General features: G+C 69.8%; 54 protein-coding genes (1 of these 54 running past the window's edge). 23 read left to right on the top strand and 31 right to left on the bottom strand.

Annotated features, from left to right (window positions below):
* The first annotated feature begins 101 nt into the window (after positions 1-101).
* The 3 genes from Adu01nite_RS35410 to Adu01nite_RS35420 are packed head-to-tail and all read left to right on the top strand — an operon-like array spanning position 102 to position 2,388.
* Positions 102-860 (top strand): ABC transporter ATP-binding protein, encoded by a 759-nt coding sequence (locus Adu01nite_RS35410; protein WP_203733668.1) that lies wholly within the window; start codon positions 102-104, stop codon positions 858-860.
* Positions 857-1,624 carry an ABC transporter permease gene (locus Adu01nite_RS35415; protein WP_203733669.1) on the top strand — a complete coding sequence of 256 codons (768 nt, stop codon included), beginning with the start codon at positions 857-859 and terminating at the stop codon, positions 1,622-1,624. The genes Adu01nite_RS35410 and Adu01nite_RS35415 overlap by 4 nt, the downstream gene beginning before the upstream one ends.
* 2 nt (positions 1,625-1,626) lie before the next feature.
* The gene (locus Adu01nite_RS35420; protein ID WP_203733670.1) at positions 1,627-2,388 is read left to right on the top strand and encodes a MerR family transcriptional regulator; all 762 of its coding nucleotides are present in this window, start codon (positions 1,627-1,629) and stop codon (positions 2,386-2,388) included.
* A 1-nt stretch (position 2,389) separates the two neighbouring features.
* Here the strand turns inward: Adu01nite_RS35420 and Adu01nite_RS35425 are convergent, their stop codons facing one another.
* Positions 2,390-3,499, bottom strand: a complete 1,110-nt coding sequence (locus Adu01nite_RS35425; RefSeq protein WP_203733671.1) for an ROK family protein — start codon at positions 3,497-3,499, stop codon at positions 2,390-2,392.
* A gap of 44 nt (positions 3,500-3,543) precedes the next feature.
* On the opposite strand from Adu01nite_RS35425, the gene Adu01nite_RS35430 reads away from it, so the two are divergent.
* Positions 3,544-4,773 (top strand): MFS transporter, encoded by a 1,230-nt coding sequence (locus tag Adu01nite_RS35430; RefSeq protein ID WP_203733672.1) that lies wholly within the window; start codon positions 3,544-3,546, stop codon positions 4,771-4,773.
* A gap of 1 nt (position 4,774) precedes the next feature.
* Here the strand turns inward: Adu01nite_RS35430 and hisC are convergent, their stop codons facing one another.
* From hisC to hppD, 4 genes are read right to left on the bottom strand one after another with little or no spacing between them, the layout of a single operon-like run.
* Positions 4,775-5,863, bottom strand: coding sequence for a histidinol-phosphate transaminase (gene hisC, locus Adu01nite_RS35435; protein ID WP_203733673.1), 1,089 nt, complete (start codon positions 5,861-5,863; stop codon positions 4,775-4,777).
* Positions 5,860-6,831 carry an RDD family protein gene (locus Adu01nite_RS35440; RefSeq protein WP_203733674.1) on the bottom strand — a complete coding sequence of 324 codons (972 nt, stop codon included), beginning with the start codon at positions 6,829-6,831 and terminating at the stop codon, positions 5,860-5,862. The genes hisC and Adu01nite_RS35440 overlap by 4 nt, the downstream gene beginning before the upstream one ends.
* The gene (locus tag Adu01nite_RS35445) at positions 6,828-7,457 is read right to left on the bottom strand and encodes an RDD family protein (RefSeq protein ID WP_239132940.1); all 630 of its coding nucleotides are present in this window, start codon (positions 7,455-7,457) and stop codon (positions 6,828-6,830) included. The genes Adu01nite_RS35440 and Adu01nite_RS35445 overlap by 4 nt, the downstream gene beginning before the upstream one ends.
* Positions 7,458-7,467: 10 nt before the next feature.
* Entirely contained in the window at positions 7,468-8,598 is a 1,131-nt protein-coding gene (hppD, locus tag Adu01nite_RS35450) for a 4-hydroxyphenylpyruvate dioxygenase (RefSeq protein ID WP_203733675.1), read from the bottom strand.
* An 88-nt stretch (positions 8,599-8,686) separates the two neighbouring features.
* Between hppD and Adu01nite_RS35455 the strand changes: the two genes are divergently transcribed.
* The 3 genes from Adu01nite_RS35455 to Adu01nite_RS35465 all read left to right on the top strand — a co-directional run bounded on the left by Adu01nite_RS35455 (position 8,687) and on the right by Adu01nite_RS35465 (position 12,275).
* A complete protein-coding gene (locus Adu01nite_RS35455; RefSeq protein WP_203733676.1) occupies positions 8,687-9,172 on the top strand; it encodes an Lrp/AsnC family transcriptional regulator in 486 nt (161 codons plus the stop codon).
* Positions 9,173-9,235: 63 nt separating this feature from the next.
* A complete protein-coding gene (locus tag Adu01nite_RS35460) occupies positions 9,236-10,537 on the top strand; it encodes an outer membrane protein assembly factor BamB family protein (protein WP_203733677.1) in 1,302 nt (433 codons plus the stop codon).
* Between the two features lie 70 nt (positions 10,538-10,607).
* Entirely contained in the window at positions 10,608-12,275 is a 1,668-nt protein-coding gene (locus Adu01nite_RS35465) for a fumarate hydratase (RefSeq protein WP_203733678.1), read from the top strand.
* A 230-nt stretch (positions 12,276-12,505) separates the two neighbouring features.
* Here Adu01nite_RS35465 and Adu01nite_RS35470 read toward each other — a convergent pair whose 3' ends face one another.
* On the bottom strand, positions 12,506-14,479 hold the full coding sequence (locus Adu01nite_RS35470) for a YncE family protein (protein WP_203733679.1): 1,974 nt from the start codon (positions 14,477-14,479) through the stop codon (positions 12,506-12,508).
* Positions 14,480-14,599: 120 nt separating this feature from the next.
* Between Adu01nite_RS35470 and Adu01nite_RS35475 the strand changes: the two genes are divergently transcribed.
* Both Adu01nite_RS35475 and Adu01nite_RS35480 read left to right on the top strand, forming a co-directional pair.
* Complete coding sequence (locus Adu01nite_RS35475; protein ID WP_203733680.1) at positions 14,600-14,920, top strand: PadR family transcriptional regulator; 321 nt, start codon at positions 14,600-14,602, stop codon at positions 14,918-14,920.
* 148 nt (positions 14,921-15,068) lie between these two features.
* Positions 15,069-15,638, top strand: a complete 570-nt coding sequence (locus Adu01nite_RS35480; protein ID WP_203733681.1) for a hypothetical protein — start codon at positions 15,069-15,071, stop codon at positions 15,636-15,638.
* 4 nt (positions 15,639-15,642) lie between these two features.
* On the opposite strand, the gene Adu01nite_RS35485 is transcribed toward Adu01nite_RS35480, so the two are convergent.
* The 6 genes from Adu01nite_RS35485 to Adu01nite_RS48630 are packed head-to-tail and all read right to left on the bottom strand — an operon-like array spanning position 15,643 to position 20,935.
* Positions 15,643-16,437: an SMP-30/gluconolactonase/LRE family protein gene (locus Adu01nite_RS35485; RefSeq protein WP_203733682.1), complete on the bottom strand. Its 795-nt coding sequence runs from the start codon at positions 16,435-16,437 to the stop codon at positions 15,643-15,645.
* Positions 16,437-17,588 carry an outer membrane protein assembly factor BamB family protein gene (locus Adu01nite_RS35490; RefSeq protein ID WP_203733683.1) on the bottom strand — a complete coding sequence of 384 codons (1,152 nt, stop codon included), beginning with the start codon at positions 17,586-17,588 and terminating at the stop codon, positions 16,437-16,439. The genes Adu01nite_RS35485 and Adu01nite_RS35490 overlap by 1 nt, the downstream gene beginning before the upstream one ends.
* A gap of 14 nt (positions 17,589-17,602) precedes the next feature.
* Positions 17,603-18,055 (bottom strand): SRPBCC family protein, encoded by a 453-nt coding sequence (locus Adu01nite_RS35495; protein ID WP_438871111.1) that lies wholly within the window; start codon positions 18,053-18,055, stop codon positions 17,603-17,605.
* Between the two features lie 51 nt (positions 18,056-18,106).
* Positions 18,107-18,952 carry a hypothetical protein gene (locus Adu01nite_RS35500; protein WP_203733685.1) on the bottom strand — a complete coding sequence of 282 codons (846 nt, stop codon included), beginning with the start codon at positions 18,950-18,952 and terminating at the stop codon, positions 18,107-18,109.
* 57 nt (positions 18,953-19,009) lie between these two features.
* Entirely contained in the window at positions 19,010-19,672 is a 663-nt protein-coding gene (locus tag Adu01nite_RS35505) for a hypothetical protein (protein WP_203733686.1), read from the bottom strand.
* A 51-nt stretch (positions 19,673-19,723) separates the two neighbouring features.
* Entirely contained in the window at positions 19,724-20,935 is a 1,212-nt protein-coding gene (locus tag Adu01nite_RS48630; RefSeq protein ID WP_203733687.1) for a chitosanase, read from the bottom strand.
* A 194-nt stretch (positions 20,936-21,129) separates the two neighbouring features.
* On the opposite strand from Adu01nite_RS48630, the gene Adu01nite_RS35515 reads away from it, so the two are divergent.
* From Adu01nite_RS35515 to Adu01nite_RS35540, 6 genes are read left to right on the top strand one after another with little or no spacing between them, the layout of a single operon-like run.
* Positions 21,130-22,302, top strand: a complete 1,173-nt coding sequence (locus tag Adu01nite_RS35515) for an ROK family transcriptional regulator (RefSeq protein WP_203733688.1) — start codon at positions 21,130-21,132, stop codon at positions 22,300-22,302.
* A 21-nt stretch (positions 22,303-22,323) separates the two neighbouring features.
* Positions 22,324-23,634 carry an ABC transporter substrate-binding protein gene (locus Adu01nite_RS35520; RefSeq protein ID WP_203733689.1) on the top strand — a complete coding sequence of 437 codons (1,311 nt, stop codon included), beginning with the start codon at positions 22,324-22,326 and terminating at the stop codon, positions 23,632-23,634.
* A 4-nt stretch (positions 23,635-23,638) separates the two neighbouring features.
* Entirely contained in the window at positions 23,639-24,565 is a 927-nt protein-coding gene (locus Adu01nite_RS35525) for a carbohydrate ABC transporter permease (RefSeq protein WP_203733690.1), read from the top strand.
* On the top strand, positions 24,562-25,446 hold the full coding sequence (locus Adu01nite_RS35530) for a carbohydrate ABC transporter permease (RefSeq protein ID WP_203733691.1): 885 nt from the start codon (positions 24,562-24,564) through the stop codon (positions 25,444-25,446). The genes Adu01nite_RS35525 and Adu01nite_RS35530 overlap by 4 nt, the downstream gene beginning before the upstream one ends.
* A gap of 11 nt (positions 25,447-25,457) precedes the next feature.
* Positions 25,458-26,714: a family 4 glycosyl hydrolase gene (locus tag Adu01nite_RS35535; RefSeq protein ID WP_203733692.1), complete on the top strand. Its 1,257-nt coding sequence runs from the start codon at positions 25,458-25,460 to the stop codon at positions 26,712-26,714.
* A complete protein-coding gene (locus Adu01nite_RS35540) occupies positions 26,711-27,745 on the top strand; it encodes an N-acetylglucosamine kinase (RefSeq protein ID WP_203733693.1) in 1,035 nt (344 codons plus the stop codon). Before Adu01nite_RS35535 ends, Adu01nite_RS35540 begins: the two co-directional genes overlap by 4 nt.
* Before the next feature lie 91 nt (positions 27,746-27,836).
* Here the strand turns inward: Adu01nite_RS35540 and Adu01nite_RS35545 are convergent, their stop codons facing one another.
* From Adu01nite_RS35545 to Adu01nite_RS35565, 5 genes are all read right to left on the bottom strand, one after another.
* Complete coding sequence (locus Adu01nite_RS35545; protein WP_203733694.1) at positions 27,837-28,994, bottom strand: tetratricopeptide repeat protein; 1,158 nt, start codon at positions 28,992-28,994, stop codon at positions 27,837-27,839.
* A 43-nt stretch (positions 28,995-29,037) separates the two neighbouring features.
* On the bottom strand, positions 29,038-29,424 hold the full coding sequence (locus Adu01nite_RS35550; protein WP_203733695.1) for a PPOX class F420-dependent oxidoreductase: 387 nt from the start codon (positions 29,422-29,424) through the stop codon (positions 29,038-29,040).
* 408 nt (positions 29,425-29,832) lie between these two features.
* Positions 29,833-30,306: a 2-C-methyl-D-erythritol 2,4-cyclodiphosphate synthase gene (ispF, locus tag Adu01nite_RS35555; protein ID WP_203733696.1), complete on the bottom strand. Its 474-nt coding sequence runs from the start codon at positions 30,304-30,306 to the stop codon at positions 29,833-29,835.
* 4 nt (positions 30,307-30,310) lie between these two features.
* Positions 30,311-31,015, bottom strand: a complete 705-nt coding sequence (gene ispD, locus Adu01nite_RS35560) for a 2-C-methyl-D-erythritol 4-phosphate cytidylyltransferase (RefSeq protein WP_203733697.1) — start codon at positions 31,013-31,015, stop codon at positions 30,311-30,313.
* Between the two features lie 40 nt (positions 31,016-31,055).
* On the bottom strand, positions 31,056-31,541 hold the full coding sequence (locus tag Adu01nite_RS35565; RefSeq protein WP_030443670.1) for a CarD family transcriptional regulator: 486 nt from the start codon (positions 31,539-31,541) through the stop codon (positions 31,056-31,058).
* 330 nt (positions 31,542-31,871) lie between these two features.
* Here Adu01nite_RS35565 and Adu01nite_RS35570 point away from each other — a divergent pair, with 330 nt between their 5' ends.
* Positions 31,872-32,630, top strand: a complete 759-nt coding sequence (locus Adu01nite_RS35570) for a hypothetical protein (RefSeq protein WP_203733698.1) — start codon at positions 31,872-31,874, stop codon at positions 32,628-32,630.
* An 18-nt stretch (positions 32,631-32,648) separates the two neighbouring features.
* Here Adu01nite_RS35570 and Adu01nite_RS35575 read toward each other — a convergent pair whose 3' ends face one another.
* The 3 genes from Adu01nite_RS35575 to Adu01nite_RS35585 form a co-directional block, all read right to left on the bottom strand.
* Positions 32,649-33,098 (bottom strand): DUF6023 family protein, encoded by a 450-nt coding sequence (locus tag Adu01nite_RS35575; protein WP_239132970.1) that lies wholly within the window; start codon positions 33,096-33,098, stop codon positions 32,649-32,651.
* Positions 33,098-34,162 carry a type III polyketide synthase gene (locus tag Adu01nite_RS35580; protein ID WP_203733700.1) on the bottom strand — a complete coding sequence of 355 codons (1,065 nt, stop codon included), beginning with the start codon at positions 34,160-34,162 and terminating at the stop codon, positions 33,098-33,100. The genes Adu01nite_RS35575 and Adu01nite_RS35580 overlap by 1 nt, the downstream gene beginning before the upstream one ends.
* A gap of 110 nt (positions 34,163-34,272) precedes the next feature.
* Positions 34,273-34,989 (bottom strand): methyltransferase domain-containing protein, encoded by a 717-nt coding sequence (locus tag Adu01nite_RS35585; protein WP_203733701.1) that lies wholly within the window; start codon positions 34,987-34,989, stop codon positions 34,273-34,275.
* A gap of 46 nt (positions 34,990-35,035) precedes the next feature.
* On the opposite strand from Adu01nite_RS35585, the gene Adu01nite_RS35590 reads away from it, so the two are divergent.
* The 4 genes from Adu01nite_RS35590 (at position 35,036) to disA (ending at position 39,419) form a co-directional block, all read left to right on the top strand.
* Entirely contained in the window at positions 35,036-35,986 is a 951-nt protein-coding gene (locus Adu01nite_RS35590) for a UbiA family prenyltransferase (RefSeq protein WP_203733702.1), read from the top strand.
* 42 nt (positions 35,987-36,028) lie between these two features.
* Complete coding sequence (locus Adu01nite_RS35595; protein ID WP_203733703.1) at positions 36,029-36,706, top strand: hypothetical protein; 678 nt, start codon at positions 36,029-36,031, stop codon at positions 36,704-36,706.
* A 29-nt stretch (positions 36,707-36,735) separates the two neighbouring features.
* Positions 36,736-38,145: a DNA repair protein RadA gene (gene radA, locus Adu01nite_RS35600; RefSeq protein ID WP_203733704.1), complete on the top strand. Its 1,410-nt coding sequence runs from the start codon at positions 36,736-36,738 to the stop codon at positions 38,143-38,145.
* Positions 38,146-38,228: 83 nt separating this feature from the next.
* A complete protein-coding gene (gene disA / locus Adu01nite_RS35605; protein ID WP_203733705.1) occupies positions 38,229-39,419 on the top strand; it encodes a DNA integrity scanning diadenylate cyclase DisA in 1,191 nt (396 codons plus the stop codon).
* A 516-nt stretch (positions 39,420-39,935) separates the two neighbouring features.
* Here disA and Adu01nite_RS35610 read toward each other — a convergent pair.
* From Adu01nite_RS35610 to Adu01nite_RS35620, 3 genes are all read right to left on the bottom strand, one after another.
* Positions 39,936-40,691 carry an adhesin gene (locus Adu01nite_RS35610; RefSeq protein WP_203733706.1) on the bottom strand — a complete coding sequence of 252 codons (756 nt, stop codon included), beginning with the start codon at positions 40,689-40,691 and terminating at the stop codon, positions 39,936-39,938.
* An 81-nt stretch (positions 40,692-40,772) separates the two neighbouring features.
* A complete protein-coding gene (gene def / locus Adu01nite_RS35615) occupies positions 40,773-41,300 on the bottom strand; it encodes a peptide deformylase (RefSeq protein ID WP_203733707.1) in 528 nt (175 codons plus the stop codon).
* Positions 41,297-41,800 (bottom strand): glycine cleavage system transcriptional repressor, encoded by a 504-nt coding sequence (locus Adu01nite_RS35620; RefSeq protein WP_203733708.1) that lies wholly within the window; start codon positions 41,798-41,800, stop codon positions 41,297-41,299. The genes def and Adu01nite_RS35620 overlap by 4 nt, the downstream gene beginning before the upstream one ends.
* Before the next feature lie 110 nt (positions 41,801-41,910).
* Between Adu01nite_RS35620 and Adu01nite_RS35625 the strand changes: the two genes are divergently transcribed.
* Positions 41,911-42,807 (top strand): HhH-GPD family protein, encoded by an 897-nt coding sequence (locus Adu01nite_RS35625; RefSeq protein ID WP_203733709.1) that lies wholly within the window; start codon positions 41,911-41,913, stop codon positions 42,805-42,807.
* On the opposite strand, the gene Adu01nite_RS35630 is transcribed toward Adu01nite_RS35625, so the two are convergent.
* Positions 42,804-43,775, bottom strand: coding sequence for an arabinan endo-1,5-alpha-L-arabinosidase (locus Adu01nite_RS35630; RefSeq protein ID WP_203733710.1), 972 nt, complete (start codon positions 43,773-43,775; stop codon positions 42,804-42,806). The genes Adu01nite_RS35625 and Adu01nite_RS35630 overlap by 4 nt on opposite strands.
* Before the next feature lie 196 nt (positions 43,776-43,971).
* On the opposite strand from Adu01nite_RS35630, the gene Adu01nite_RS35635 reads away from it, so the two are divergent.
* Together Adu01nite_RS35635 and Adu01nite_RS35640 are read left to right on the top strand one after the other, a co-directional pair.
* The gene (locus tag Adu01nite_RS35635; RefSeq protein WP_203733711.1) at positions 43,972-46,446 is read left to right on the top strand and encodes an alpha-L-arabinofuranosidase family protein; all 2,475 of its coding nucleotides are present in this window, start codon (positions 43,972-43,974) and stop codon (positions 46,444-46,446) included.
* Positions 46,443-47,849 (top strand): family 43 glycosylhydrolase, encoded by a 1,407-nt coding sequence (locus Adu01nite_RS35640; RefSeq protein WP_203733712.1) that lies wholly within the window; start codon positions 46,443-46,445, stop codon positions 47,847-47,849. The genes Adu01nite_RS35635 and Adu01nite_RS35640 overlap by 4 nt, the downstream gene beginning before the upstream one ends.
* A gap of 54 nt (positions 47,850-47,903) precedes the next feature.
* On the opposite strand, the gene Adu01nite_RS35645 is transcribed toward Adu01nite_RS35640, so the two are convergent.
* From Adu01nite_RS35645 to Adu01nite_RS35675, 7 genes are all read right to left on the bottom strand, one after another.
* Positions 47,904-50,426 (bottom strand): ATP-dependent Clp protease ATP-binding subunit, encoded by a 2,523-nt coding sequence (locus tag Adu01nite_RS35645; RefSeq protein WP_203733713.1) that lies wholly within the window; start codon positions 50,424-50,426, stop codon positions 47,904-47,906.
* Positions 50,427-50,791: 365 nt separating this feature from the next.
* Positions 50,792-51,148, bottom strand: coding sequence for a histone-like nucleoid-structuring protein Lsr2 (locus tag Adu01nite_RS35650; RefSeq protein ID WP_203733714.1), 357 nt, complete (start codon positions 51,146-51,148; stop codon positions 50,792-50,794).
* An 89-nt stretch (positions 51,149-51,237) separates the two neighbouring features.
* Positions 51,238-52,692 carry a lysine--tRNA ligase gene (gene lysS / locus Adu01nite_RS35655; protein WP_203733875.1) on the bottom strand — a complete coding sequence of 485 codons (1,455 nt, stop codon included), beginning with the start codon at positions 52,690-52,692 and terminating at the stop codon, positions 51,238-51,240.
* A gap of 151 nt (positions 52,693-52,843) precedes the next feature.
* Positions 52,844-53,605 (bottom strand): type III pantothenate kinase, encoded by a 762-nt coding sequence (locus Adu01nite_RS35660; protein WP_203733715.1) that lies wholly within the window; start codon positions 53,603-53,605, stop codon positions 52,844-52,846.
* Complete coding sequence (gene nadC, locus Adu01nite_RS35665) at positions 53,606-54,469, bottom strand: carboxylating nicotinate-nucleotide diphosphorylase (protein ID WP_203733716.1); 864 nt, start codon at positions 54,467-54,469, stop codon at positions 53,606-53,608.
* Positions 54,466-56,112 carry an L-aspartate oxidase gene (locus Adu01nite_RS35670; protein ID WP_203733717.1) on the bottom strand — a complete coding sequence of 549 codons (1,647 nt, stop codon included), beginning with the start codon at positions 56,110-56,112 and terminating at the stop codon, positions 54,466-54,468. Before Adu01nite_RS35670 ends, nadC begins: the two co-directional genes overlap by 4 nt.
* Positions 56,113-56,173: 61 nt before the next feature.
* On the bottom strand, positions 56,174-56,750 hold the 3' portion of the coding sequence (locus Adu01nite_RS35675) for a septum formation family protein (protein ID WP_239132941.1). It continues 221 nt past the right edge of the window; only the last 577 of its 798 coding nucleotides appear in the window; its start codon lies beyond the right edge, outside the window — the gene reads right to left on this strand; the stop codon is at positions 56,174-56,176.

A 56,750-nucleotide genomic window follows, 5' to 3' on the forward strand; every position in this document is an offset into this window, starting at 1 on the left:
GCTACGGGCCGGCGCACCCGGGCCGCAGATCCCATAACGGCAGGACCAAAGTCCCGGAGGGGCTTGACCCTGACGCAGCGTCAGGCCCCGATGCTGGCCGCATGAGTAATCCACCGGCAATCCAGGTCCGGGGCCTGGAAAAGTCATACAAGGACCTGCACGTGCTGCGCGGCGTGGACTTCGAGGTCGCCCGGGGCAGCATCTTCGCCCTGCTCGGCTCGAACGGCGCGGGCAAGACCACCGTCATCCGGATCCTCGCCACACTGCTCAAGGCCGACGCCGGCACCGCCCGGGTCAACGGCTTCGAGGTGGCGGCACAGCCCGCCGACGTCCGCGAGTCGATCAGCCTCACCGGCCAGTTCGCGGCGGTCGACGAGATCCTCACCGGGCGGGAGAACCTCGTCCTGGTAGCCCGGCTGAGGCATCTCAAGGACCCGGGCCCGATCGCCGACGGCCTACTGAAGCGTTTCGCGCTGACCGAGGCGGGCGGGCGCCGGGTGGCGACCTACTCCGGTGGCATGCGCCGCCGGCTGGACATCGCGATGAGCCTGATCGGGAACCCGCCGGTCGTCTTCCTCGACGAGCCGACGACCGGGCTGGACCCGGAGGCGCGGCTCGAGGTGTGGCAGGCCGTCCGGAAGCTCGCCGAGGGCGGCACGACCGTGCTGCTGACCACCCAATATCTGGACGAGGCCGAACAGCTCGCCGGCCGGATCGCGATCCTCCATGAGGGACGGATCATCGTCGACGGCACCCTGGCCGAGCTCAAGGCGCTGCTGCCGCCGGCCAAGGTCGAGTACGTCGAGAAGCAGCCGTCGCTGGAGGACGTCTTCCTCACCCTCGTGAAAGGACGATCGTGACCACGCATTTCTTCGCCGACACCGCCGTGCTGACCGGGCGGACCGTCCGGCACGTCACCCGCAGCCTGGACACGATCATCACGACCGCGATCACCCCGGTCGCCATCATGCTGCTGTTCGTCTACGTGTTCGGCGGCGCGATCGACACCGGCTCGATCTCGTACGTGAATTACATGCTTCCCGGGATCCTGCTCATCACCATCGCGTCCGGCATCTCGTACACCGCATACCGGCTCTTCATGGACATCCAGGGCGGGATCTTCGAGCGGTTCCAGTCGATGCCGATCGCCCGGTCCGGCGTGTTGTGGGCGCACGTGCTGACCTCGATGGTCGCCAACCTGAGCTCGCTGGTGATCGTGGTCGGCGTCGCCGTGCTGATGGGCTTCCGGTCCGGCGCGGGCCTGCCGGCCTGGCTCGCGGTCGCCGGCATCCTGATCCTGTTCACCCTGGCCCTGACCTGGCTCGCGGTGATCCCCGGGCTCACCGCGTCGAGCGTGGACGGTGCCAGCGCGTTCGCCTACCCGCTGATCTTCCTGCCGTTCATCAGTTCGGCGTTCGTGCCGACGGCGACCATGCCCGGCCCGGTGCGGGCCTTCGCCGAGCACCAGCCGGTGACCTCGATCGTCGATACCATCCGTGACCTGCTCGCCCAGCGGCCGATCGGCACCGGCATCTGGACCGCCCTCGCCTGGTGCGTCGGCCTCCTGGTCGTCGCCCAGGTCTTCGCCAACATCGCCTACCGTAGAAGAGGGGGCAGGATCTGAGCATGCTGACGATCGGTCAATTGGCGGCGTACGCCGGTGTCACGGTGCGGACGGTCCGGCACTACCACCAGATCGGCCTGTTGCCCGAGCCGGAGCGGGACGCCTCGGGCTACCGGACGTACACCGCGACGGCGGTGGTGGCCCTCATCAAGATCCGCACGATCGCGAATGCCGGGGTGCCGCTCGCCCGGGTCCGCGCGATGCTCGACGCCGACCCGGCGACGTTCGCCGAGGCGATCCAGCGGATCGACGACCACCTGCGCGACGAGATCGAGCGGCTGGAGACGAGCCGCAAGCAGATCGGCCGGCTCGCGGCGGGCGACAGTCTGGTGCTCCCGCCCGAGGTGGTCGCCTATCTCGACCGGCTCCGGGCGATCGGGGCGTCGGAGCGGATGGTGGCCGGTGAGCGGGACGGGTGGATCCTGGTCGGCGCCCGCTGGCCGGACTACCCCCGCGACTGGATTCCCTACAAGATCGCGCAACTCGAGGATCCGCGAGTCGTCCGGCTCTACCGTCTGCTCTCCGACGCCCTCGACGGCGACCCGGGCGACGAATCGCGGCTGCCGGAGGTCGCCGACCTGATGGTCGAACTGGCCGAGGAGAGCGGCGAAGAGGAGACCGGTGGCCAGGCCGAGGACGATCTGCCGTTCGACCTGATGGACGCGTTCGCCATCGAGTCCGACCCGCGGGCGGTGCGGCTCATGGAGCTGATGCGCGAGCGCGGCTGGGCTCGCTGGACCAAGCTGGAACGGGTGCGGGAATGAGTTACGCGAGCTGCGGCAACAGCCGTGACCAGGCTTCCTCGCCGGCGCCGGCGATCGGGCCGTCGTCGCCCAGGCTGGCCGGCCGGATCGGTGGCGGCGCCGCGCGGTGCACCGCCATCAGCCCGGAACGATAGGCGTCGTCGATCTCGCCGGGCATCGCGGCCAGCAGGTCCACGCCGATGCCGCCCAGCGTGACCAGGTCGGCGTCGAGGCCGTTGACCAGGCCGGCGATCCCCCGGCCGAGCGCGGCGGCCACCGCGCGGACCGCGGCCCGTTCCGGCTCGGTGTCGCCGGCGATGACCCGGCGAGCGTAGGTCACCGGGTCGGGCGGGGCCGGCCGGCCGAGCATCCGGGCCATCGCGGTGCCGTCCACCGCGGTCCCCCAGCATCCGCGGGCGCCGCAGGGACAGACGATGCCGGGATCGCCGAACGGCATGTGCCCGAACTCCCCGCCCGCCCCACGCGCGCCGACCAGCACCTTGTCGTGGTCGACCACGGCGCCGCCCAGGCCGCCCTCGATCCGCAGGTGCAGGGCGACCGTCGCGCCGACCGCCGCGCCGCGGGTCGACTCGGCCGCCGCGGCCAGCGACGCGTCGTTGCCGGCCGCGAACACCGGGCCCGGCCACAGCTCGGTCAGATCCACGTCGTGCCAGCCCAGGGTGCTCGCGTCCAGGCGCTGGTCGGGCGACACGGTGCCGGGCACCGAGACGCCCATGGCGCGCAGGCGTAGGCCGTACGCATCAAGCAGCGTGGAAACCGCGGCCGTGACGGCCGCCTGCACCGCATCCCACCCGGACCTCGCGTGGTTGGCCCCCACCGAGGTCAGGGTGGCGCCACCGAGCTCGACCACGTCGATCCGCCACCCCTCGTGGGTGATCGCGGCCGCCAGCACGAGCGGCCCGGCCGGGTGCGGCACCAGCAGCGTGGTGGGCCGCCCCCGGCTTCCGCTCGGCGCGGCCGGCGCCTCGGCCAGCAGCGACGCCTGGGCGAGCCGGCTCACGATCTCGGTGGCGGCGCCGGTGCCCACGCCGAGCAGCCGGGCGGCGTCGGCCCGGGTCACCCCCGGGCGGGCGTGGGCCACCCGGAGCAGCTCGGTTGAGCGCGTCGTCACAACCGGATCCCTTCTTTTGCTCTGATCAAGAGCCTATTCTGCCGATGGTGACCTTCAACCGCCCGGCGCTGACCGTTCTCGGGGCCTCCGCCTTCTGCTACGTCACCGCCGAGACCCTGCCGGTCGGCCTGCTCCCGCAGATCGCCGGGGGTCTCTCGGTCGACGAATCCGACGTCGGGCTGCTGCTGACCAGCTATGCGGTGGTGGCGGCGGTGAGCACGATCCCGCTGACCGCGCTCACCATGCGGGTCCCGCGGCACACCCTGATCGCGATCACCATGGTGATCTTCGTGGTCTCGCAGGCCGCGGCGACCTTCGCGCCGACCTTCCTGACGCTCGGCCTGACCCGGCTGATCTGCGCGCTCGCGCACGGCGTGTTCTGGTCGATCCTCGGGCCGATCACCGCCCGGCTCGCCCCGCCCGGACAGGCCGGCCGGGCCACCGCGATGGTGTTCATCGGCAACTCGCTGGCCATCGTCGGCGGCGTGCCGCTCGGCACCGCCATCGGGCAGTGGCTCGGCTGGCGGGTGGCGATCGGCGTGACCGCGGCCGCCGGGGCGATCTGCGTGCTGCTGCTGGCCCGAGTGCTGCCGAAGCTCGACCCGCTGCCGCACGACCGCGAGACCCGGGTCGGCGCCCAACTGCGCGCTTCGATCGCGATCATCCGGGAACCCCGCGTCGCGATGCTCTGCGCGATCACGTTGCTGCTGGTCATCGGCCACTTCGCGGCCTACACCTACATCGCCCCGCTGGCCCGCCGGGACGGCGATCTGCAGGGGGCCGGGCTGAGTGCCTTGCTTCTTGGGTACGGGGCGACCGCGCTGGTCGCCAGCTATGCGGTCGGCCGCTTCGTCGACCGCCGGCCCGGACCGGCGCTGACCGTGCTGCTCGCGGTCATGGCCGTGTCGGTGGCGGCGCTCGCCCCGGTGCTCGGCACGGTGCCGACCGTGGTCGCCACCCTGCTGTGGGGCGGCGCGTTCTGCGCCATCCCGGTCTGCTTCGCCTCGGCCGTGCTGCGGATCGCGCCGCGGGCCCGGGACGCGGCGTCCGCGGTGCAGGTGGTGTCGTTCCAGATCGGCATCGGCGGCGGCGCGTTCGTCGGCGAGCGGCTCACCTCGGCCGGCCACCTCGGCACCCTGCCGGTCCTCGCGGCGGCGCTGGCCGTGGTCACCCTGATCCTGGTGATCGCGGCCCGGACAGTCTTCCCGCGCCGACTGGACGACGCCGACCACCACCGCGCGGAGGCGGAGTTGGCCGGCGTCCCGGTGCACTGATTCAGGAAAGCTGGTCGAGCGCGATCTCGGCGGCGGCCAGGAACGCGTCGTTCTCCTCGGGCGTGCCGATCGTCACCCGTACGCCATCGGGCTGGAACGGACGCACGATCACCCCGCGCCCCTCGCAGCTAGCGCCGAAGGCCGCGGATTTGTCGGCCAGCGGCAGCCACACGAAGTTGGCCTGGCTCTCCGGGACGTCCACGTTCAGCTTGCGCAGCGCCTCGGTGACCCGGGCCCGCTCGGCCACCACCAGCGAGCAGCGGCGCTTGACCTCGTCCTCCTGGGCCAGCGCGGCGAGCGCGGCCGCCTGCGCGACCATGCTGGTGGAGAACGGGGTCAGCACCTTGCGGAGGGCCGCGGCCACCTCGGGCTGCGCCACCAGGTAGCCCATCCGCAGGCCGGCCAGGCCCCACGCCTTCGACATGGTGCGCAGCACGACCACGTTGGGGCGGTCGGCGTACGTCTCGATCGCGTCCGGCACGTCCGGGTCGGTGACCAGCTCCCGGTACGCCTCGTCCAGCACCACCAGCACGTCCGACGGCACCTCGGCCAGGAAGCGGTCGAGCTCGGCCTTGTGCACCGCGGTGCCGGTCGGGTTGTTCGGGTTGCAGACGACCACCAGGCGGGTCCGGTCGGTGATCGCGTCGGCCATCGCCGGCAGATCGTGCCCGTACTCGACGGTGTTCGGCACCCGCACGCTGGCCGCGCCGACCCCGGCCGAGATGATCGGGTACGCCTCGAACGAGCGCCACGAGTAGACCATCTCGTCGCCGGGCAGGCAGGTCGCCCTGACCAGGGTCTCGGCCAGCGCGACCGAGCCGCAGCCGGTGACGATCCGGTCGGCGGCCACCCCGTACCGCTCGGCGAGCGCGTCGCGCAGCGCCACCACGCCCATGTCGGGGTAGCGGTGCGACTGCAGCATCGCCTCCGCCACCGCCTCCGGCACGCCGGGCAGCGGACCGTACGGGACCTCGTTGCTGGCGAGCTTGATCGCCTCGGCGATACCCAGCTCACGGGTCAGATCGGCGAGACTGCGGCCGGGCACGTAGGCGGGCAGACCGTCCAGGTCGGCGCGAGTGAGACGGGTCATTCCGAGGAGCCCTTCGAGGAGGAGCCGGTGGCGGCGTCGACGGGTTGCTGATGGTCGGGCGGCAGCGCGATCACGACCGTACGTGCCGTCTTGTCGTGGAACGCCTGCCGCAGCTTCTGGTCGAACAGCGGCGAGATCGAGTCGACGAACTGCATGACCAGGCCGAACCCGGCGCAACCCCAGGCCGGGGTCCACAGCCCGAGCCGGGCCCAGCGGCCGAACGCGCGCCCGAACCCGAGCGGCTCGGTGTTCTCCAGCGAGACCACCTTGATCCGCATCAGGCGCTTGCCGAGGGTCTGGCCGCTGCTCGCGGTGGCCGGTGCCTCGTAGAGCAGCCAGAGCAGGGTGGCCACGATCAGCATCACCCACAGCAGACCGTCGGTGCGGCCGGACGCCTGCGGCACGTCGAACGCACTGCCGCCGTTGGCGACCGCGTCCATGCTCGCCCGGTAGGTCGGCAGGAACTCCTGCCAGAACTGGTAGGCGAAGTAGCCGTTAACGACCACGTTGAGCAGCAGCACCGCGAGGATGTCGAGCAGCCGGGCGGCCAGCCGCGGGCCGAGCCCGGCGAGCGCGAAGCCGTGCGGCCGCGCTTCGACGGGGTATGGCACGTACTGCCAACCACCGGGCGGCGGCTGAGCCCCGGGAGGAAGCTGGGTTCCCGGCGGCGGCTGCCATCCGGGTGGGGGCTGCCAGCCCGGAGGTGGTGGCGGCATCGGGCCCCAGCCGGGCGGCGGCGTCTGCTGCTGCGGCGGCATCCAGGCCGGCGGCGGCGCGGTCGCCGGGGTCACCGGCGCGGCCTCCTCGGCAGCGGGAACCGGCGGCGGCTCCTCCTCGACCGGCGGCGGGCCGTCCGGCGGGACCGCGTCGGCCGGGATGGCCTTACCGAGCCAACCCTCACCGTCCCAGTAGCGCTGGGTCGTGGGGTCGGCCGGATCCTTGTACCAGCCGGCGGGCAACGAGCTCATGGGGAAACCTTAACCACCACGGTCCCGGCCGCTTTGTCGTGCAGGGCCTGCTGGTAAGGCTTGTCCCACAACTGCCAGAACCCGTCGAGGTAGCTGAAGAACGGCACGAAGCTCCCGGCGATGTACTCGACGAGGTAACGCTTGGCGGCCATCCCCCGGGTGAGTCGCGCGCCCGGTTCGATCGGCACGATCCGGATCTTCATCGCTTTCTTGCCGAGCGTCTGCCCGCTGCGGATCATCCACTCCACCGCATACAGGTAGTAGAGGACCAGCATCACCACGAACAGGGCCAGCTCGAACAGCAGCATCGGCCCCACGAAATCGCGGAACATCCGGTCGGGGCTGTCGTCGTACACGTAGGTGTCCGGGTTTGGCAGTGCCTTGAACAGCACGAAGAACCCGGGAATGGCCAGCACGAGCAAAACGGCGGAAAGAATTGACATATCGATGATGTACGCGACCAGACGCGTACCGAAATCAGCGAGCGGAACACCGGCCGGGCTCAGCGGAACCGGCGGCGGAACCGGCACGTAGAAGTAGCCCGGCGGTAGGGGCGGATAGCCCGGTGGCACCGCCGGCGGAGGTCCGTATCCCGGTGGTGGCCCATATCCCTGCGGGTGAGTCACGCGGACAGTGTTACAGGTTCCCGCGCAACTCTTGTTCCCGCTCGATCGCCTCGAAGAGCGCCTTGAAGTTGCCCTTGCCGAAGCCGAGCGATCCGTGCCGCTCGATCAGCTCGAAGAACACCGTCGGCCGGTCCTGCACCGGCTTCGTGAAGATCTGCAGCAGGTAGCCGTCCTCGTCCCGGTCGACCAGGATCTTCCGCTTCTTCAGCTCCTCGATCGGCGCCCGCACGTCGCCGATCCGGGCCCGCAGCTCGGGGTCGTCGTAATACGAGTCGGGGGTGTCGAGGAATTCGAGACCGGCCGCGCGCATGGCGTCCACGCTGCGAATGATGTCGTTGGTGGCGATCGCGATGTGCTGCGCGCCGGGGCCGCCGTAGAACTCCAGGTATTCGTCGATCTGCGACTTGCGCTTCGAGATGGCCGGCTCGTTCAGCGGGAACTTCACCTTGCGGTGGCCGTCCGCGACGACCTTGGACATCAGCGCCGAGTAGTCGGTGGCGATGTCGTCGCCGATGAACTCGGCCATGTTGGTGAAGCCCATGACCCGGCCGTAGAACTCGACCCAGTCGTCCATCCGGCCGAGCTCGACGTTGCCGACCACGTGGTCGACGGCCTGGAAGTAGCGCTTCTCCGGCGGGGTCACGATCGGATCCCGGGTGACGAAGCCGGGCAGGAACGGCCCGTCGTACTTCGAGCGGTCGACCAGCGAGTGGATCGTGTCGCCGTAGGTGGCGATCGCGGCGAGCCGGACCGTGCCGTGCTCGTCGGTGGCGTCGTGCGGCTCGGTGACGCCGCGGGCGCCCGCGTTGATCGCGTGCAGGTAGGCGGCGTCCACGTCCGGCACCTCGAGCGCGATGTCGTAGATGCCGTCGCTGTGCTTCGTGACGTGCTCGGCCCCGGGCGACCCGGCGTGCACCGCCCCGGTCACCAGGAACCGGGCCGAGCCGCTGACCAGCACGTATTCGGCGTGGTCGCGGTAGCCCTGCTCGGGGCCGCGATAGGCGACGCACCGCATGCCGAACGCGGTGGAGTAGTAGTGCGCGGCCTGCTTGGCGTTGCCCACGAGGAATTGCAGGTAGTCGACGCCCTTGACGGGGAAGACGTCGGCTTTGCGGGTCTCGCTTTCCATCATCTGCGTCATGTGCCGAGGCTGCCCGCGCGCGCCGGGCTGGGCAACAGTGAACATTTACGCTGGGCACTCTGCGCAATTCGTACGGTAACTTCCGGGTATGACTGAGCAATCTGTCCAGCTCGACCCGCTCGACGCGCGGCTGGTGGAGATGCTGGCCGGCGAGCCGCGCATCGGCGTACTGGAAATGTCTCGGCGTCTTTCCGTCGCCCGCGGAACCGTGCAGGCAAGGCTGGACAAGCTGATCGCGCGGGGCGCGATCAAAAGCTTCGGGCCCGAGGTGATTCCCGAAGCCATCGGCTTCGGGGTGATGAGCTTCGTGACTTTGGAGATCAGTCAGCGGTACGGGCATACCGCGGTGGCCGCGCACCTGTCCGACATCCCCGAGGTGCTGGAGGCGCACACCATCACCGGCGGCGGCGACGTGCTGTGCCGGATCGTGGCCCGCTCGCACGCCGATCTGCAGCGGGTGATCGACCAGATCGTCGGCTACGAGGGGATCGTCCGGGCGCACACGATCATCGCCCTGGCCGAGCTGATCCATTACCGCACGCTGCCGCTGGTTCAGGCGGCATCCCGGGCATAAGCGATCGACACGGGCAAATCGCATTCCCTCGCATGAGCGATTGATCTAGTTAGCGTGTCGACCATGGCGTCGGGTGGCAGCTCCCGCATGGGATACACGCTGATCACCATCGTCGTGGTCCTGGTCGTGCTGGCCACCAGCAAGACCTGGAACCCCTGGCCGAAGTGGTGGGCCTGGTTCAACACCAGCGAGCCGATCGCCGCCGGCGTCGCCCGCTGGCAGAGCACCATCGGCGGCAGCCCGCAGAGCGTCAGCATCGCCGGCGACGCGGTGATCGTCGAATACCGCACCTCGATCGAGGCCTACGGGCTCACCGCCGGGATCAAGCTGTGGGGCAACGACGCCGACTGGGCCGACGTGGCCGGCGAGGGCAACGACGCGGTGGTCGTCACCGGGCGGCTGCTCACCAAGGGCTACCAGGTGCTCGACCCGCGCAGCGGCGCCGTGCGGCGGGCCGACACCGAGGCCACCGCGGTCTGGACCTACCGCACCGGCATCCTCGACCTGCGCTGCGGCAAGGGCAGCGACTGCGAGCTGACCGCCTGGGACACCCGCGGCAACACCCGCTGGCGGGTCAGCACCGGCGGGATCGGGTTCGTGCTCGACGCCGCCAACCCCGACCTGCCCGACACCAAGCCGATGACCGCGAACGGCATCGACGACGACGTGGCCGGCGCCCGGCAGATGCCGGCCCTGATCGGGCTGCCCGACGACGGCAAGGTCCGGATCATCGACACCGCCAACGGCAAGCTCGTGCAGACCGCCGAACCCGGCAGTGACCAGCGGATCTCGGTCGCCGGCGGCCGGGTCCTCACGGTCACCGGCACCTCGGCCGACGGCACCTGCTACTTCGGGGTGGTCGCCAGCGACCCGCCCGGCGGCGGCACCGTCTGGAAGCGGGACGGGCTCAACCTGCGGACCGCGGCCAACGGGTCGGGCTGCAAGCAGGACCGCGACCCGGCCGGCGGCGAGGACGTGGTGCTCGGCGTCGACCCGGTCGGCCGGCAGGAGCTCATCGCGGCGCACGACGGCCGGATTCTCTGGCACGGCGCCAAGGGCGAAGAGGTCCAGGCGGTCAACGACTCCTACGCGGTCGTCCGCACCGCCGACAAATCGACGCTGCGCTGTCTCTCGCTGGCGAGCGGGGGAACCGCCTGGACCCGGCCCTTCACCTCGGGCGGGGCGGCCCTCACCCCGAACGCCGTGGTGATTGTCACTACGAAACCCGGCCGGGTCGCCGCACTCTCCCCGTCCAGCGGGAAACTTCTCACCGAGGTTCGGACGAATGCCAAGATTTTCGCCACCGGACCGGGCGGAATGATCGTTGTCGACGGCCGCGACATGGCCTACCTGCCGTTCGCTTGACCGAACTGGTATGTAGGCACGCGCGACGCGGTTCGCGCGTCCCGGGGCGGCTGACCTAGGCTTGCCCGTCATGAGCAGAGGCGCCGCATTCTCGTACTCGCCGCTGTTGCCGATCGGCGACGACCTGACCGAGTACCGCTTGGTCACGGACGAAGGCGTGGACGTCGTGCACGGCCCCGGCGGCCGCCGATTCCTGACGGTCGAGCCGTCGGCGATGACCCAGCTCACCGCCGAGGCGATGCACGACATCGCGCACTACCTGCGCCCGGCCCACCTCTCCCAGCTCCGGTCGATCATCGACGACCCGAAGGCCTCGCCGAACGACCGCTTCGTGGCCATGGACCTGCTGCGCAACGCGAACATCGCGGCCGGCGGCGTGCTGCCGATGTGCCAGGACACCGGCACGGCGATCGTGATGGGCAAGCGCGGCCGGCACGTCCTCACCGACGGCACCGACGAGGAGGCCATCGCCCAGGGCGTCTACCAGGCGTACACCCGGCTCAACCTGCGCTATTCGCAGCTGGCCCCGCTGACCATGTGGGACGAGCGGAACACCGGCTCCAACCTGCCGGCCCAGATCGAGCTGTACGCCGAGGACCCGGGCGGCCAGCCGGACGCCTACAAGTTCCTGTTCATGGCCAAGGGCGGCGGCTCGGCCAACAAGAGCTACCTCTACCAGGAGACCAAGGCGCTGCTGAACCCCGCGCGCATGATGGAGTTCCTGGACGAGAAGCTGCGCCTGATCGGCACCTCGGCCTGCCCGCCCTACCACCTGGCCATCGTCATCGGCGGCACCAGCGGCGAGTACGCGTTGAAGACGGCCAAGCTGGCCAGCGCGAAATACCTGGACAACCTCCCGCGGCACGGCACGATGGCGGCCCACGGCTTCCGCGACGTGGAGCTGGAGGCCGCGGTCCTGGAGCTGACCCGAGACTTCGGCATCGGCGCCCAGTTCGGCGGCCGCTACTTCTGCCACGACGTCCGGGTGATCCGCCTGCCGCGCCACGGCGCCTCCTGCCCGGTGGCGATCGCGGTGTCCTGCTCGGCCGACCGCCAGGCCACCGCAAAGATCACCCCGTCCGGCGTGTGGCTGGAGCGCCTGGAGACCGACCCCGCCCGCTTCCTGCCGGACGTGGAGCTGGACGAGGGCCCGGTGGTCCGGGTGGACCTGAACCGCCCGATGGCCGAGATCCGGGCCGAGCTCACCCAGTACCCGGTGAAGACCCGCCTGTCCCTGTCCGGCCCGCTGGTGGTCGCCCGGGACATCGCCCACGCAAAGATCGCCGAACGCCTGGCCGCAGGCGAGCCCATGCCCCAGTACCTGCGAGACCACGCGGTCTACTACGCGGGCCCGGCGAAAACCCCCGAGGGTTACGCGTCAGGTTCGTTCGGCCCGACAACAGCAGGCCGCATGGACGCGTACGTGGAGCAGTTCCAGGCCGCAGGCGGTTCGCTGGTAATGCTGGCCAAGGGAAACCGCTCGACAAAGGTCACCGAGGCCTGCAAGTCATACGGCGGCTTCTACCTGGGCTCGATCGGCGGCCCGGCCGCTCGCCTGGCCCAGGACTGCATCCGCCACGTGGAGGTCCTGGAGTACCCGGAGCTGGGCATGGAAGCGGTCTGGAAGATCGAGGTAGCGGACTTCCCCGCGTTCATCGTGGTAGACGACAAGGGCAACGACTTCTTCGCCGACGTAACAAAGCCCAACCCGGTCCTGCGAATCAGCAACCGTCCGTAGCCACCGGCACCAGCCCCGCCGCCCTGAAGCCGACTTGAATTTCCCGCCCTCGATGCGAAGTCCTTGATTGCGGGGTCTGCGCGCGCGGGTCAGGATTTCGATTTTCTTGATGTCGGGGCGTCGGGAGCGCGACGAGAGCCCGTTTCCCTGGATCTCGGCCGCTGGCTGCCGCAGCGAGGCCCCAGGTCGCCGCGGTCGATGCGGGTGGCGATCACGTCGGCCACCCGCAGTCACTTGCGGAACGTGAAGTAGCGGTAGGGGCCGTACGTTGTGTAGTTGAGGTTGTCGCCTGATGTTGTGGTCACGTAGGCCGCGCGCACTCGGTACTTCGCGTTGATCGTGTGGGTGCCCGTGAGCGTGTAGGTCGACTTGCCGGCGCTGCTCAGCGTCAGCATGTAGCTCTTCCACGGCTTCCACTTGCCGCCGGAATACACCTCGAAGCTCAGCTTCTGCTTTCGCTTCGCGGCGGCCGTCATCGTCGTCGTGAAGACCGGGTTCTTGGTCTTGTGGAACACGTAGTAGCCGCCGCTGGTCGCGTACTGCTTGGTGACCGCCGTCGTGACGCCGACCCGGGTGTAGACCGTCGAACGGACGGTTCGGGCCGCATACCGGCTGTCACCCGCGTAGACCGCACTCACCGTGGTGTTGCGGGTCAGCCGCAGGCTTGTGGTCACGTTGCCGCCGGCGTCCGCGGCCACCTTGCGCAGCAGCCGATTGGCCTGGTCGGAGCCGTACGGATCGGCCCAGATCTCGACCGTGCGGTTCGCGAACGCGGCGCCCAGGTGCGCGGTGAAACCCACCGTCGTGCCGTAGTTGTAGACCGTCCCGCTCGGACTCAGCGTCACGACCGAGGCTGTCTTGGTCACGGTAAGAGAGGCGGTCGCGGTCGCGGAGCGGAAGGTGCCGTCCCCGGCGTACGCAATGGTGTATTTGACCGTGCCGCCGGCCGGCGGCTGATCGACGACGGTGAAGGCGCCATCCTCATCGGTGGCAACCGCGGTCAGTGCCGAACCCTGCGGCGACTCCTCGTCCGTACGCGTAACGCTCAGTTTCGTACCCGCCGGAAGCCCACCACTCAGCGTGCCCGCCACGATGACCTGGGCGCCCCGGGCGGCCGTGGCCGGCGCCGAGACCTTGAGCGCGGTGGCCGTGTGCGCCGGGTCGTCGAGCACCCACATCGACTCGCCGCCGCCCGAGTCGCCGACGAAGGTGAAGAGCTTGCCGCCGCCCGGCTCCCACGCGACCTTGTTCGTCGAGTAGGGCGCCGGCACGATCTTCCACCGCTTCGTGGTGGTGGTGTCGCCGGCCGCCACGAAGTTGAGCTCGGAGGTGCTGCCGCCGGGCAGGCCGGCGATCATGAGGCCGGCCGGGGAGACGCCGACGGTCTGGACCGAGCCGGGGTTGGTGATCGTGCCGGCCGGCTTGGCCTCGCTGACCGTGGCGAACTGCGTGCCGCCCCAGCCGGACGCGAAGAACAGGCTGCCGTCGGGGCTGAAGCCGATGTCGCGGAGCCCGGTCACCTCGAAGAAGCGGTAGGAGATCGGGTTGGTCGTGTCGAACGCAACGTTGTAGACCTCGACCTTGCCGCTCGACTCGTTGTCGGCGGCCAGGGCGAGCAGGTCGGGCTTGGCCGGGCTCGAGGCGAGCAGCGGCGCCCACTGCAGGCCGTCGATCTGCCGGGTGGTCACCGTGCCGTCGGTGAGGTCGAGGGAGCCGAGGCCGCCGATGGTCGGGACGCTCGGGCCCTGGTAGGAGAACCACAGCCTGTCGCCGGCGAACGCGAGCTTCTCCGGCAGCACGCCGGTGCCGACCGGGTAGCGCTTGACCTCGGCCAAGGTCGCGGCGTCGTAGGCGATGACCGCGTTGGCGCCCGGCACCGCGGCGTAGAGCCGGCCGTAGTCCGAGGCGAACTTCAAGCCGTTGACGCCGGTCAGGCCGGTGCGTTCGACCGCGGTCGTCCCGTCGTAGTTCAGCACGGCGAGGCGGCCGCCGCTGCCGTCGCTGACCGCGACGTGCCGGCGGACCGGGTCGACCACGACGTCCTTGAGCGAGGTGAAGGCCGGGATGCTGTGCCGCGCGGAGGCCGGCAGCGTCTCGGGCACCACCTCGGCCGACGCGGAGCCGGTGCTGAGGTAGCCGATGGTGACGGCGGATCCGCCGAGAACGGCCGCGGCGAGCACGGTACGCAGGGTTTTGGTACGCACGGAAAAGCCCCCATGATCAAGAACGTCGGCGGCAGCGTACGCCCCTGGGGACGATCTCCGGGATCGGCAGGTCGGATACTAAGCTTGCCGTTATATATCGTCCGAGGTAGCGTCGGGTGCATGCGGGAACCCACGTTCTTGATCCTGACCGCCCTCGCCGCCGAGCCCACCCACGGCTACGGCGTGATCCGCGTCGTCGAGGAGCTGTCCCAGGGTGAGGTCGTCCTGCAGCCCGGCACGCTCTATGGCGCGCTCGACCGGCTCACCGAGCAGGGCCTGGTCGAGGTCGACCGGGAGGAGGCCGTCGACGGCCGGCTGCGCCGCTACTACCGGCTCACCGAGTCCGGCACGGCCGCGCTCACCGCCCAGGTCGCCCGCCTGCGGCGCAACGCCGACGCGGCGGCGGCCCGGCTGCGCCTCGCGTTCGGCGGCGGGCTGTGACCGCGCCGCTGAAGCGCCACTACCTGCTCGCCACCTGGCGGATGAGGACTTCCGGCCCCCGGAGCCGGGATCTACGGCACTGATCACCGGGCCCTGATTGATCGCAGAATTTGCTTGCGAAATCAATCAACGAGCTTCGAGGTTCACGATGCGACGCAGGACTTTCGACCTCATCCTTACCGCCATAGGTGGGGTCCTCACTGTCGGCCTTCTGATCGCCGGCGGTCTCCTCACGTGGGGCTACAACTTCGCCAACTCCACGGTGCACGACCAGCTGGCCGCCCAGCAGATCTACTTCCCGGCCAAGGGCAGCGACGCCCTGAAGTCCGAGGAGATCGGTCCCTACCTCAACCAGTACGCCGGCAAGCAGCTCACCACGGGCGCGCAGGCCGAGGCGTACGCGGACCACTTCATCAAGGTGCACCTCAGCGAGATCGCCGGGGGCAAGACCTACTCCCAGGTGAGCACCGAGGCGCAGGCCAACCCGGACGACGAGAAGCTGGCCGCCCAGGTGCAGACCCTGTTCCGCGGCGAGACGCTGCGCGGCATGCTGCTGAACGCGTACGCCTTCTGGAAGTTCGGCCAGATCGCCCTCTACTCGGCGATCGCCAGCTTCGCCGGCGCCCTGGTCTTCCTGGTGCTGACCTTCCTCGGCTTCCGCCACTCCCGCCGGGTCGACCCGGAGGCCCCGGTCTTCGAGAAGCCCGCCACCGCCTGAGCCCTCAGCTCAGCGAAATCGCGAACAAACGCCCGGTCCGGCCGCCGAACATGGCGGCCGGATTCGTGTAGTCGGCGGTCAGCGCGTAGAGCGTCCGCTCGTCGCCGGCGAGGGCGCAGTCGAAGGCACCGTCCGGCAGCGCGATCGTGTCCAGGATCTCGCCGCCCTCGCGGACCCGGCGGCAGTGCTGGTTGGGGACGGCGGCGTACCAGACCGCCCCGGACGAGTCGATGCAGATGCCGTCGGGGGCCACGCCGGGCAGGTCGGCCCACACCCGCCGGTTGCTCAGCGAGCCGTCGGCCTCGATGTCAAAAGCGGTCAGCCGGGACGCGTGCGACTCGGCCACGATGAGCGTGCGGTCGTCCGGCGTGACGGCCATCCCGTTCGGAAACTCCAGGCCGTCGGCCACCTCTCGGGCCGCACCATCGGGGGTCACCACGGCGATCAGGCCGGGCCCGGGCGTCCCGCCGGGAAAGTCGTAGCCGATGTTGTTGACGAAGGCGTTGCCCCGCGAGTCGGTGGCGATGTCGTTCCACGGGTGGCGGCCGTCGATGCCGGAAAGGTCGGCGTGAAGCTCGCCGGATCGCAGCAACCGCGCCCCCGGCCCGTCGAGCAGCAGCAGGTCCCCACCGGGCAGCCAGTCGATGCAGAACGGCAGCCCACTCACCCGGGTCACGACCGCGGGCGTCGACCCGGCCAGCCGGATCACCTCGCCCGCACCCCAGTCGCAGAACCACAGCTCACCGTCGTGCCAGCGGGCCGACTCCCCCATCACGAGCCCGGTCAGAATTTCCCGCATCACACCTCCGCCACCAGCACGGTGTCGACCGAGTAGTAATAACCAGGCGTATCCGGGCTCTTCGGCCCGCCCGGGGCCAGCCGCTCGATCGCCACGAACCGCGAGGTCACCTGCACGCCGCCGACATCCCACTTGCGGGTCTCGGGCCCGTAGGCCGCCGCGTAGATCAGCCGCCCCTTCCCCCGAGCCGTGGCCGCGACCTCCATCAGCCGCCGGTCCGCGGTGAGCAGCACGACGATGTCGCCGGCCGTGCCCAGCACCTGCGCCCCGGCCGGATAGCGCCGGACGAACGCACCGCTGACCGGGTCGACCGCCACCAGCGCGTCGGCTTTCGGCTGGAAGACCAGGTCACCGGCGACGGTACTGCCGGCCATGTCGAGGGCCGGGGCGCGACGCAGCGTCGCCGCGCCGGAAAGCCAGCCCTGACCGGCGCCGTCCCGCAGCCCGCGGCATCCGGACGACGCCACATCGCAGGCGAGCGGCGTGTAGGGCCCGGCCGGGAAGGACGCGATCTTGGTGCCGGTCGCGGTGTCGTACGCGCCGTCGGCACAGACATAACGACCACCGCCGGTGGTGAAACCGTCGGCACAGAGCGCGGCGGTCCAGCGCCGGGTTCCACCATTGATGGCGTACGCATCAACGTGCGCACCCGCCGTGACCAGCACGGTGTCCCCGGCCACCCGCATGCCCACCGGTCGCCAGACCGTGTCGGCGCCGGTGCGATGACCGGCGAACCCGTCGGCCGGCTTGGTGCCGGAGACCCGCCAGGAGATCTTTCCGGTACGCCCGTCGATCGCCACCAGATCCCCGTCGGTCCACCGGCTGATCACCGTCGGGCCGGCCGCCACCACCCCGGACAGCTGCTCCGGCCATCGCCGGAACGACCAGATCGCGGTGTAGACCGTCTCGGCGTGCACCGGCGCGTCCGCCCGGATCTGCCGTTTCGAGGCGTAGACCCGGATCCGCTCGTCGACGATCAGCGGCGCCACCGGCATCCGCCCGGTGACGCCGGGCCGGATCGTGGAGTCGACCGGATAGGGCGGCTCGACGCCGGCCAGGACCTCGGCCGGGGCGAGCACGCGCCAGCCGACCAGCACCGCCGCAGCGGCCACGACAAGCGCGGACAGCGACCGCAGCAGCACCTTTCGCACGAGGCGAGAGTATGTCAGGCCACCGCGGCGAGGTCGTCCAGGTCTCGGCGGAGGGCACCCTCGGCGGTCTCCGCGGCCAGACCGCCGAAGATCAGCGCGAGGATCCGGCCGACCGGCGCGGTGGCGCCCCCGTCCTGCACGACGGTGACCATCGTGCCGCCGCGATGCCGCCCGGAGATGACCGGCACGAACGAATACGTCATCTTGTAGTCGGCGCCGATGCCCGGTGACTTGACCACGAACCGGTCCGGGATCACGCACTCGAAGACCCGGAACTCCTCGGTGATCTCCCCGCCGTCGGCCATCCGCCGGGTCTCCCGCCAGGCCGCGCCGGCCCCGAACGGCCCCTCGGTGAGCACCTCGACCCGGGCGACGGCGGACAACCACTCACCGCGCCTCGACAGATCGGTGAACACCTGCCAGACGGAGGCGACCGGCGCCTGGATGAGGCGTGTCACAGCGACCATCGACATAGCGTGACCTCCCGCGTACACGGTTACGAGGTTAGTAGATGTTGCTCATTCCGGACCGCCATTGATCAGGCCGAGCCGGATCAGCTCGGTAAGCGGCTCGACCACCCCGGCCGCGCCGAAGCCGACGAACAGCGGCCGGGTCTCGTCGCGCCGCGCCCGGCACGGCTCGACCAGGGGCAACGGGTGGGTGGCGGCCAGCACCTCGGCCACCTCGGCCACCTCCGCGCCCTCGGTGGCGAGGATCGCGGCGGCCAGCACGTTGAGGAACCCGTGGTGGGTGAAGCCGGTCTCCGGGTCGGTGTGCCGGATCGCGTGCCGCAGGCCCGCGGCCAGCCGGAACGGCAGCTCCCGGTCGCGGCAGGCGCAGATCACCGCGGCCAGCTCGACCGGGGTGGGGAACAGCTCGGCGGCGAGCCCGCCGACCCGGAACTTGGGGGCGATCCGCAGGCCCGCGGCCCGGCACTCGGTCACCGTGTCGAGCGCGCCGAGGAGTCCCCAGCTGAGCGGGATCTCGGCGTACACCTGAAGGTCTTTGTCCTGCTCGGCCAGCGTGCGCAGGGCGGTGAGCCCGGGTTGCGGGTCCTCGCCGCGCCGGGCCACCGGCACTTCCACGTGGGAGACCACCGCGCCGGCCGACCGGAGTTTCTCCACCGCGATCGGCACCGCGCTCACCGGGACGTCGCCGACCAGCGCGACCGGCAACTCCCCGGCCGGCGGCTCGATGCTGACCAGGGTGGCCGGGATCAGCAGCGGGCCGAGGAGGGCGGCGAACCAGGCGTCGCGATGCTCGTGGTGTTTGACCATGGCGTCGCGGAGGCTGATGAAGCTGGGTGGGAGCAAGGAGGCGTCATCGACCAGCCCGGCGAAGAGCGAAGGCACCATCGTTGACACGAACTGAACCTAATGGACGTTTCGAGAGGCGGACAACCATGTCCGCTCTGTCGGTTTTCACCCGAGGACCGCGATGTCCGCCTTCAGCGCGGCCGGCAGCGGCAGCTCGACCGGAAATGACGGGATCCGCAGCGCGAAGGTCCGGCCGGTGTCACCCGTGAGCCGGACGCAGTACCCCTTGCCCGCGGCCAGCTCCAGATACCCCGCCTGGTAGGCCGCACCGTTGCTCTCCGCGCAGGCCGCCGGGTCGGCGAAGGGGTCGCCGGTGGCCGGGCTGATCAGCGCCCGCTTCGCCAGCGGCTCGGCGGTCCACACCCGCTTGTCGGCGCCGGTGCAGTTCTGATCGTGATCGGTCTTGCCGGGCGTGGAGCAGAGCAGCGAGAGGTCGCCGGTGTACGCGTCGGTGCCGGCCCGGGGCGGATCGAGCCAGATGGCGCCCTGCGGGTACTTGTCGCCCGTACCCATCGGAACCTCGACGTGCAGCGTCGCCGTGCCCAGCCCCTGGCTGGCGGCCGGCGAAACCGCCGCCGAGGCGATCGGCAGATCGGGAAGGACGGCGGCCGGGGTGGACTGGTAGTGGAAGATCGCCCCGGCGAACGTGCCGATCGCCAGCACGATCAGGGCCACCGAGATCGCCGGCCGGCGCTCGCCCTTCAACAGCACGACCATGGCGGCGATGAGCAGCACGGCCGCCGCGCCGCCGAGCAGGAGATCGACCATGACCGACAAGGTACCGATGCCCGGGACACGTCGCGCCCCGGGCATCCGGGCTCAGCCGATGTGGAAGCTCTCGCCGTAGACCGCGAAGTCCAGCGGCGTGTTCAGGTCGACGTTGCCGTTGTTGAGGAAGACGCGCTGGGCGGTGTCGACCCGCGACGTGTCCGAGTGCGCCTCCTCCTTCTTCATCTCGACGACCCGCTCGTTCAGGAAGACGGTGAGCCAGGCGTGCTCGTCCCCGCCCTGCGCCGGCGGCTTGGCCTTGGTCAGGGCGCGGCTGCGGATGGACCGGAAGCCCTCGTAGCCGTGCATGACCGAGGCGTCGTAGTAGGCGAACTGGCCGAGGGCCCGCACGCCGTCGCTCTTGCCGTCGCGCACCGAGGGGTTGAAGTAGACCCGGTCGCGCTCGGCCTCCTGGGCGGCCTGGAACACGGTGTCGGCCGCGGCGGTCTTCCAGTCCTTGGTGAAGTTGGGGTCGAGGCCCGAGTGCGAGTCGGTCCCGTCGACGTTGCGCAGGGCCGGCAGGTATTTGGCGAGCACGTTCGACGGCTTGGTCGCCGTGTACGCCTCCACCAGCTCCAGCATGTCCCCGGTCCCGGAGCAGAACCCGATGATGCCGGCCGTGTAGCCGCGCCCGTCCCCGATGTCCTCGATGTAGGCGAACTGGGCCCGCCAGTTCAGCGACGAGTTCTCGGCCGCCGAGACGATCTGCATGGCGACGTCCTTCTTCGCCGGATCGTCAAGGTTCTTGCCTGTTGGGGCAGAGGTGGGTGGCGTTGTGGGACTCGTTCCACCAGGCATGACCCAAGTCTGGTTCGTGGTGTTCGAGCACGTCCAGATCTGGAGCCGGGCGCCGTTCGCCGTGCTCTTGTCGGTCACGTCGAGACACTTGCCCGATCCGCTGTTGACCAGCGCACCGTTGGACACCGTCCACTTCTGCGCGCCGGTGGCGTTGCAGTCGTAGAGCTGAATCTTGGCTCCGTTCGCGGTCGATGCGGCAGTGACGTCGAGGCACTTGCCGAGCGCCCGAATGGTGTTGTCGGTGTTCCCGACGGTCCATTGCTGGGCGGCACTGCCGTTGCAGTCGTAGAGCTGCACGGCGGCACCGTTGGCGCTCGACGCCCCGGCGACATCGATGCATTTGTTACCGAGTCCCTTGATCGGGCCGGCTGTTGCGGCGCTGGCCGGAAGCAGCCCGTACGCGATGGCTGCAGCGGGGATGACCAGGCCAAGTGAGGCATAGGCGATTGCCCTCACGCGTTTCATGGCACTCCTGTGGGGAGGGGGGATGAAGGGGATCACGCGCGTGATGGGCAGTGACGCTAGAACAGTTAAGCAGGTTTATCAATAGGCATCGATGGGGTGGTCTAGCCTGCTTGATGGGTCTTGACACGGGGGAGGCCTGTGCCTACCGTCCGAGCAACTGTTAGTCAGTTTGCCTATCACCGCAGGGAGCCCCGTTGACGCGTCTGGCCGGCTCGTCCAAGCTGCTCCGCGCCATGAACGAGAGCGCCGCTCTAGCGCACCTGCTCGACCCAGGGATGCTCACCCGCTCCGACTTGCGCAAGCTCACCGCCCTGTCCACCCCGACCATCTCCGAGGTCCTGCGCCGGCTCACCGACGCCGGACTGGTCAATGTGGTGGGCCACAACAGTGGCCGCCCGGGCCCGAACGCCGAGATCTATGCGGCGAACCCGGATGCGGCGTACACGGTCGCGGTCTCCGTCCGCGACATCGGCACCAGCGGAACCCCGTCGGTGACCGCCGCCCTCTGCGACCTGACCGGGGCCGTCCGCGCCCGGTTCGAGTCGCGCATCGACTTCCTCGCCACCGAACCCGCCGTCGCGCTCGTCGACGTGGTCGCCCGGCTGCGCGCGGAGGCCGGCGTCCCGGCCGACCACATCCGGCACGTGCAGCTCGGTGTGCCCGGCTCGTGGGACGCGCGCACCCAGACCATCCGGCACGTCGACGTGCCCGGCTTCGGCCGGACCGGCCTGGTGCCGGAGATCGCCGCCGCGCTCGGCACCGACGTCGGCGTCGACAACGACGTGAACCTGGCCGCGGTGGCCGAGCGCAAGCGCGGCACCGCCCGCGACGCCGAAGGGTTCGCGCTGCTCTGGATGGGTCAGGACGGTCTCGGCCTGGCCATCGACATCGCCGGCGCGCTCATCCGCGGCGCCCGCGGCGGGGCCGGCGAGATCGGCTACGTGCCGCTCTACTCACCCGAGCACACCGATCGCAAGCTCGACCTGCAGGACCTCTTCGGTGGCGCCGCGATCATGGAACTGGCCCGGGACAACGGCATCACCGGCGGCACCCCCGCCGAGGTGGTGCGGGCCGCCGCCGGCGCACCCGGCGAGTTCCTCACCACGCTGGCCGATCGCGTCGCGGTCGGGCTGGCCGCGGTGATCGCCGTGCTCGATCCCTATCTGGTGGTGCTGGCCGGGCCGATCGCCCAGGCCGGTGGCGAGACGCTGCTGTCCGCGGTGAACACCGCGGTCCGCCGGGCCGCGCCGCTGGAGAGCTCGATCGCGGTCACCACCATCGACGACGACGCGGTGCTGCTCGGCGCGCTCGATGCCGGCCTCGCCGTGGTCCGGGAAGCGCTCATCACCTCAATCCGCGACAGCTGACGTTTCTTTGAGAGGCCGAAAGTGAACAAACGGATACCTGCTGCCCTTTTCGCCCTGACTCTGCTGACGACCGCCGCCTGCACCCCCGCGCCGAAGGAGAACAAGGTCGCCGCGCCCGGCGCCTCGACGAGCGGGACCGTCGAGCTGTGGCACTTCTTCACCGAGCGCGAGGCCGAGGCCATCGACACGGTGATCAAGGACTTCGAGGCGTCGCACCCCAACATCAAGGTCACCGTGAAGTCCGGGCAGGACGACTCCAAGGTCACCCAGGCGATCGGGGCGGGCAACGGGCCGGACATCGGCCTCTCCTACTCCACCGACATCGTCGGCAAGTTCTGCTCGTCCGGGGCGTGGGTGGATCTCACCCCGTACATCAGCCGCGACAAAGTGGACCTGAACCAGCTGAACGCCACCACCCGGCAGTACACCGAGTTCGACGGCAAGCGGTGCGCGATGCCGTTCCTGGCCGACGCGTACGGGATGTTCTACAACAAGGACCTGTTCGCCAAGGCCGGGATCACCACGCCGCCGAAGACCCTCGACGAGCTGACCGAGGACGCCAAGAAGCTCACCGTGCGCAACGCCGACGGGTCCCTCAAGACGGTCGGTTTCCTGCCGCTCTACGACTTCTACGAGAACGCCGCCGCGCACCTCGCCCCGGCCACCGGCGCCAAGTGGCTGACCGACGACGGCAAGTCGGCGGTCGGCACCGACCCGAACTGGAAGACCCTGCTCACCTGGCAGAAGAACCTCGTCGACTGGTACGGCTACGCCAACCTCACCAAGTTCAAGGCCTCGCTCGGCGACGAGTTCAGCGCGGACAACGCGTTCCAGAAGGGCCAGGTGGCGATCAACATCGACGCCGAGTACCGCCTGGCCTTCCTCAAGGACCAGACCCCCACCTTGAAGTACGGCGTGGCTCCGCTCCCGACCGCCGACCCGGCCCGCTACGGCGGTGGGTACGTCACCGGCAACATCCTCGGGATCAGCAAGAACGCCAAGAACCCCGAGGCCGCCTGGGAGCTGATCAAATACCTGACCACCGATGACGCCGCCGTCACCAAGCTGGCCGGGCTGCTCAAGAACGTGCCGACCACGACGAAGTCGATCGCCGACCCGACGCTGAACGCGGACGCCGACTTCAAGGCCTTCATCGACATCTTCAACAGCCCGAACTCGGTGACCACGCCGCCGTCCTCGTCCGGCCCGGCCTACCAGGAGACCTTCGGCAAGTTCCTGAACGACTACCAGGCCGGCAAGGTGAAAGACCTGAACTCCGGCCTGACCGACGCGGACAAGCAGATCAACAGCGTCATGCAGCTGGGCGGCTGACCCCATGACGGCCGTTCGCCTCCGCAAAAACCTGACGACGCTGTCGTTCCTGGCGCCCGCGTTGATCGGCATCGCGGTGTTCTTCCTCTACCCCCTGGTCTCGGCGGTCTACTTCTCCTTCACGAAGTTCGACCTGCTCTCCGTGCCGCAGTGGGTGGGGCTGGACAACTACCAGCGGATGGCGGACGACCCGTTCCTGCTCCAGGCCATCCGGAACACGCTGTGGATGGTGGTGGTCTTCGTCCCGGCCCGGATCATCGGGGCGATCGGCCTGTCGATGCTGCTCACCCAGCTGCGGCGGGGCGCGAGCTTCTTCCGGACGGTGTTCTACCTGCCGGCCCTGGTGCCGCCGGTGGCCGCCACCATCGCGTTCGTCTACCTTCTCAAGCCGGGCACCGGCCCGGTCGACCACTTCCTGGAGAAGATCGGCATCGCCGGTCCGCTCTGGTTCAACTCGCCGACCTGGGCCAAACCCTCACTGGTCCTGCTCGGCCTGTGGGCCATCGGCGACCTGATGGTGATCTTCCTGGCCGCGGTGCTGGGCGTTCCGGAGAGCCTCTACGAAGCCGCGTCGCTGGACGGCGCGAACGCCTGGCACAAGTTCCGGTCGATCACCCTGCCGACGATCCAGCCGGTGATCCTGTTCGCCGCGGTCACCGGCGTGATCTACACGTTGCAGTACTTCGACCAGGCGGCGGTGGCCGGCTCGATCGCCAGTGGGCAGGCCACCGTCGGGGCCGGGATATCGCAGAGCTTCGGCTACCCCGAGGGCTCGACCTTCACCTATCCACTGTGGCTCTACACGGTCGGGTTCCGGTACAACGCGCTCGGCTACGCGAACGCCCTCGCGATCCTGCTGTTCGCGGTCGCGTTCTCGGTCACCGTGATCCTGATGCGCCGGGCCAAGGCCTTCTCCGGGGAGGAATCATGACGGCGGCTCTTCTCGAAGCGGACCCGCTTACCCCCATCACGCCGGACCGCCCTCGACAGCGACAAATCACCCTGGCCTGGATCGCCCGGCACAGCATCGCGATCGTCCTGGTCATCATGTTCCTGACCCCGGTCGTCTACCTCGTGCTGCTCTCGCTGATGACCAGCAGCCAGGCGCTGACGAGCGACTACTGGCCGAACACCTGGCATCCGGAGAACTACGTCAAGGTCTTCCAGTCGACGCCGCTGCCGCGCTACCTGCTCAACACCGTCATCTACGCGGTGTCGGTCACGCTGCTCACCCTGTTGTCGAGCGTGCCCGCCGCGTACGCCCTGGCGAAGCTGAAGTTCCGCGGGCAGAACGCGCTGTTCCTGACCATCATCTGCGTGATGATGTTGCCGCCGCAGGTGGTGACCGTCCCGCTCTACCTGATGTGGGCCCGCTACGGCCTGACCGGATCGCTCGCGCCGCTGATCATCCCGGCGCTGTTCGGCGACGCGTTCACCATCTTCCTGCTGCGCCAGTTCCTGCTGACCATCCCGTCGGAGTATCTGGACGCGGCCCGGGTGGACGGCTGCGGTGAGTGGCGCACGCTGCTGCGGGTGGTGCTGCCGATGGCCCGGCCGGGCATCGCGGCGGCCGGCCTGTTCCAGTTCTTCTTCTGCTGGAACGACTACTACGGCCCACTGCTCTACACGAGCGAGAACGAGAATTCGTGGACCCTGACGCTGGGGCTGGCGTCGTTCCGGACGGTCCACCACGTCGACTGGAATCTGGTCACGGCGGCGACGGTGCTGGCCATGGCTCCGCTGATCATCATCTTCTTCTTCGCCCAGCGCGCGTTCGTGCAGGGCATCACGCTGACTGGCTTCAAGGGATAGTGGAGTAAAGGGTGAAAATCGCAGTTATCGGGGGCGGGTCGACCTATACGCCGGAGCTGGTCGACGGCTTCGCGCGGCTCGGCTCGATGGTCGACGAGCTGGTCCTGATTGACCCTTTGCAGGATCGATTGGAGATCGTCGGCGCCTTCGCGGCCCGGATCTTCGCCGCTCAGGGACACCCCGGCAAGGTCACCTGGACGACCGATCTGGACGCCGGGGTCACCGACGCCGACGCCGCGGTGATCCAGCTGCGGGTCGGCGGCCAGCAGGCCCGGATCACCGACGAGACGTTCCCGCTCGAGTGCGGCTGCGTCGGCCAGGAGACGACCGGGGCCGGCGGCCTGGCCAAGGCGCTGCGCACGGTGCCGGTCGTGCTGGACGTGGCCGACCGGATCCGGCGGCGCGCCAAGCCCGGCGCATGGATCGTCGACTTCACCAACCCGGTCGGCATCGTCACCCGCGCCCTGCTCGACGCCGGCCACAAGGCGGTCGGCCTGTGCAACGTGGCGATCGGCTTCCAGCGCCGCTTCGCCGGCTACCTGGGCGTGGACCCGTCCGCGGTGACCTTGGACCACGTCGGCCTGAACCACCTGACCTGGGAGCGAGCAGCCTATGTGGACGGCGTCGACCGCCTCCCCGCCCTGCTTCAACAGCATTTATCCGAGATTTCGGACGAGGTGGACATCGCGCCATCGGTTCTCACGACGTTAGGCAACGTGCCCTCCTACTATTTGTCCTATTTCTACGGTCATGACAAGCATGTCCGGGAAGCAAAAGGGACACAGACCCGCGGACAACGGGTAGCCGAGATCGAGGCGATCCTCCTCGACATGTACCGCGACGTCACCCTCGTCGAAAAGCCGGCCCTCCTCGGCGAACGCGGCGGGGCCTACTACTCCGAGGCCGCCGTCGGCCTGATCGCTTCCCTGCACGGCCTGGACGACAACGCGGTCCATTCGGTCAACGTGCGCAACAACGGCACCCTGCCGTTCCTCCCGGCCGACGCGGTCATCGAGGTCTCGGCCCGAGCGGGCCTCGAAGGCCCGGCTCCGCTGCCGGTCACCCCGTTGCCGCCCGACCTGTCCGGCCTCATCACCCACGTCTGGGGGTACGAGGAACTCGCGCTCGACGCCGCCCTGCGCGGTGGCCGCCACCGCGTCTACCGTGCCCTGCTCGCCCACCCGCTGGTCGGCCAGCACGACTACGCGGACGCCCTGGCCGACAAGCTCATCGCGGCCGGCCGACAGCACCTCGCGTGGGCGTCATGAGAGCGCTCTATCTGGCGGTCGACGGCGGCAACTCCAAGACCGACGTGGTACTCGGCGACGCCGAGGGCCAGGTCCTGGGCTTCGTCCGGGGCGGAACGTCGTCCCCGCACAACATCGGCCTGCCCGGCACCATCGACGTGCTGGGCCGGCTGATCACTGCCGTCCGCACCGAGGCCGGCCTGCCGATCGGCACTCCGGTCGAGACCATCGCCGTCTACCTGGCCGGCGCCGACCTGCCGATCGAGGTGACCCGCCTGCACCAGGCGATCGCCGCCGAGGCCTGGGCCGGGCACACCATCGTGGACAACGACTGCTTCGCCCTGCTCCGGGCGGGCACCGCCACCCCCGACGCGGTAACGGTGGTGTGCGGCGCCGGCACGAACTGCGTAGGCCGCGCCGCCGACGGCCGCACCGCCCGCTTCCCCGCCCTCGGCCCGATCTCCGGCGATTGGGGCGGCGGTCACGACCTGGCCGACCACGCCCTGCGCGAGGCGGTCCGCGGCGAGGACGGCCGCGGCCGCCCGACCGCCCTGTCCCCCGCGGTGGCCGCCCACTTCGGCCGGCCCACGGTGGAGGCGGTGAGCATCGCCCTGCACCTGGGCGACCTCCCGATGGACCGCATCCGCGAGCTGTCGTTCCTGCTGTTCGAGGTGGCCGCGACCGGCGACGAGGTGGCCTCGGCCCTGATCGACCGCCAGGCCGAGGAGATCCTGGCCCAGCACCGGGTGGCCGCCGACCGCCTGTCCCTGCTGGATCGCCCGCACGCCCTGGTCCTCGGCGGCGGCATCCTGCGAGCCCGCCACCCGCAGCTGCACGATCAGGTGCTGGCCGGCGCCCACCGCCAGGCTCCCCTGGTCGAGGTCACCGTCCTGGGTACCCCACCGGTAACCGGAGCCGCCCTGCTGGCGTTGGATGCGATGGGCCACACGGCAGCCGAGCCCCGGCTGCGTGCGGCCCTGCACGACCGCACGCCCGTTCCCGCCGCGCTGGACCGCAACGCGACAGCGCTCGAAGACGCCGGGGCCGCATAACCTGCGCCCCGCGAACGATGGCGCCGGCCCGGAGGCCCACCCCTCCGAGCCGGCGCCTTCCCTATGTTCAGCGCCGGCCGGGCCGAAATTGTCAGCGTCGGGTCAGGATCAGCATGAACGACGCCGCCGCCAGCACCATCCCGGCGATCAGCGGAATGACCCCGCCGACCGCCGCATAGACCGGCAACAGCAGCGGAGCCGCAAAGCTCAGATAGGCGGCCGCCGCCAGCGGCCGATCCCCGGCCCGCAGCTGCGCAAGCGCCGGACCCAGCCGCCCCGGCACGATCCGATTGAGCCAGATGATCACCCCACCCAGGATGATCACCCCGATCAGTCCCGCCCACATCCGCGAGATGCCTTCGCTGACCAGCATCATCCCGCCCGCGACAACGGCCGCGACGAGCGTGCTCTGCGCACCCACCTGCGCCCCGCGCCGAACCGCGTCGGCCACGTCCGACGACAGGTCGAGCACCGGCTTACGCGGCTTGCTGACCGCGGGCTGCCCGGTCCAGCTGGCCGAGGTGTGCTCCGGCGGTTGGTCCTGATCGGGCCGATCGGGCGCCGGATAGGGCCGCGGGAAGGGAGTCGGGTAGGGCGAGTCGTCATCCGACGGAACCGGCAGGCTGGCGTCATCCGCCAGTTCTTCGAGGGCGAGCGCCCACCGCCGCCGCTCGAACCGGACGATCCCGACGTCGTTCTGCGCTTCCCCGATCGCCGGATCAAGATCAAGCGCTTCGGCGTAGGCACGCTGCGCGAGATCGAAGAGCCGCAGCCGAGCGGCGACAACGGCCAGCACGAGGTGGGCCTCGGCCTCGGCCGGCGCGACCCGGACCCCGTTCCAGGCGGCATTGAGCGCCTCTTGCCCATTGCGCGACTCACTGAGCAGCGCCGCCCCGGTCCGCTGCGCATAGGCATCGGCCGGCCACCGCCGGAGAATGTCGGAGGCCACCCGGGCAGCCTCGCCATAACGCCGCGAGTCGCTGAGCGCCATCGCCCGCACCACCAGCGTGACCAGCGCGTCCGGCGCCGCGGCGACGGCCCGCTCGGCCGCCGACAGCGCCTCCGCGGGTTGCTCCGCAGCAAGATGAATCCGAGCAAGAGTGGCCAGCAGAGTGGCCTCACCGGGCGCCGAGCTCAACCCGGACGCGATCTCGTCCGCGGCTTCGTCATAGCGCCCGAGATCAGCGAGCAGCAAGGCCCGCTGCCGGTACTCCTCCGGCGTGGTCTCAGGATCCAGGGGAGCACCCACGCGTCGAGCGTAGGCGCTGCCCGCACGCATCGCGGCCCGGGGTCTACCGCGAGATCACCCGCGAAGGCGTAACCCGGCACACGACCCGCACCGCATCAGGCGTAGGTGTCCAGGCTTTCCCGTCATACTTCCGGCTCAACTCGTCGATGAGCGCGTCCCCACCCGCTTCATCAAGCCCCACGGTCCCCTCAACGGTGAAGTAGACATAAGGGTTGGCCGGGTCATAAGCACACAGCGAAACCCGCGGATCCCGCTCCATGTTCCGAGTCTTGACCCGCCCCCGAATAGTCGAGAACAAAAGATCGTCCCCGTCCCGCTTGACCCAAACAACGGTCGACTGAACACTCCCATCCCCATTGACCGTGCTCAACACGACAAACGTGTTCCCATCAACAAGCCGCCGCACCGTCTCCGGCAATCCCACACTCATCCCGAGATCATCCCCCACCCCAACCCGAAGACCGACAACCCTTTTTAAGTACGCTCGACCAACACTCCCCGCCCGCTCAGGGCGACCACCGTCGTCGGTCCAAGCCGTTGCGCCCGCACGGCCACCCTGCACCCCAAAGCGGCTGCGCAGCCAAAGGCTCCCGCCTTCGGCGTGCTGCCCACCCGCTACGCCGCAGGTCACGACCGCAGGGCCCGAACCTCGCCCACTCGCTGCGACCGCGACGGCCGGAGCGCGACGGTGGCTTCAAGCGCGAGAGGCAGGCGCGGGTCGATCCTCGATCGCGCCTGGCCAGTCAACGCGGATCCCCGCCGGCACCTCAGCAGCGTGGCCGCCCGAATTCGCCGACACCCGCTGCCGGCCTGCGGCTGCGCTCGTTCGATGCCCGCGTCAGGGAGCTGTGACCAGGGCGACCGCCATCGCGGCGAGGCCCTCGCCCCGGCCGGTCAGGCCGAGGCCGTCGGTGGTGGTGCCGGAGACGGTGACCGGGGCGCCGACCGCGGCGGAGAGGACCTGCTGGGCCTCCGCGCGGCGGGTGCCGATCTTCGGGTGGTTGCCGATCACCTGGACCGAGACGTTGACCACCTCGAACGACGCGGCCCGCAGGATGCGCACGGTCTCGGTCAGCAGAGCGACCCCGGAAGCGCCGGCCCACTCGGGCCGGCTGGTGCCGAAGTTGCTGCCCAGGTCGCCGAGCCCGGCCGCGCTGAAGAGCGCGTCGCAGGCGGCGTGCGCGGCCACGTCGGCGTCGGAGTGCCCGTCCAGCCCGACCTCATCGGGCCACAACAGCCCGGCCACCCAGCACGGCTGCCCCGGCGCGAACGCGTGCACATCGGTGCCGATGCCGACCCGCTGATTGATCACCCGATCACGATACGTGCAGCAACGCCTCGGCCAGGATCAGGTCCATCGGCCGCGTGATCTTCATGGCGAGCTCGGAGCCGGGAACGCAGGCGACCGGCAGCCCCGCCTTCTCGACCAGCCCCGCGTCATCGGTGAGTGGATCGGCCGCGGCCGCATGCGCGGCCACCAGCACGTCATACCGAAACCCCTGCGGCGTCTGCACACTCCGCAACACGGCCCGGTCAACGGTCCCGAGCACGACTTCAAGCTCGGCCCGCCCGGGCCGGACCTCCTTGATCGTGTCGACCACCGGCAGGACCGGGATCACCGCGGGGTGCCCGGCGCGAACGGCGGCGGCCACCGACTCGATCAGCTCCGGCGGGGTGAGAGCGCGGGCCGCGTCGTGCACCAGCACGATGCCGACCCCGGCCGGCACGGCCGCCAGGGCGAGCGAGACAGATTCTTGGCGCTCGGCCCCACCGGCCACCACCGTCACCGGCGCGACGGGAGCGAGCAACTCCCGAACGGCCGAAACCTCGGCGGCCGGAGCGGCAACGACGATCGCCCGCACCGAGGGAGCGGCGGCGACCCGCCGGATCGCGTGCACCAGCAGCGGCTCGCCGGCCAGCAGACGCAGCGCCTTCGGCCCACCCGGGCCGAGCCGAAGCCCCGCACCCGCAGCCGGAACAAGGACCGCGACGTCACCCCGAGCATTAAGCTGCGCGGTCACGTCGCGGTCCTGTGCAGAGATTCTGTTGTTGAGGCGCTGATCAGGCCTCGGTAAGGACCTTGTCGAGGAGAACCTCGGCCTCGTCCTTGGTGCTCTTCTCCGCGAGAGCAACCTCGCCGACCAGAATGTCGCGGGCCTTGGCGAGCATGCGCTTCTCTCCGGCCGAGAGACCGCGCTCGCGCTCGCGACGCCAGAGGTCACGAACAACCTCGGCAACCTTGAGGGGGTTACCCGAAGCCAGCTTCTCGAGATTGGCCTTGTAACGCCGCGACCAGTTGGTCGGCTCCTCGGTGTGCGGAGCGCGGAGGACGTCGAAGACCTTCCCCAGGCCTTCCTCGCCAACCACTTCGCGCACGCCGACGATTTCGGCGTTCTCAGCGGGCACCCGAACGGTCAGATCACCTTGGGCGACCCGCAGAACGAGATACTGCTTTTCCTCGCCCTTGATGACCCGAGTCTCGATTGCCTCGATGAGTGCGGCCCCGTGGTGGGGGTAAACAACGGTCTCGCCGACACTGAAAACCATAGGTTCGAAGCCCCTTTCGCTGTGTCTAGGGTAACACGCTCAGGCAGCTATGTCCCGCCCTGCCGGTGACTGTTAGTGCAGCTCAGGGGCCTTGTGACGGGCCTTTCTACGGCTTGACAGAAGCGTCGCGAGCTGCCTCAGTAACGCTATGTGACGAAACCGTGACCGCAATGCCCAGCGAGTCGGATATTTCGCACCTACGGCGTTTGTGAGGTCAAGCTTATCGCTAAGGTCCGGAAGCGCGCACTACTGGCGGTCGGGCCGTGCTTAAGGGAGGCTGGACGATAGGTCCCCGACCGAAGAAACGCAGGCCAGGGGGGAGGGTGAGGCATGGCTGGTCCGAGCGACAACGGCGGATGGTCGTCAGACGGCAGTTCGCCCGAAGACCTGCCCGACTTCCCTGAGGAGTGGGGCGTGATCGTCATTCCCGACGATCTGTCCGAGCTCTCCGACGAGGTCGAGGCCGTCCGCGCCGAGCTGCGTGAGGCCAAGACCCAGTCCCACTTCGCCGACCACCCGCTCCTGCGCGCCCTCCGCAAGATCGCCAACGGCGCGGTCCGCGCCCCGGTGCTGATCATCTCGATGGCGGTGCTGGTCACCGTCGCCAGCCTGTTCGCCTCGGCCTGGCCCGGCCCGGCCCGGCAGCCGGCCACCCAGCGCACCGCGAGCACCACCACGACCCGCCCTACCGCGCTGCCCGCCCTCGAGCTGGTCAACGCGGACGGCCAGGCCGTTTCGCTGCGCCAGGAGCTGCCCGCGGTCATCCTGCTGATCGACGGCTGCGACTGCGCCGCCCTGGTGGCCGACACCATCGACGCGGTCCGCCCGGAGATCGCCGTGATCACCGTCTCCGGCATGTTCACCGCCTCGGCCGGCACGATCCCGCCCACCGGCGCCACCCCGCAGGCCCAGGGCAAGGCCGTGCGGGTCCTGCACGACCCGTCCGGCAACGTGCGCGAGCAGCTCAAGCTCGCCGCCCCCGACGGCACCGCGGCGGCCCTGCTGGTCAGCCGCGGCGGCGAGATCATCCGCACCGACGCCCGCACCGCCTCGGTCGAGACGTTCCGCCCCGACCTGGCCCGCCTCTAGCTGGGCTGGCGAAGCCCTCTAGCTGGGCTGCAGGAGCAGCGAGTAGCGGAAGATGACCGGCCCCACGTCGTTCACCGAGACGTTCATCCGCAGCGTCCCGGCCGTGCCGACGGTGAAGTTGTCCAGCTCGCCGCCGCAGTTCACGCCGCGTCCCGAGTCGGTGCCCGCCTCGCCGAGGCTCACCCGCACCTGACTCCCCGTCCCGCCGACACAGACCACCGTGACCAGGTATTCCCCGGTGTCGACCGCGGTCTCCATCTGGCGTTCGGCACCGGCCGCCATCGGCACCGTGTCGGCCGTGCTCTGGTCGTCGGCGGCCGGCAGGAGGCGCTGGGCCTCGGCGCGCCACCGCTCGATCCGCGGGTCGACCTCGTTCCGCGGCGCGGCCCGGAACCACCACACCCCGCCGCCGGCGAGCAGCAGCGCCGCACACGCGTACAGCACCACTCCGCGCACCCGGTCGCTCATCACGCAGTGACTGTAGAGGCCTCGAGCAGCGTCCCGTACAGGGTGAGGCCCGGCCCGAAGGCCAGCATCAGGATGCGGCGCGGCGGCGACGGCCGCCGGCGCAGGGCGTCGAGCACCAGCAGCACGGTGGGTGAGGAGCAGTTTCCGTACGCGGCGAGCACCGCCCGGGACGGTGCCAGCGCGTCCTCGTCCAGGCCGAGCTGCTCGCCGACCACGTCGAGAATCTTGGGGCCGCCCGGATGCACGGCCCAGCCGTCCACGTCGCCGATGGTCAGGCCGTGCCGGGCCAGCAGGTCCTCGACCAGACCGCGGACGTGCACGGCGAGCACGTCCGGCACCTTCGGCGACAACCCCATCCGGAAGCCACGGTCGGTGACCTCCCAGGTCATGTAGTCGGCGGTCGAGCTGTCGGTGACCGCAGCGACGGCACGGACGGCGTACCCGGAAACGTCGCCCGGCCGGACCACGACGGCTGCCGCCGCGTCGCTGAAGAGCGCATGCGAGACGATCTGCTGCACGTCCGCCCGCACCGCGGGCGGCTGCAGATGCAGGCTGGTGAGTTCGGCGCAGAGCAGCACCGCCGGCCGGCCCCGCGCCACCACGAAGTCGGCGGCGGTGCCCAGGCTGGGCAGCGCGGCGTAGCAGCCCATGTGGCCGACGAACAGCCGCTGCACGTCCGGCGCCATGCCCAGGTCGCGGGCGAGCAGGATGTCCAGGCCGGGGGTGGCGTAGCCGGTGCACGAGCAGACCGCGAACAGGCCCACCTGATCTGCGGAAAGCCCCGCGTCGGTGATCGCCCGGGTCACCGCCTCCTTGCCGAGCGGGATGGCTTCGGCCTGGTAGCGACGCATCCGGCGCTCGGTGGACCAGTCGGCGACGTCCTCCAGCATCGGGCTGACCGCGGCGTGCCGGGTGTACACCCCGGCGTTGTCGAAGATCCGTTTGGCGAGGGCGCGGCGGGGACCTGCGTACTGGAATTGGAAGTAGCCCTCCCAGACGTCGTGCTGTTCCACCCGGGGTGGCAGTGCGATGCCGAACCCCGCGATGATCGCGTTGCGCTCCACGTCGTCCTCTCCTGTTACCAGCGTGGGGCGAACCCCTCCGAGTCGGGATCACCGCCGAGCGCCTCGACGCCCAGCCGTTTTGGCGCCATCCGCCCGAACAGACCGGTCTGTCATGAGCGCTCCCGGTCCTTGCGGCCGGTGCCCTGGTAGAGCACCGCGGTCAGCCCGGTCGGCACGATCCGCCCGCGGGTCGGTCGCCCGCGCAGCAGCCGCCACCGCAGCAGGCCGCCCAGCGTCGGCCGGGCGCCGCGCACGTCGAGGCGGACCCCGTGGCGGGCGAACTCGGCGATCAGCCGGCGCGGGCGCACGAACAGTGACGCATCGTGAATCCCCGGCGGGGCGAAGCCCAGCCGCTCACCCGCGGTGACCGTGATGAAGCGACTCAGCGCGTTGTCGTTGACCGTGTCGATCACCACGAGCCCGCCCGGGCGCAGCACCCGGGACAGCTCGGCGACCGTGCCGGGCAGATCGGTGACGTGCTCGAGGATCTCGCCGGCCGCCACCACGTCGGCCACACCGGAGGCCAGCGGCAGCGCCGCCACGTCGCCGTTGACCGGCTCCACGCCGCGCTGGGCGGCCAGTCGCAGGCCGGTCCGGCCGAGATCGACACCGACGTGCCGGTAGCCCTTGCCGGCCACGTGCGGGGCCATCAGCCCGCCGCCGCAGCCGGCGTCGACCAGCACCGCGCCGGGCCGGGCGGCCGGCGGGATCAGCGCGGCCCGGGCCTCGGCGAGCCAGTGCAGCATTTCGAACCCGCCGCCCGGGTGCCACCACTGGTCGGCGAGGTCGTCGTACTGTCGCGGATCGTTACGAGAGATCGACCGCATGTGATCGAGCCTGGCACGCATCCGGCACAACCACCACACTGGCCGCATGAACCGCGCCCTCGCCCTGATCAAGGCGTCGCATCCGGAGCCGGGTGGCGCGGTCACCGTCGCGATGACGCTGCTGGCGGTCGGCGCGGGTCACCGTGGGTGGGCGATCGCCGGGATCTTCCTGGCGGTGGGGGCCACCCAGCTCTCGGTGGGCTGGGTCAACGACTGGCTCGACGCGCCGCGCGACCGGGTCGCCGGGCGCGGGGACAAGCCGATCGCGGCGGGGGCGATCTCCCGGCGTACGGTCGGCGTCGCCGGACTGATCGCCTCGCTCGCCGTTCCCGTCCTGGCCTTGCCGTTCGGCCCCGGGCCGACGCTGCTTCTCTCCGTCGCCGCCGTGTTCGCCCTGCTCTACGACTGGCCGCTGAAGTCCACGGTGTTCTCGGTCGTGCCGTACCTGGTGGCGTTCGGGCTGCTCCCGGCGTTCGTGATCGTCGCGTTGCCCGGTCATCCGGCGCCCCCGGCCTGGCTGGTGGCGGCGGGCGCGCTGCTCGGCGGCGGCGCCCACTTCGCGAACGTGCTGCCCGACCTGGACGACGACGCGGCCACCGGCATCCATGGCCTGCCGCACCGCCTGGGCGCCGCCGGCTCCGCCGCGGCCGCAGCGTTTCTCCTGCTCAGCGCGACTCTCACGCTGGTTTTCGGACCGGCCGGGCCACCGTCGTGGGCAGGCTGGTCGGCCGCCGCGGCGGCCGTCGTGGTCCTGCCGCTCGGTTGGTACGGCATGAAGCGCGGCACGGGACGCCGGACAGCCATGTTCCGCGCGGTGATCGTGGTGGCCCTGATCGACGTCCTTTTGCTGATCAGTAGTCAGGCTTCTTCACGACCGACCTTGACCACCGGCTCTCCGCAGGCTGACCGCGTGATCTCCACCGTCGTGAAGAAGCCTGAGTTGGCCTGGTGGTGTGAATGGACGGGTCGGCGCACGAGCCGGATCTCGGACCGATAGCCTGAGCTTCACGCCATTGGTGTCATTACTTGGAGGATCGTGATGCGCTCGCTGGGAACCCGCCGCGTCGCTCAGGCCGCGGGTGCCGCGATGGTCGCCGTGATCGCCCTGGCCGGCTGCTCGGCCGGCCAAGTCGCCGAGACCGCCATCCTGAAGGCGCCCGTCGCCGGCCTCAACACCCAGAGCCCCGACGGCGGCCTGCTCGTCCGCAACCTCCAGGTGATCTACAACGGCGTCGACGGCTACGCGGCGGGCGATGACGCGCCGATCGAGCTGAGCCTGGTCAACCAGACCCAGCAGGCGATCACGGTGCTGATCAGCAGCAGCCCGCAGCAGGACGCCGGCGAGAGCACCGTCTCGGCCCAGCAGGTCGGCGTGAGCGGCGGCGCCTCGGCCACGCCGAGTGCCGCCCCCGAGCCGAGCCTGCCGTCCGCGGACGCCTCGGGCACCCCGTCGGCGCCGGCCACCCCGACCAAGGCCCCGCTGCAGGCGGCCCGCTTCACGATCGAGCCGCTGAGCAGCGTGCGCTTCCTGCCCGGTGACAAGGAGTCGCTGGTCGCGTCGGGCCTGAGCGGCGAGCTTCGCCCCGGCTTCGCGCTGGCCCTCACCATCCAGGTGAGCACCAGCAGCCAGCCGCTGCAGGTGACCGCGCCGTTCGGCATCCCGACCTCGCCGGCCTCGCGCGCGCCCGGCATCGAGAATGAGAACAGCGAAGAGTAATTGTCATACCCTCCGGCTAGCTTGACCGGGTGACCACCTCCCGCGCGACCGCCAAGGCTGCCCGCCCCAGCTACGTCTGCGACGCTTGCGGGCACCAGCCGCCGAAATGGCTCGGCCGGTGCCCCGAGTGCAACGAGTGGGGCTCGGTGATCGAGTCCACGGTGACCACCCCGCTCGGCGCCGGCCGGGTGGTCAGTTCCCGCATGCCGGCCGAGCCGGCCCGCCCGATCGCCACGATCAGCGCGGCCCCCGCCAAGGCGGTGCCGACCAACGTCAGCGAGCTCGACCGGGTGCTGGGCGGCGGTCTCGTCCCCGGCGCGGTGGTCCTGCTGGCCGGCGAGCCCGGTGTGGGTAAGTCCACACTGCTGCTCGACGTGGCCCAGCAGTGGGCGGCCGGAGCCGGCTCACCGTCGCTGGTGGTCAGCGGTGAGGAGTCGGTGAGTCAGGTGCGCCTGCGCGCCGAGCGGCTCGGCGCCCTGCACGACAAGCTCTACCTGGCGTCGGAGAGCGACCTGGGCGCGGTGCTCGGCCACCTCGACTCGGTGAAGCCCGGCCTGCTCATCCTCGACTCGGTGCAGACCATCTCGGCCCCCGGCACCGAGGGCGTCCCCGGCGGCGTCACTCAGGTCCGCGCGGTCACCGCCGCCCTGGTCGGGGTGGCCAAGGAGCGCGGCATCGCCACCGTCCTGGTCGGCCACGTCACCAAGGACGGCCAGGTCGCCGGCCCGCGTGTGCTCGAGCACCTGGTCGACGTGGTCCTGCACTTCGAGGGCGACAAGCACTCGTCGCTGCGCCTGGTCCGCGGCGTGAAAAACCGCTACGGCGCCGCCGACGAGGTGGGCTGCTTCGAGATGCACGAGGGCGGCATCACCAGCCTCGCCGACCCGTCCGGCCTGTTCCTCACCCGCTACCAGGAGCCCGTCCCCGGCACCTGCGTCACGGTCGCCATGGAGGGCCGGCGCGCCCTGGTGACGGAGGTGCAGGCCCTGATCGGCGCCGAGGTGCAGGGCTCACCGAGGCGCACGGTGTCCGGGCTGGACAGCGCCCGCCTGGCCATGGTCCTGGCCGTCCTGGAGCGGCGCACCAAACAGCTGAAGCTCTACAACCGCGAGGTCTTCGCGGCCACGGTCGGCGGCATCCGCCTGACCGAGCCGTCCGCCGACCTGGCGATGGCCCTGGCGGTGGCTTCCGGCGGCCTCGACCTGGCGATGGCCCCGCACCTGGTGGCGATCGGCGAGGTCGGCCTGACCGGTGAGATCCGCCGGGTCGGCGCGATCGGCCGCCGCCTGGCCGAGGCGGCCCGGCTGGGCTTCCGCGAGGCCCTGATCCCACCCGGCTCGACCGGCGCCGACGGCAACACCCCCAAGGGCATGCGGGTCACCGAGGTGTCCGACCTTCGCTCCGCATTACAGGCCGCAGCACGGGCGTCGGCAGGATGACCGAGAGTGACGTTTCATCACGCTACGGAGCATTCATCGAACCACGGCTCGTTGGCCTGGATGACAGTCCGTAGAATGTACAGGTGCCGCTCGACCGCGATGCTTCCAAGCCCGCCGCCAACCAGACGCCCCGACCGGGCGTCAACGGTTCGGCGCACCGTGCCGCGTCGACAGCCTCTTCCGCCCCCGGTCTCACCGGCGGCGGCGTGAGCGCCGACCCGCTACGCGCCAACTTGGCGCTGATGGCCCCGGGCACCGCCCTGAGAGACGGCCTGGAGCGCATCCTCCGAGGCCGCACCGGCGCCCTGATCGTGCTGGGCCACGACGCCGTGGTGGAGAGCATCTGCACCGGCGGTTTCCCGCTGGACGTGGAGTTCTCCGCAACACGCCTGCGTGAGCTGTGCAAGATGGACGGCGCGGTGGTCATGAGCAGCGACGGCACCCGCATAGTCCGAGCCGCCGTCCACCTGATGCCAGACCCCGGCATCCCGTCGGAGGAATCCGGCACCAGACACCGCACCGCCGAACGCGTGGCCAAACAGTCCGGCTTCCCGGTGATCTCGGTAAGCCAGTCGATGCGCATCATCGGCCTGTACGTGAACGGCCAGCGCCACGTCCTGGACGACTCGGCCGCCATCCTCTCCCGGGCAAACCAGGCGCTGGCAACGCTGGAGCGCTACAAGCTGAGGCTGGACGAGGTCTCCGGCACCCTGTCAGCCTTGGAGATCGAAGACCTGGTAACTGTGCGTGACGCCGTGGCGGTGGTCCAGCGCCTGGAAATGGTCCGCCGAATCGCCGACGAAATCTCCGGCTACGTGGTCGAGCTGGGCACCGACGGCCGCCTGCTGGCCCTACAACTGGACGAGCTGATGGCCGGCGTGGACGCCGACCGCACCTTGGTGATCCGCGACTACTTGCCAACGGGCCGAAAGGCCCGAACGCTGGACGAGGCTTTGGTGGAGCTGGACCTGCTGTCCGCCACCGAGATGATCGACCTGGTAGCGGTAGCAAAGGCCATCGGCTACCCCGGCGCATCAGACGCCTTGGACGCAGCGGTCTCCCCACGAGGCTTCCGCCTGCTGGCCAAGGTCCCCCGCTTGCCATCCCAGATCGTAGACCGCCTGGTAGACCACTTCGGCAGCCTCCAGCGCCTGCTGGGCGCCACGGTAGAGGACCTGCAGGCGGTAGACGGCGTAGGAGACGCAAGGGCAAGAGGAGTACGAGAGGGCTTGTCCCGCCTGGCCGAGGCCTCAATCCTCGAACGCTACGTATAGCCCACCCACCCACGCCCCACCCGCCGACCAACAGGCTCCGGAGCGGCGGGCCTGAAGCGGCGGGCCTGAAGCGGCGGCCCCGGAGCGGTAGGCCCGGACCGGTGGGCCCGGACCGGTGGGCCCGGGTTTACGGGCTCAGCCAGCCCCGCTTTTGGCTTGGGTGATCTCCTTGCGGCGGCACAAAAGCCAAATCACGCCGGTGGTCGGCGCGCAAGCGGGGTGTGCTTGCGTGTCGGCCGCCGGCGTGATCGCCTCATGTGCCGCCGCAAGGAGATCACCCAAGCCCCGCCCCGAACCAAAGCCCAACCCCAAGCAAACCCGAAGCCACCCCGCCAGAGAGATCTCCGCAGCGCGTGGCCGGGGTATGGGGCAGAGCCCCAAAGGCGAAGCGAACATCCCCATTCGCAAAGCCGGTGAGCGACGCCGAGGCCCGCGAAGGTCGGAGACCCAGAGCCCGGAGGCAGGGCTCAGAGGCCGGAGGTCAGAGGCCCGGGGTCAAGGGTCGAAGGCAGGGGGTCAGGGCTGGATGGTCAGGGTGATCGGCTCGCTGCGCAACGTCCCAAGCCGCGCCCGCAACTCAAACTTCCCCTGAGGCGGCGTAGGCCCGGCCGGAGCGTTCCCCGAGCAGGTGTTGGACTGCCGCCCATTCCAGCTGACCGCATAGGTGCGAGCCTCACCCGGAGCAAACTGCCGAACATCGCTGCCCTTGGCGGTGCTGCACTTGTCAGACGACCAATACTGGAAAGCGGCCTGGTCGATATAAAGCTCCTGCGGCCCAGCCCCGACATCCCGACTGCAGGTCCGGGTCCCGGTGTTCTTCACCGTAAGGCTGAGCTCAACGGTAGAACCACGCTTGAAGGTGGTCGGATTAGAGCTGGGCACGACCTGCATCTCGGTGTCAGCACAAGAGCCGTCCGCCGGCGCGGTGACATTGGTGTTCTGCCCAGTCCCGGTGCCGGAATCAGTCGAAGAAGAATCGCCATCATTGCCCGGGGTCTTCGACTCGAGGTCGCCCAACGCGGGCAGAGAAGGCCCATTCCCCCCAGGCACACCGTCCAGGAAGGACGGCTCAGGCGACGCGGAGTCAGAAGCCGGAGCCGGGGTGGGTAGCTGCGAGGACGGCGACGACGCGCCCTTACCGCGCTGGTCGTCCTTGTCGCCGCCGGAGCAGGAAACGAACAGCACGATGATGCCGAGCAGCACTGCCCCCAGCACGACCGCACGACGCCGCCAGTAGACGGCGGGAGGGAGGGAACCAACCGTCGTTCGCATGATGGGGCCACCGTAAACCCGTCAGGCCGGTGGTATGGGCGCGACGCGCCGGGTATGCGACACGTACTCGGATAACGCTCGTTAGAGATAGACCTTGCGCTGATAAATCGCGTGTGCTCCGGCGACCCGATCGAGGAAAAGCTTGCCGGCGCAGTGGTCGATCTCGTGTTGCAGGGCGCGGGCTTCGAAGCCGTCGGTGGTGATCGTGACGGCCTCGCCGCTGCCAGGCAGGACGGCCGAGACGACGATCCGGCCGGCCCGTTTCACGTCCCCGGTGAGATCAGGGACGGACATGCAGCCTTCCCGGCCGGCCTTCCAGCGCGATGCCTCGATGATCTTGGCATTGCACAGCGCGAACGCCCCGTGGGTGGTGACCGCCTTGGGGTGGCCGACAACATTGACGCAGAAGATCTGAGTGCCGATGCCGACCTGCGGGGCGGCCAGCCCGACGCAGCCCGGCGAGATCTTCATGGTGGCGATCAGGTCAGCGGCGAGCTGGATGACCGCGGGGTCTATCGGGTCGACTTCGTCACCGACGGTGCTGAGGACCGAGGCCGGGGCGGTGATGACCGGAAGGATCTTCCCCTCCGGCAATTCCGGAGAAATCACAGGATCTCCGACTCGGCGCGGCGCAGAGTCACCTCGACGCCCAACTCGGAGGCGGCCACCGCCAGATGCTGGGCCAGCTCCTCACCGGCACCGACCGGCAGGTCGGCCTCGGCGATGAGGACATAGAGGCTGCCGACCAGCCGGGTGCTCAGGTCGGTGATGTTGCCGCCGGCCCCGGCCACTTCCCGGGTCACGGCCGCGACGATGCCGAGGCGGTCGGCGCCGTGCACGCTCACCACCCATGCCTCGCCGTCATCGCCGGGCGAGGCCTCGGGCTCGACCTGGCGCACCGCCGTGGTCACCCCGGCCAGTGCCTCGAGGGCCTTCTCGGCCTCGGGCGCGGTGGGCCCGGTGCAGATCAGGGTCATCGCGAAGTGGCCGCGGAGGCGGGTCATCGTCGAGTCGGTCAGGTTGGCGCCGACTTCGGCGAGCGCCTCGGCCACGTCGGCGACGATGCCGGTCCGGTCCGGGCCGATGACGGTGATGGCAAGCTCATGCACCCGCCTACGATATGTCCTGCCATGACCGCCTGCACCGAGCGGCACGCAGCCGCACCGAACGACGGCATCGCAGGCGAGGGCCAGAAGGGCATGGCTAAAGTGGCACTGCCATGACACTTGCCGACGACGCCATCACGTGGTTCGACCGGAATGCCCGCGATCTTCCCTGGCGACAGCCGGACACGAGCGCCTGGGGCGTGCTGGTCAGCGAGGTGATGCTGCAGCAGACCCCGGTGGTCCGGGTGGAGCCCGCGTGGCGCTCCTGGATGACCCGCTGGCCCACCCCCGCCGACCTGGCCGCCGATCCGCCGTCGGAGGCGATCCGGATGTGGGGGCGGCTCGGCTACCCCCGCCGGGCGATGCGCCTGCACGCCTGCGCGGTCGCGATGGTGGAGCGGCACGGCGGCGACGTGCCGTCCGACCTCGACCAGCTGCTGGCGCTGCCGGGTGTGGGGACGTACACCGGGCGGGCGGTCGCGACGTTCGCGTACGGGCAGCGACACCCGGTGGTCGACACGAACGTGCGGCGCGTGGTGTCGCGGGCGGTGGAGGGCAAGCCGGACGCGGGGCCGGCGACGACCGCAGCCGACCTGGTCGCGATGGAGGAGCTCCTGCCGCTCGACCGGGCGCGGGCCGCGAAGGCCAGCATCGCGTTCATGGAGCTGGGGGCGATCGTCTGCACGGCGCGGGCGCCGCGCTGTCCGCTGTGCCCGTTCGAGGCGGTCTGCGCGTGGCGGGCCACCGGCGCGGAACTGCCGGCCGGGCCGAGCCGCAAGCCGCAGCGCTACGCGGGCACCGACCGGCAGGTGCGCGGCCTCCTGCTGGAGGTGCTGCGGCACGCCAGCGGCCCGGTGCCGCGCCAGCGCCTCGACGTGGTGTGGCAGGACGAGGTGCAGCGGGCCCGGGCCCTGGCGGGCCTGGTGGAGGACGGCCTGGTCGAGCCGCTGGGCGTCGACGACTTCGTGCTCGCCGGCGACGCCCGAGGGCCACAACCCCAAAGCCTCTAATAGACGTACGGCCAGCCGCTCGAGTCGTAGCCGAGCAGGTTGATGCCGAGCCGGGCGGCGCCGTTGTCGGCGTAGTAGTGGTAGACGAGCACGTCCGCGTCCGAGTCGGTGAAGACCGACTGCCCGCCGGGGCCGTGATAGCTGCCGTGCCCGGCCAGGATCTCGGTGCCGCCGCTGCTGGTCATCGCCGTGCCGTTCTTGTCGACGAACGGCCCGTTCACGCTGGTGGAGCGGCCCACCATGATCCGGTAGGTGCTGGCCGCACCCTGGCAGCACGTGTCGAAGGAGACGAACAGGTAGTAGTACGACCCGTGCCGGAACAGGAACGGCGCCTCGATCGCGCCGCCGCCCCGGCCGGCCAGCGAGCGGATGGTGGTGTTGAGCCGCAGGCCGGTGGACGCGTTGAGCTGCACCTGCTTGATCCCGGTCCAGAACGAGCCGAGGCTGAGCCACCAGTTGCCGGACGGGTCGACGTAGAGGTTCGGGTCGATCGCGTTGAAGTTGTCGCTGGTCTTCGACTCGATGACCAGGCCCTGGTTGGTCCAGCTGCCGGACGCGCCGGTGGTGCTGGTGGCCAGGAAGATCGCCGAGTGGTTCGACCCGAACGTGGACGCTGAGTAGTACATCCAGTACTTCCCATTACGGTACGAAATATCGGGCGCCCACAGGTTCGCGCTGCCCCCGGTGTAGGACGTCGTCCAGGATGCCCCGCTCGGGAAGGCCACCCCGGCGTCCTTGAACGCGGTGCGGTCGGTCGATGTCTTCAGCACGATGTTGTTGCCGGTGTGCGCGATCAGGTACGTACCGTCCGGCTTCTTCACTATGCCGGGGTCGTGGACGTTGATGCTGCCGGTGACCACGCCGGGGTTGGGGTAGGTGGCCGCCTCGGCGGCGCCCACCCCGACCGCCGTGCCGCCCGCCACCACCAGGGCGGTAAGTGCGGTGAGCACCTTCTTCTTGATCGCCATAAGACTCGCCTTTCGCCGCTGACATTTCCGGGGTGTTACGGCTAGAGTGAACGTTCACATAGATGAACGTCAAGCGCTTGGCGAGGGCTTAAGGCGCCTTTTATATGCATAAATTTGCACAGGGTGCACGGCGGCTCGCTCCCCCAACGAGCCGAGCGATGTTGGCGTGAACATGGACCTCTCGGAGGACTCCGTCATGCCCCGACTCCGAACACGGATCGCCGGCACGGCCGTCGCACTGGCGGCCCTGCCGCTCGCGGTGGCTCCACCGGCAGCCGCGTCCGCGGATCCCGACTACACGATCACCGCGACTCCGTCCGACAGCGGCGCTGCCATCGCCGACTCGATGTACGGCGTCTTCTTCGAAGACATCAACTACGCGGCCGACGGCGGTCTCTACGCCGAGCTGGTCCGCAACCGTTCCTTCGAGTTCCTGCCGGCCGACCGCAGCGGGTACAACGGCCTGACCGGCTGGACCGTGAACGCCGGCACCGCCACCACGGCGAGCGACGACGCCCGGCTCAACGACCGCAACCGTACGTATCTGCGGACGACCGGCGCAGCCTCGCTGACCAACGCCGGCTACAACAGCGGTCTCGCCGTACAAAAGGGACAGATTTACGATTTTTCGGTCTGGGCGCGCGCTGATGCCGGAGCGCAGCTGACCGTAAGTCTCGGCGGCGCGGCGCTGACCAAGGCGATCACGACCGACTCCTGGGCCAAGTACACCGGCACGCTGCGGGCCACGGACACGACCGACGCCGGCCGCCTCAGCGTCGACGTGGACAACTCGGCCCGGCTGGACATGGTCTCGGTCATCCCGCGCGACACCTACAAGGGTCACGGCCTGCGGAAAGACCTGGCCGAGAAGGTCGCGGCGCTCAAGCCCGGCTTCGTCCGCTTCCCCGGCGGCTGCCTGGTCAACACCGGCAGCATGTACGGCTACGACGCGGCCAACAACTACCCGCGTGCCCGCTCGTACCAGTGGAAGGACACGGTCGGGCCGGTCGAGACCCGGGCCACCAACACCAACTTCTGGGGCTACAACCAGAGCTACGGCCTCGGCTACTACGACTACTTCCAATTCTCCGAGGACATCGGGGCCAAGCCGCTCCCGGTGCTGCCGGCCCTGGTCACCGGCTGCGGGCAGAACCGCGCCACCAACGACCCGGCGCTGCTGCAGAAGTACATCCAGGACACCCTCGACCTGATCGAGTTCGCCAACGGGCCGACCACCTCCACGTGGGGCAAGCTGCGGGCGCAGATGGGCCACCCGAAGCCGTTCGGGCTGTCCTCGGTCGCGATCGGCAACGAGGAGAACCTGCCGGACCAGTACTTCGCCAACTACCTGCAGTTCCGGGACGCGATCAAGGCGAAATACCCGAACGTCACGGTGATCAGCAACTCCGGGCCGGACGACACCGGTGCCACGTTCGACAACCTGTGGGCCAAGAACAGGGCGGCCGGCAGCGACATGATCGACGAGCACTACTACAACAGCCCGTCCTGGTTCCTGCAGAACAATGCGCGCTACGACGCGTACGACCGCAGTGGTCCGAAGGTTTTCCTCGGTGAGTACGCATCGCTGGATGCGAAGTTCGCGAACTCGCTGGCCGAGGCGGCCTACATGACCGGGCTCGAGCGCAACGCCGACGTGGTGAAGATGGCGTCGTACGCGCCGCTGCTCGCCAACATCGACAACACCCAGTGGCGGCCGGACCTGATCTGGTTCGACAACGACGAGTCGTGGGGCACCACCAGCTACCAGATGCAGAAGCTGTTCATGAACAATGTCGGTGACCGGGTGGTGCCGAGCACCACCACCGGCGCGGTCGTGCAGCCGAAGCCGATCACCGGCCGGGTGGGCCTGTCGACGTGGGCCACCGCCGCGAAGTACGACGACGTCAAGGTCACCACCCCGGACGGCGCCACGCTGCTCTCCGACGACTTCGGCGACGGCAACGCGGACGGCTGGACCTCGCTGTCCAACCGGGGCACCTGGTCGGTGCAGGACGGCGCCTACGTGCAGTCGGACACCGCGGCGACGAACACGATGGTGGCCGCGGCCACCGACATCACCGCCACCGACTACGACATCACGATGAAGGCCACCAAGACGGCCGGCGCCGAGGGCTTCCTGATCCCGTTCGGGATCAAGAACTCGGACACCTGGTACTGGTGGAACCTGGGCGGCTGGAACAACACCCAGGGCGCGGTCGAGAAGGCGTCCGGCTCCGCCGACGCCAAGGAGCAGATCCTCACCCGGCCGGACTCGGTGGTCACCGGGCAGACCTACGACCTGAAGATCCAGGTACGCGGTACGAAGGTCACCCTGATCAAGGACGGCGTGGAGTGGGGCGGCTTCGACGACAACAAGGTGTCGGAACCGTTCGCGCAGGTCATCACGCACGACGACCGGACCGGCGAGCTGATCGTCAAGGTGGTCAACGCCCAGGACAAGCCGGCCCTGACCAAGGTCGACCTGGGTGGGCTCAAGGTGGCCAGGACCGCCCGGATGACCGTCCTGGCCGGCGACCCGGGCGAGCAGAACACCCGCTCGGCCGAGCCGATCCAGCCGGTGACCAGCACGATCAACGGCATCGGGTCGACCTTCACCCGGACGTTCCCGGCCAACTCGGTCACCTTCCTGCGTATCAAGGAGCGCTCATGATCAGCCGACGCACGTTGCTGCGGGGATCCCTGGGGGTCGCGGCGGGCGCCGGGGTCGCCGGGCTCGCCGCCGCCGGGACCGCGGAGGCGGCCGGGCCGAGGACGGACGCCGAGATCTACGGTGTCCCGACCGCCCAGCCGCTGATCAGCCAGCGGGCCGACCCGTTCATCACCCCGCGCACCGACGGGAAGTACTACTTCACCGGCTCGGTCCCGGAGTACGACCGGCTCGTCGTGCGCGGCGCCACCACGATCGCCGGGCTGCCGGCCGCCACCGAGACGGTGGTCTGGCGGCGCCCGGCCACCGGCAAGATGGCCGGCCACATCTGGGCGCCGGAACTGCACCGGATCGACGGCCGCTGGTACATCTACTTCGCGGCCGGCGACTCGGACGACGTGTTCCGGATCCGCACCTACGTGCTGGAGTCGGTGAAGGCCGACCCGACCGACGCGAGCGGCTGGACCCTGAAGGGCCAGCTGCTGACCGAGTGGGACGGCTTCACGCTGGACTCCACGACGTTCTCGCACCGCGGCCACCGCTACCTGGTGTGGGCGCAGAGCGAGCCGGAGATCGCGGTCAACACGAGTCTCTACATCGCGCGGATGTCGAATCCGTGGACGCTGGCGACGAAGCCGACCCGGATCACCACCCCGACCAGGAGCTGGGAGATCCAGGGCTACAAGGTCAACGAGGGCCCGGCCGTGCTGATCCGGAACGGGCGGGTGTTCCTGACCTTCTCGGCCAGCGCCACCGACGCCCGCTACTGCATGGGCCTGCTCACCGCGGACGCGGACGCCGACCTGCTGGACCGGGACTCGTGGGTGAAGACGCCCGACCCGATCTTCGTGACGAACACCGAGACGTCCCGGTTCGGGCCGGGGCACAACTCGTTCACCAAGGCCGAGGACGGGGTGACCGACGTGCTGGTCTTCCACGCCCGCGACTACCGGGACATCACCGGCGACCCGCTGTACGACCCGAACCGGCACACCCGGGTGCAGAAGGTCTACTGGCACCCGGACGGCACGCCGCTGTTCGGCATCCCGGTCGGCGACGGCGGCCCGATCCTGCGGGTGTCCCCCGCGGACCGGCCGGCCGACTTCGTCCGGCACACCGACGACGGCCTGATCGTGGTGGAGCGGGCGCCGCGCGACCTGGCGGCCACCCAGTTCCGCTTCGAGGCGCAGGCGGACGGCACCGAGGTGATCCGCTCGGTGGACCACCCGACGAAGGTCCTGGCGGTGGACGCCGGCGTGGTGAAGCTGGACGCGGCGGGCAGCAGCTTCCGGCGTGAGACGGTCCGCAACGGCGTCAAGATCGCGGTGGCCGGCGGCGGTTACCTGAAGCAGAGCGGCGCGGCGATCTCGGTCGCGCCGGCGGGGACCGTCTTCCGCCTGTCGTAGGGCACGAAAAAACGGCCCGGCTGCTTTCGCAGCCGGGCCGTTTCGCGTGGAGACCTACTCCTCGGTGGCGGTCGCACCCAGGTCGGCCGGAACAGCGTCCGGAACCGTGTCGCCCCGGTCGGCGCCGCGGAAGACCAGCTTGGACTTCTCGACGTTCTCCGGGTCGCCCTCGCAGTCCACCACCACGATCTGGCCGGGGCGCAGCTCGTTGAAGAGGATCTGCTCGGACAGGGTGTCTTCCAGGTCGCGCTGGATCGTCCGGCGCAGCGGCCGGGCGCCCAGGACCGGGTCGAAGCCCTTCTTCGCCAGGTACTTCTTGGCGTTGTCGGTCAGCTCGAGGCCCATGTCCTTGTTCTTGAGCTGGCCCTCGATCCGCGCCGTGAAGATGTCGACGATCTGGAGGATCTCCTCCTGCCGAAGCTGGTGGAAGACGATCGTGTCGTCGATGCGGTTGAGGAACTCCGGGCGGAAGTGCTGCTTCAGCTCGTCGTTGACCTTGACCTTCATCCGGTCGTAGTTGCTCTCGGTGTCTTCCGAGGCCTGGAAGCCCAGCGAGACCGCCTTGGCCACGTCACGCGTGCCCAGGTTGGTGGTCAGGATGATGACCGTGTTCTTGAAGTCCACGATCCGGCCCTGACCGTCGGTCAGCCGGCCGTCCTCCAGGATCTGCAGCAGCGTGTTGAAGACGTCCGGGTGGGCCTTCTCGATCTCGTCGAACAGGACCACGCTGAACGGCTTGCGGCGCACCTTCTCGGTCAGCTGGCCGCCCTCGTCGTAGCCGACGTAGCCGGGAGGGGCACCGACCAGCCGCGACACCGTGTAGCGGTCGTGGAACTCACTCATGTCCAGCTGGATCAGCGCGTCTTCCGAGCCGAACAGGAACTCGGCGAGCGCCTTGGACAGCTCGGTCTTACCGACACCGGACGGACCGGCGAAGATGAACGAGCCGGAGGGGCGCTTCGGGTCCTTGAGACCGGCCCGGGTGCGGCGGATCGCCTTGGAGACGGCCTTGACCGCGTCCTCCTGGCCGATGACCCGCTTGTGGAGTTCGTCCTCCATGCGGAGCAGCCGGGAGGTCTCCTCCTCGGTGAGCTTGTAGACCGGGATGCCAGTCCAGTTGCCCAGGACCTCGGCGATCTGCTCGTCGTCGACCTCGGACACCACGTCCAGGTCGCCGGCCTTCCACTCCTTCTCCCGCTGCGCCTTCTTGGTCAGCAGCTGCTTCTCGTTGTCGCGAAGCTGGGCGGCGCGCTCGAAGTCCTGCGCGTCGATCGCCGACTCCTTGTCACGACGCACCTGAGCGATGCGCTCGTCGAAGTCGCGGAGGTCTGGCGGCGCGGTCATCCGGCGGATGCGCATCCGGGCGCCGGCCTCGTCGATCAGGTCGATCGCCTTGTCCGGCAGGAAGCGGTCGGAAATATACCGGTCGGCCAGCGTCGCCGCCGCGACCAGGGCCGCGTCGGTGATGCTGATCCGGTGGTGCGCCTCGTAGCGGTCGCGGAGACCCTTGAGGATCTCGATGGTGTGCGCCAGCGACGGCTCGCCGACCTGGATGGGCTGGAAGCGGCGCTCGAGAGCGGCGTCCTTCTCCAGGTGCTTGCGGTACTCGTCGAGGGTGGTGGCGCCGATGGTCTGGAGCTCGCCACGGGCCAGCATGGGCTTGAGGATCGAGGCCGCGTCGATCGCGCCCTCGGCCGCGCCCGCACCCACCAGGGTGTGGATCTCGTCGATGAACAGGATGATGTCGCCGCGGGTGCGGATCTCCTTGAGAACCTTCTTCAGGCGCTCCTCGAAGTCACCGCGGTAACGGGAGCCGGCGACCAGCGCGCCCAGGTCGAGTGTGTAGAGCTGCTTGTCCTTGAGCGTCTCGGGCACCTCGCCCTTGACGATCGACTGGGACAGGCCCTCGACGACGGCGGTCTTGCCGACACCGGGCTCACCGATGAGCACCGGGTTGTTCTTGGTGCGGCGGGAGAGCACCTGCATGACCCGCTCGATTTCCTTCTCCCGGCCGATGACCGGGTCGAGCTTGCCCTCGCGGGCGGCCTGGGTCAGGTTGCGGCCGAACTGGTCGAGGACCAGGCTCGTCGAGGGCGCTGCCTCGCCGGCGGCCGCACCGGCCGCGGCCGGCTCCTTGCCCTGGTAACCCGAGAGCAGCTGGATCACCTGCTGGCGGACCCGGTTGAGGTCGGCGCCGAGCTTGACCAGCACCTGGGCGGCGACACCCTCGCCCTCCCGGATCAGGCCGAGCAGGATGTGCTCGGTGCCGATGTAGTTGTGGCCGAGCTGCAGCGCCTCGCGAAGCGAGAGCTCCAGCACCTTCTTCGCCCGCGGCGTGAACGGGATGTGCCCGCTCGGCGCCTGCTGACCCTGGCCGATGATCTCTTCGACCTGTTGCCGGACGCCCTCCAACGAGATGCCCAGGCTCTCGAGAGCCTTGGCGGCGACACCCTCGCCCTCGTGGATCAGGCCAAGCAGGATGTGCTCGGTCCCGATGTAGTTGTGGTTGAGCATCCGGGCCTCTTCTTGGGCCAGGACGACAACCCGTCGCGCTCGGTCGGTGAACCGCTCGAACATGCCCTCGTGCTCCTCACGTGCCGTGCGCCAATGCTGAGCCTGTCTCAACAGCTGGCGGGGCCAGCGCACGGGCATCGGTGATGCCCGTGCTGTAACTCTATCGCCGCCCGGCGGTTCTGCTGGGCCCTCGTGGCCCCGCGAAACCTTCTGCAACGTTGATTTAGCCAACTTCGCACGCTCAACGGCTGTTCCCCCACCCGATCGAGTACGCGGACAGCGAAATCGCCGATGGGACGCGCGTCCACAGCCTGTGGACAACCCGCTCCACACCTGTGGATAACTTTACGATCGTCTTGCGTCGGCCGCGTAAAAAGCAGGGGGCCCGTTGTGCAGATGCACAACGGGCCCCGCAGGGTACGCCTTCGTCAGCCCCGGCCCGGGCCCTTCGCGTGGAACTCGTCCACGATCTCCTGCGGGATCCGACCCCGGTCGGAGATGTCCTTGCCGGCCTTCTTGGCCCACTCCCGGATCGCCTTGTTCTGCTCCCGGTCGGCAGTCGCGCCGCCACGGCCACGCGCGGCCCGGCCACCGACGACCACACCGCCACGGGCCACCTTGGAACCGGCTCCCAGGTACGGAGCGAAGAGGTCCCGCAATTTAGCCGCGTTCTTCTCCGAGAGGTCGATCTCGTACTGAATGCCGTCGAGTGCGAACTTGACGGTCTCCTCGGCGTCACCGCCGTCCAGGTCATCGACCAGTTTGTGAATGATCTGCTTGGCCACGCGCCGCTATCCTCCCGAACACAGGTTCTCCCGCAACGGTCAAGACAATAACGCCAGAGCTGCGGTATACGTCAATGGCGGGTCGAATATTACTCGGGCCGAGCCAGCGGGAACAGGATCGTTTCCCGAATGCCGAGCCCGGTCAGCGCCATCAACAGCCGGTCGATTCCCATTCCCATCCCACCGGTCGGCGGCATTCCGTACTCCATCGCCCGGAGGAAATCCTCGTCCAGCTGCATCGCCTCGGGATCGCCGCCGGCCGCCAGCAACGACTGCGCCACGAGCCGTTCCCGCTGCACCACCGGGTCGACCAACTCGGAATATGCGGTGGCCAGCTCGAAACCGGATACGTACAGATCCCACTTCTCGGTCAGACCGGGAGTTTCCCGGTGAGCCCGGGTGAGCGGGGCGGTCTCTTCGGGATAATCCCGCACAAATGTGGGCCCCTGCAGGGACGGTACGACCAGGTGCTCGAAGAGCTCCTCGGCGAGCTTGCCGTTGCTCCACTTCGGGTCCACCGAAAGGTCGTGCTTTTCCGCAAAGCCCGCAAGTTGCGCGTGATCAGTGGTCACCGTCACTTCTTCACCGAGCGCGTCGGAGAGGGAACCGAACAGTGTCACGGCCGGCCACTGACCGCCGAGATCCAACTCGGTGCCGTCGAAGTGCGTCACCACGTGTGATCCGGCGACTGCGAAGGCGGCTTCCTGAATCCACTCCTGAACCTGCTGTTGCATCACGTTGTAGTCCGCGTACGCCTGGTAGGCCTCGAGCATCGCGAACTCCGGCGAGTGACTCGAGTCCATACCCTCATTGCGGAAGTTCCGGTTGATCTCGAAGACCCGCTCGATGCCGCCGACGACGGCGCGCTTCAAAAACAGTTCCGGCGCGATCCGGAGATAGAGATCAGTGTCGAGCGCGTTGCTGTGCGTCACAAACGGACGGGCCGCCGCACCACCGTGGAGCAACTGCAACATTGGTGTTTCGACCTCGAGGAAATTGCGGCGGAACAGCGACTCGCGCAGGCTCCGCACCACGGTCGCCCGGGTGCGCACGGTCTCCCGCGCCTGCGGCCGCACGATCAGGTCGACGTAGCGCTGCCGGATCCGGGTCTCCTCGGACAGCGGCTTGTGCGCCACCGGCAGCGGGCGCAGCGCCTTGGCGCTCATCGCCCACGAGTCGGCCAGCACGGACAGCTCGCCGCGCCGGCTGGTGATCACCTCGCCCTGGATGCCGACCAGGTCACCGAGGTCGACCAGGTGCTTCCAGTCGGCCAGCGACTCCGCGCCCACCTTGTCCAGGGAGAGCATCGCCTGCAGCTCGGTGCCGTCGCCGTCGCGCAGGGTCGCGAAGCACAGCTTGCCGCCGCTGCGGAGGAAGATGACCCGGCCGGTGACCGCCACCTTGTCGCCCGAGGCGGTGTCGGTGGGCAGCTCCGCGTACTTCTCCCGCAGCTCGGCGAGAGTGGCGGTGCGGGGCAGGTTCACCGGGTAGGGCTCGACCCCCTCGGCGAGCAGCCGCTCCCGCTTCGACCGGCGGACCCGCATCTGCTCGGGAAGGTCCTCGGCTGTATCTCTACCCAAGCCTGGACTATCAGTCGGCGGAGCCTCAACTGCGGGCACATTCTGCTCGGTCACGGCACGACTCTCTGTGGGAATTACTTGAGCTACGACGAATGGAAAGCCTAACGAAGCCCGTTCAGACGTTCCGCTCATATACCATCCGCAGCCCGATCAGCGTGATCATCGGCTCGTGCGCGGTGATCGTCCGGCACTCGTCCTTGACCAGCCAGGCCAGTCCGCCGGTGGCGATCACCGCGGACACGGTGCCGCCCAACTCCTCGGTCATCAGATCGACGATCCGGTCGACCTGGCCGGCGACCCCGAAATACATGCCGGACTGCAGGCACTCGACGGTGTTCTTGCCGATCACCGAACGCGGCTTGGTCGGCTCGACCTTGCGCAGCTGGGCGGCGCGGGCGGCGAGCGCGTCGAAGGAGATCTCGATGCCCGGCGCGAACGCACCGCCGAGGAACTCGCCCTTCGCGCTGATCACGTCGAAGTTGGTGGTGGTGCCGAAGTCGACGACGATCGACGGTCCGCCGTAGAGGGCGTGCGCGGCCAGGGTGTTGACCACCCGGTCGGCGCCGACCTCCTTGGGGTTGTCGATGGCCAGCTGGACGCCGGTCTTCACGCCCGGTTCGACGATCACGTTGGGCAACTCGCCGTAATAGCGGGCCAGCATGGTGCGCAGGCTGCGCAGCGCGGCCGGCACGGTCGAGCAGGCGGCCACCCCGGTGACCTCCACGGCGTCCCCGGCGAGCAGCCCGCGGAACATCAGGCCCAGCTCGTCGGCGGTCGACCGGGCGTCGGTCTTGATCCGCCAGTTGTGCACCAGCTTGTCGCCGTCAAAGGTCGCCAGCACGGTGTTGGTGTTACCGATGTCAATACAAAGCAGCATTTATGGCCTCGTTCGAAGGTCCATCGCGATGTCCAGGATCGGGGACGAGTGTGTCAGCCCGCCCACCGACAGATAGTCCACACCGGTGGCCGCGTACGCCTCCACTGTTTCCAGTGTGAGGTTTCCGGTCGCTTCCAGCTCGGCCCGGTCACCGACCGCGGCCACCACCTCGGCCAGGGCCGATGGCGTCATGTTGTCGCAGAGCAGGAAGTCCGCGCCCGCCTCGACCGCCTCGCGCGCCTCGGCCAGGGTGGTCACCTCGACCTGCACCGGCACGTCCGGGAACGACGATCGCACCAACCGGTAGGCGGCCGTGATGCTGCCCGCCGCCAGCTTGTGGTTGTCCTTGATCATGGCGACGTCGTACAGGCCCATCCGCTTGTTCGTGCCGCCGCCGGCCCGCACCGCGTACTTCTCCAGCGCGCGCAGCCCGGGGGTGGTCTTGCGGGTGTCCAGCACGGTGGCCTTCGTGCCGGCCAGGATGTCGGCCCACTTGCGGGTGTGGGTGGCCACGCCGGACATCCGGCACAGCAGGTTGAGCGCGGTCCGCTCGGCGGTGAGCAGCGAGCGCGTCGGCCCGGTGATCACGGCGAGCACGTCACCGCGGCGGACCCGCGCGCCGTCGGCCACCCGCGGCTCGAACGAGGACGTACCGCCGGAGGTGGCCGCGAAGACCTCGGCCGCCACCGCGAGCCCGGCCACCACGCCGTCCGCCCGGGCCACCAGGTCGGCCGTGTCGACCTGCGAAGCCGGGATGGTGGCCTCGCTCGTCACGTCGCGCGGCGGGTCACCCAGGTCCTCGCCGAGCGCGGTGAAGACGATCCGCTGCACCTCGAACGGATCGAGAAAGGGTTCGACAGTCACGCCATCTCCTCGAAAGCCTGGGTCAGCTTGCCCTTGGGGCTCAGCCCGTTCAGCAGGTGGCCGCGCCACTCGTCCTCGGCCACCGGGAAGTCCTCCCGCCAGTGACAGCCGCGCGTCTCCCGCCGGGTCTGCGCCGAGGACACCAGCGCCGACGCGACGGTCAGCAGGTTGGTCGCCTCCCAGGCCGCGTTGTGCGGGGTGGTGCGCTGCTCGGCCAGGCGGGCCAGCTCCTTGGCGGTGCCGGCCAGCGAGTCGGCCGAGCGCAGCACGCCGGCGCCGCGGGTCATCGCCCGTTGCAGCTCGGAGCGGATCGACGGGTCGGCCACCCAGGACGGGCCGTCCTTCGACGTGACCGGCTCGGACTGCGCGGGCAGGTCGCGGGCGATGTCGTCGGCGATCCGCTTGGCGAAGACCAGGCCCTCCAGCAGCGAGTTGCTGGCCAGCCGGTTGGCGCCGTGCACGCCGGTGCAGGCGACCTCGCCGCACGCGTACAGGCCCGGGATGCTGGTGCGGCCGTGCAGGTCGGTGCGGACCCCGCCGGAGGCGTAGTGCGCGGCCGGCGCGACCGGGATGAGGTCGACGGCCGGGTCCACCCCGGCCGACCGGGTGGAGGCCACGATCGTCGGGAAGCGGTGCTCGAGGAACTCCCGGCCGAGGTGCCGGGCGTCCAGGTAGACGTGGTCGGCGCCGGTGGCCCGCAGCACCCGGTGGATGCCCTTGGCCACCACGTCGCGCGGCGCCAGCTCGGCCAGCTCGTGCTGACCCACCATGAACCGCTTGCCGGTCTCGTCGACCAGATGGGCGCCCTCGCCGCGCAGCGCCTCGGAGATCAGCGGCCGCTGCACCGAGGTGACCGCGGCGCTGACGAACGACGTCGGGTGGAACTGCACGAACTCCACGTCGGTCACGGTGGCGCCGGCCCGCAGGGCGAGCGCCACCCCGTCGCCGGTGGAGACCGACGGGTTGGTGGTGGACGAGTAGATCTGCCCCATCCCGCCGGTGGCCAGCACCACCGCCCGGGCCAGGATCGCGCCCACGCCGTCGGCCGAGCCCTCGCCCAGCACGTGCAGGGTGAGCCCGCAGGCCCGCCCGTCGGCGCCGCGCAGCAGGTCGAGGACGAGGGCGTGCTCGACCAGCCGGATCCACGGGTCGCGGCGCACCGCCTCGTGCAGCGCGCGCTGCACCTCGGCGCCGGTGGCGTCGCCGCCGGCGTGCACGATCCGGTCGGCGCGGTGGCCGCCCTCGCGGGTCAGCATCAGCGACCCGTCGGCGTGCCGGTCGAACTCGGCGCCGATCCGCATCAGCTCGCGAACCCGGGCCGGGCCCTCCTCGACCAGCACCCGCACCGCGGCCGGGTCGCACAGGCCGACGCCGGCGATCTCGGTGTCGTTGGCGTGCGCGGCCGGGGTGTCCAGCGGATCGAGCACCGCGGCGATCCCGCCCTGCGCCCAGCGGGTCGAGCCGTCATCGATGTTCACCTTGGTGACCACCGTGACGTGCAGCCCCTGCTCCCGCAGGTGCAGGGCGGCGGTCAGCCCGGCGATGCCGGAGCCGACGACCAGCACGTCGGTGGTCTCGCTCCAACCCGGGTCGGCGGCGGCGAGCCGGCGCGGCAGCTCCGGAAGGTCGGCGAGAAGTGACATCTGTTCAGTACACCCCGCCGGTGCTTGCGGCCCACCGCGGGGGCGGGGTCAGTGGTGGGCATTACTTGAACTGGACGGGGAGGCTCTTGACCCCTTTGCCCTTCAGCGTGGAAGTCAACTCGGCGCCGTCCAGCCAGAGATAGCAGCGTACGCCGAAATCGCCGAGCGCCCATACGTCCGCACCACCGGGAAGCGAGACCACGCCGGTCCGGTATTGCAGATCCGCGTCGTTGGGCACCGCCACATAGGTGGCGATCAGACCGCGGCAACCGTCGTGGAATTTCGCCCAGGTCGCGTCGTCCTTGGGAAAGCTGAGGTCTTTCGCGTACCAGATACCCACGAACTCGGCATTGTGCTTGGCGGTGCAGGCCACGCCGGGCATGCTGGCGATCGCGCCGGAACTGTCCTGGGCCACCGCATAGCAGGTGAGCATCAGATCGCTGGTCCCGTCGGCGAGCACATTTCGCAGGCTGCCGGCCCGTTGTACCAGGCCACCGTCGTCCTCGACGGAACTGAGTTCGACCGCTTCACATCGGAACCAACGCGAGCCACCGGTCCAGGCGGCCTGGGTCGGATGGGTCACCCCGATCCAGATGCGCGCATTCCGCCAGGGCCCGCCGAGATAGGTGGTCGTCTTC

The sequence above is a fragment of the Paractinoplanes durhamensis genome (assembly GCF_016862175.1).
In the GTDB taxonomy this organism is placed as follows: Bacteria; Actinomycetota; Actinomycetes; order Mycobacteriales; family Micromonosporaceae; genus Actinoplanes; species Actinoplanes durhamensis.

Bases quoted from the DNA above. Each gene is read 5' to 3' on its own strand.
- Adu01nite_RS35410 (WP_203733668.1), top strand. From the start codon at position 102: ATGAGTAATCCACCGGCAATCCAGGTCCGGGGCCTGGAAAAGTCATAC.
- Adu01nite_RS35420 (WP_203733670.1), top strand. From the start codon at position 1,627: ATGCTGACGATCGGTCAATTGGCGGCGTACGCCGGTGTCACGGTGCGG.
- Adu01nite_RS35430 (WP_203733672.1), top strand. From the start codon at position 3,544: ATGGTGACCTTCAACCGCCCGGCGCTGACCGTTCTCGGGGCCTCCGCC.
- hisC (WP_203733673.1), bottom strand. From the start codon at position 5,863: ATGACCCGTCTCACTCGCGCCGACCTGGACGGTCTGCCCGCCTACGTG.
- Adu01nite_RS35440 (WP_203733674.1), bottom strand. From the start codon at position 6,831: ATGAGCTCGTTGCCCGCCGGCTGGTACAAGGATCCGGCCGACCCCACG.
- hppD (WP_203733675.1), bottom strand. From the start codon at position 8,598: ATGACGCAGATGATGGAAAGCGAGACCCGCAAAGCCGACGTCTTCCCC.
- Adu01nite_RS35455 (WP_203733676.1), top strand. From the start codon at position 8,687: ATGACTGAGCAATCTGTCCAGCTCGACCCGCTCGACGCGCGGCTGGTG.
- Adu01nite_RS35460 (WP_203733677.1), top strand. From the start codon at position 9,236: ATGGCGTCGGGTGGCAGCTCCCGCATGGGATACACGCTGATCACCATC.
- Adu01nite_RS35465 (WP_203733678.1), top strand. From the start codon at position 10,608: ATGAGCAGAGGCGCCGCATTCTCGTACTCGCCGCTGTTGCCGATCGGC.
- Adu01nite_RS35475 (WP_203733680.1), top strand. From the start codon at position 14,600: ATGCGGGAACCCACGTTCTTGATCCTGACCGCCCTCGCCGCCGAGCCC.
- Adu01nite_RS35480 (WP_203733681.1), top strand. From the start codon at position 15,069: ATGCGACGCAGGACTTTCGACCTCATCCTTACCGCCATAGGTGGGGTC.
- Adu01nite_RS35485 (WP_203733682.1), bottom strand. From the start codon at position 16,437: ATGCGGGAAATTCTGACCGGGCTCGTGATGGGGGAGTCGGCCCGCTGG.
- Adu01nite_RS35495 (WP_438871111.1), bottom strand. From the start codon at position 18,055: ATGGTCGCTGTGACACGCCTCATCCAGGCGCCGGTCGCCTCCGTCTGG.
- Adu01nite_RS35505 (WP_203733686.1), bottom strand. From the start codon at position 19,672: ATGGTCGATCTCCTGCTCGGCGGCGCGGCGGCCGTGCTGCTCATCGCC.
- Adu01nite_RS48630 (WP_203733687.1), bottom strand. From the start codon at position 20,935: ATGAAACGCGTGAGGGCAATCGCCTATGCCTCACTTGGCCTGGTCATC.
- Adu01nite_RS35525 (WP_203733690.1), top strand. From the start codon at position 23,639: ATGACGGCCGTTCGCCTCCGCAAAAACCTGACGACGCTGTCGTTCCTG.
- Adu01nite_RS35530 (WP_203733691.1), top strand. From the start codon at position 24,562: ATGACGGCGGCTCTTCTCGAAGCGGACCCGCTTACCCCCATCACGCCG.
- Adu01nite_RS35540 (WP_203733693.1), top strand. From the start codon at position 26,711: ATGAGAGCGCTCTATCTGGCGGTCGACGGCGGCAACTCCAAGACCGAC.
- Adu01nite_RS35550 (WP_203733695.1), bottom strand. From the start codon at position 29,424: ATGAGTGTGGGATTGCCGGAGACGGTGCGGCGGCTTGTTGATGGGAAC.
- Adu01nite_RS35565 (WP_030443670.1), bottom strand. From the start codon at position 31,541: ATGGTTTTCAGTGTCGGCGAGACCGTTGTTTACCCCCACCACGGGGCC.
- Adu01nite_RS35570 (WP_203733698.1), top strand. From the start codon at position 31,872: ATGGCTGGTCCGAGCGACAACGGCGGATGGTCGTCAGACGGCAGTTCG.
- Adu01nite_RS35575 (WP_239132970.1), bottom strand. From the start codon at position 33,098: ATGAGCGACCGGGTGCGCGGAGTGGTGCTGTACGCGTGTGCGGCGCTG.
- Adu01nite_RS35585 (WP_203733701.1), bottom strand. From the start codon at position 34,989: ATGCGGTCGATCTCTCGTAACGATCCGCGACAGTACGACGACCTCGCC.
- Adu01nite_RS35590 (WP_203733702.1), top strand. From the start codon at position 35,036: ATGAACCGCGCCCTCGCCCTGATCAAGGCGTCGCATCCGGAGCCGGGT.
- Adu01nite_RS35595 (WP_203733703.1), top strand. From the start codon at position 36,029: ATGCGCTCGCTGGGAACCCGCCGCGTCGCTCAGGCCGCGGGTGCCGCG.
- Adu01nite_RS35610 (WP_203733706.1), bottom strand. From the start codon at position 40,691: ATGCGAACGACGGTTGGTTCCCTCCCTCCCGCCGTCTACTGGCGGCGT.
- Adu01nite_RS35625 (WP_203733709.1), top strand. From the start codon at position 41,911: ATGACACTTGCCGACGACGCCATCACGTGGTTCGACCGGAATGCCCGC.
- Adu01nite_RS35630 (WP_203733710.1), bottom strand. From the start codon at position 43,775: ATGGCGATCAAGAAGAAGGTGCTCACCGCACTTACCGCCCTGGTGGTG.
- Adu01nite_RS35635 (WP_203733711.1), top strand. From the start codon at position 43,972: ATGCCCCGACTCCGAACACGGATCGCCGGCACGGCCGTCGCACTGGCG.
- Adu01nite_RS35640 (WP_203733712.1), top strand. From the start codon at position 46,443: ATGATCAGCCGACGCACGTTGCTGCGGGGATCCCTGGGGGTCGCGGCG.
- Adu01nite_RS35645 (WP_203733713.1), bottom strand. From the start codon at position 50,426: ATGTTCGAGCGGTTCACCGACCGAGCGCGACGGGTTGTCGTCCTGGCC.
- lysS (WP_203733875.1), bottom strand. From the start codon at position 52,692: ATGCGGGTCCGCCGGTCGAAGCGGGAGCGGCTGCTCGCCGAGGGGGTC.
- Adu01nite_RS35660 (WP_203733715.1), bottom strand. From the start codon at position 53,605: ATGCTGCTTTGTATTGACATCGGTAACACCAACACCGTGCTGGCGACC.
- Adu01nite_RS35670 (WP_203733717.1), bottom strand. From the start codon at position 56,112: ATGTCACTTCTCGCCGACCTTCCGGAGCTGCCGCGCCGGCTCGCCGCC.